Annotated in this window: 51 protein-coding genes and 1 tRNA gene (2 of these 52 running past the window's edge); 25 read left to right on the forward strand and 27 right to left on the reverse strand. The window is 67.4% G+C overall.

Going from position 1 to position 56,494, the window contains the following annotated elements; genetic code table 11:
* The 7 genes from ACT54L_RS05330 to ACT54L_RS05360 all read right to left on the reverse strand — a co-directional run.
* Window positions 1-39, reverse strand: the 5' portion of a protein-coding gene (locus ACT54L_RS05330) for an efflux RND transporter periplasmic adaptor subunit (protein ID WP_476084514.1). 1,134 nt of this gene lie to the left of the window's left edge; the window shows 39 of its 1,173 coding nt (coding positions 1-39); its start codon is at window positions 37-39; its stop codon lies beyond the left edge, outside the window.
* Window positions 40-274: 235 nt separating this feature from the next.
* Window positions 275-1,837: a murein biosynthesis integral membrane protein MurJ gene (gene murJ / locus ACT54L_RS05335; protein WP_476084515.1), complete on the reverse strand. Its 1,563-nt coding sequence runs from the start codon at window positions 1,835-1,837 to the stop codon at window positions 275-277.
* A gap of 222 nt (window positions 1,838-2,059) precedes the next feature.
* Entirely contained in the window at window positions 2,060-3,208 is a 1,149-nt protein-coding gene (locus ACT54L_RS05340; protein WP_476084516.1) for a DegT/DnrJ/EryC1/StrS family aminotransferase, read from the reverse strand.
* A 23-nt stretch (window positions 3,209-3,231) separates the two neighbouring features.
* On the reverse strand, window positions 3,232-4,224 hold the full coding sequence (locus tag ACT54L_RS05345) for a Gfo/Idh/MocA family protein (RefSeq protein WP_209099738.1): 993 nt from the start codon (window positions 4,222-4,224) through the stop codon (window positions 3,232-3,234).
* A gap of 235 nt (window positions 4,225-4,459) precedes the next feature.
* Window positions 4,460-5,098: an outer membrane protein gene (locus ACT54L_RS05350; protein ID WP_476084517.1), complete on the reverse strand. Its 639-nt coding sequence runs from the start codon at window positions 5,096-5,098 to the stop codon at window positions 4,460-4,462.
* A gap of 692 nt (window positions 5,099-5,790) precedes the next feature.
* Window positions 5,791-6,486: an outer membrane protein gene (locus ACT54L_RS05355; RefSeq protein ID WP_476084518.1), complete on the reverse strand. Its 696-nt coding sequence runs from the start codon at window positions 6,484-6,486 to the stop codon at window positions 5,791-5,793.
* Between the two features lie 206 nt (window positions 6,487-6,692).
* Entirely contained in the window at window positions 6,693-7,316 is a 624-nt protein-coding gene (locus ACT54L_RS05360) for an outer membrane protein (protein ID WP_476084519.1), read from the reverse strand.
* 257 nt (window positions 7,317-7,573) lie between these two features.
* On the opposite strand from ACT54L_RS05360, the gene uvrC reads away from it, so the two are divergent.
* From uvrC to ACT54L_RS05385, 5 genes are all read left to right on the forward strand, one after another.
* The gene (gene uvrC, locus ACT54L_RS05365) at window positions 7,574-9,637 is read left to right on the forward strand and encodes an excinuclease ABC subunit UvrC (protein WP_476084520.1); all 2,064 of its coding nucleotides are present in this window, start codon (window positions 7,574-7,576) and stop codon (window positions 9,635-9,637) included.
* A gap of 91 nt (window positions 9,638-9,728) precedes the next feature.
* A complete protein-coding gene (pgsA, locus tag ACT54L_RS05370) occupies window positions 9,729-10,367 on the forward strand; it encodes a CDP-diacylglycerol--glycerol-3-phosphate 3-phosphatidyltransferase (RefSeq protein ID WP_476084521.1) in 639 nt (212 codons plus the stop codon).
* Complete coding sequence (gene moaD / locus ACT54L_RS05375; protein WP_476084522.1) at window positions 10,364-10,615, forward strand: molybdopterin converting factor subunit 1; 252 nt, start codon at window positions 10,364-10,366, stop codon at window positions 10,613-10,615. Before pgsA ends, moaD begins: the two co-directional genes overlap by 4 nt.
* Before the next feature lie 4 nt (window positions 10,616-10,619).
* Entirely contained in the window at window positions 10,620-11,123 is a 504-nt protein-coding gene (locus tag ACT54L_RS05380; protein WP_476084523.1) for a molybdenum cofactor biosynthesis protein MoaE, read from the forward strand.
* A gap of 49 nt (window positions 11,124-11,172) precedes the next feature.
* Window positions 11,173-12,375, forward strand: a complete 1,203-nt coding sequence (locus ACT54L_RS05385; protein ID WP_476084524.1) for an alpha-hydroxy-acid oxidizing protein — start codon at window positions 11,173-11,175, stop codon at window positions 12,373-12,375.
* A 9-nt stretch (window positions 12,376-12,384) separates the two neighbouring features.
* Here ACT54L_RS05385 and dctA read toward each other — a convergent pair whose 3' ends face one another.
* The 5 genes from dctA to ACT54L_RS05410 form a co-directional block, all read right to left on the reverse strand.
* The gene (gene dctA, locus ACT54L_RS05390; protein ID WP_476084525.1) at window positions 12,385-13,695 is read right to left on the reverse strand and encodes a C4-dicarboxylate transporter DctA; all 1,311 of its coding nucleotides are present in this window, start codon (window positions 13,693-13,695) and stop codon (window positions 12,385-12,387) included.
* A complete protein-coding gene (locus tag ACT54L_RS05395) occupies window positions 13,692-14,999 on the reverse strand; it encodes a cation:dicarboxylate symporter family transporter (RefSeq protein ID WP_476084526.1) in 1,308 nt (435 codons plus the stop codon). The genes dctA and ACT54L_RS05395 overlap by 4 nt, the downstream gene beginning before the upstream one ends.
* Window positions 15,000-15,001: 2 nt before the next feature.
* Window positions 15,002-16,315, reverse strand: a complete 1,314-nt coding sequence (locus ACT54L_RS05400; RefSeq protein WP_476084527.1) for a dicarboxylate/amino acid:cation symporter — start codon at window positions 16,313-16,315, stop codon at window positions 15,002-15,004.
* 88 nt (window positions 16,316-16,403) lie between these two features.
* On the reverse strand, window positions 16,404-17,345 hold the full coding sequence (locus ACT54L_RS05405) for an AEC family transporter (RefSeq protein ID WP_476084528.1): 942 nt from the start codon (window positions 17,343-17,345) through the stop codon (window positions 16,404-16,406).
* A 288-nt stretch (window positions 17,346-17,633) separates the two neighbouring features.
* Window positions 17,634-18,524 (reverse strand): branched-chain amino acid aminotransferase, encoded by an 891-nt coding sequence (locus tag ACT54L_RS05410; RefSeq protein ID WP_476084529.1) that lies wholly within the window; start codon window positions 18,522-18,524, stop codon window positions 17,634-17,636.
* 211 nt (window positions 18,525-18,735) lie between these two features.
* Here ACT54L_RS05410 and ACT54L_RS05415 point away from each other — a divergent pair, with 211 nt between their 5' ends.
* From ACT54L_RS05415 to ACT54L_RS05470, 12 genes are all read left to right on the forward strand, one after another.
* Window positions 18,736-19,275: a MarR family winged helix-turn-helix transcriptional regulator gene (locus ACT54L_RS05415; protein WP_476084530.1), complete on the forward strand. Its 540-nt coding sequence runs from the start codon at window positions 18,736-18,738 to the stop codon at window positions 19,273-19,275.
* A gap of 40 nt (window positions 19,276-19,315) precedes the next feature.
* On the forward strand, window positions 19,316-20,038 hold the full coding sequence (locus tag ACT54L_RS05420) for a response regulator (protein WP_476084531.1): 723 nt from the start codon (window positions 19,316-19,318) through the stop codon (window positions 20,036-20,038).
* On the forward strand, window positions 20,035-21,423 hold the full coding sequence (locus ACT54L_RS05425; RefSeq protein ID WP_476084533.1) for an ATP-binding protein: 1,389 nt from the start codon (window positions 20,035-20,037) through the stop codon (window positions 21,421-21,423). Before ACT54L_RS05420 ends, ACT54L_RS05425 begins: the two co-directional genes overlap by 4 nt.
* A 106-nt stretch (window positions 21,424-21,529) precedes the next feature.
* Window positions 21,530-21,901: a YciI family protein gene (locus tag ACT54L_RS05430; protein WP_476084534.1), complete on the forward strand. Its 372-nt coding sequence runs from the start codon at window positions 21,530-21,532 to the stop codon at window positions 21,899-21,901.
* Window positions 21,898-23,151: an RNA polymerase sigma factor gene (locus tag ACT54L_RS05435; protein WP_476084535.1), complete on the forward strand. Its 1,254-nt coding sequence runs from the start codon at window positions 21,898-21,900 to the stop codon at window positions 23,149-23,151. Before ACT54L_RS05430 ends, ACT54L_RS05435 begins: the two co-directional genes overlap by 4 nt.
* Window positions 23,152-23,257: 106 nt before the next feature.
* Window positions 23,258-23,914 carry a helix-turn-helix domain-containing protein gene (locus ACT54L_RS05440; RefSeq protein ID WP_476084536.1) on the forward strand — a complete coding sequence of 219 codons (657 nt, stop codon included), beginning with the start codon at window positions 23,258-23,260 and terminating at the stop codon, window positions 23,912-23,914.
* 113 nt (window positions 23,915-24,027) lie between these two features.
* On the forward strand, window positions 24,028-24,927 hold the full coding sequence (locus ACT54L_RS05445) for a class II glutamine amidotransferase (protein ID WP_476084537.1): 900 nt from the start codon (window positions 24,028-24,030) through the stop codon (window positions 24,925-24,927).
* Complete coding sequence (locus ACT54L_RS05450) at window positions 24,924-25,631, forward strand: protein glxC (protein WP_476084538.1); 708 nt, start codon at window positions 24,924-24,926, stop codon at window positions 25,629-25,631. The genes ACT54L_RS05445 and ACT54L_RS05450 overlap by 4 nt, the downstream gene beginning before the upstream one ends.
* A 77-nt stretch (window positions 25,632-25,708) precedes the next feature.
* Complete coding sequence (locus ACT54L_RS05455) at window positions 25,709-27,043, forward strand: FMN-binding glutamate synthase family protein (RefSeq protein WP_476084539.1); 1,335 nt, start codon at window positions 25,709-25,711, stop codon at window positions 27,041-27,043.
* 77 nt (window positions 27,044-27,120) lie between these two features.
* On the forward strand, window positions 27,121-28,476 hold the full coding sequence (glnT, locus tag ACT54L_RS05460; protein WP_476084540.1) for a type III glutamate--ammonia ligase: 1,356 nt from the start codon (window positions 27,121-27,123) through the stop codon (window positions 28,474-28,476).
* Window positions 28,477-28,906: 430 nt separating this feature from the next.
* On the forward strand, window positions 28,907-30,316 hold the full coding sequence (locus tag ACT54L_RS05465) for an ammonium transporter (RefSeq protein WP_476084541.1): 1,410 nt from the start codon (window positions 28,907-28,909) through the stop codon (window positions 30,314-30,316).
* 34 nt (window positions 30,317-30,350) lie between these two features.
* On the forward strand, window positions 30,351-30,551 hold the full coding sequence (locus ACT54L_RS05470; RefSeq protein ID WP_209099703.1) for a hypothetical protein: 201 nt from the start codon (window positions 30,351-30,353) through the stop codon (window positions 30,549-30,551).
* 66 nt (window positions 30,552-30,617) lie between these two features.
* On the opposite strand, the gene ACT54L_RS05475 is transcribed toward ACT54L_RS05470, so the two are convergent.
* Window positions 30,618-31,043, reverse strand: a complete 426-nt coding sequence (locus ACT54L_RS05475) for a cupin domain-containing protein (RefSeq protein WP_476084542.1) — start codon at window positions 31,041-31,043, stop codon at window positions 30,618-30,620.
* Between the two features lie 119 nt (window positions 31,044-31,162).
* Window positions 31,163-32,137 carry a LysR family transcriptional regulator gene (locus ACT54L_RS05480; protein WP_476084543.1) on the reverse strand — a complete coding sequence of 325 codons (975 nt, stop codon included), beginning with the start codon at window positions 32,135-32,137 and terminating at the stop codon, window positions 31,163-31,165.
* 135 nt (window positions 32,138-32,272) lie between these two features.
* Here ACT54L_RS05480 and ACT54L_RS05485 point away from each other — a divergent pair, with 135 nt between their 5' ends.
* The 6 genes from ACT54L_RS05485 (at window position 32,273) to atzF (ending at window position 40,853) form a co-directional block, all read left to right on the forward strand.
* Complete coding sequence (locus tag ACT54L_RS05485) at window positions 32,273-33,529, forward strand: sarcosine oxidase subunit beta family protein (RefSeq protein WP_476084544.1); 1,257 nt, start codon at window positions 32,273-32,275, stop codon at window positions 33,527-33,529.
* 17 nt (window positions 33,530-33,546) lie between these two features.
* Complete coding sequence (locus tag ACT54L_RS05490; protein WP_476084545.1) at window positions 33,547-33,831, forward strand: sarcosine oxidase subunit delta; 285 nt, start codon at window positions 33,547-33,549, stop codon at window positions 33,829-33,831.
* Window positions 33,828-36,791, forward strand: coding sequence for a sarcosine oxidase subunit alpha family protein (locus ACT54L_RS05495; protein WP_476084546.1), 2,964 nt, complete (start codon window positions 33,828-33,830; stop codon window positions 36,789-36,791). Before ACT54L_RS05490 ends, ACT54L_RS05495 begins: the two co-directional genes overlap by 4 nt.
* Window positions 36,784-37,398 (forward strand): sarcosine oxidase subunit gamma, encoded by a 615-nt coding sequence (locus ACT54L_RS05500; RefSeq protein WP_476084547.1) that lies wholly within the window; start codon window positions 36,784-36,786, stop codon window positions 37,396-37,398. Before ACT54L_RS05495 ends, ACT54L_RS05500 begins: the two co-directional genes overlap by 8 nt.
* Before the next feature lie 77 nt (window positions 37,399-37,475).
* A complete protein-coding gene (gene purU / locus ACT54L_RS05505) occupies window positions 37,476-38,345 on the forward strand; it encodes a formyltetrahydrofolate deformylase (protein WP_476084548.1) in 870 nt (289 codons plus the stop codon).
* A 711-nt stretch (window positions 38,346-39,056) separates the two neighbouring features.
* Complete coding sequence (gene atzF / locus ACT54L_RS05510; protein WP_476084549.1) at window positions 39,057-40,853, forward strand: allophanate hydrolase; 1,797 nt, start codon at window positions 39,057-39,059, stop codon at window positions 40,851-40,853.
* Between the two features lie 45 nt (window positions 40,854-40,898).
* Here the strand turns inward: atzF and ACT54L_RS05515 are convergent, their stop codons facing one another.
* The 13 genes from ACT54L_RS05515 to ACT54L_RS05575 all read right to left on the reverse strand — a co-directional run bounded on the left by ACT54L_RS05515 (window position 40,899) and on the right by ACT54L_RS05575 (window position 54,029).
* Window positions 40,899-41,357: a type II toxin-antitoxin system RatA family toxin gene (locus ACT54L_RS05515; protein WP_476084550.1), complete on the reverse strand. Its 459-nt coding sequence runs from the start codon at window positions 41,355-41,357 to the stop codon at window positions 40,899-40,901.
* A gap of 3 nt (window positions 41,358-41,360) precedes the next feature.
* Window positions 41,361-42,314 (reverse strand): lipoyl synthase, encoded by a 954-nt coding sequence (gene lipA, locus ACT54L_RS05520; protein WP_209099681.1) that lies wholly within the window; start codon window positions 42,312-42,314, stop codon window positions 41,361-41,363.
* A 178-nt stretch (window positions 42,315-42,492) separates the two neighbouring features.
* Window positions 42,493-43,908 (reverse strand): dihydrolipoyl dehydrogenase, encoded by a 1,416-nt coding sequence (gene lpdA / locus ACT54L_RS05525; RefSeq protein WP_476084551.1) that lies wholly within the window; start codon window positions 43,906-43,908, stop codon window positions 42,493-42,495.
* A gap of 150 nt (window positions 43,909-44,058) precedes the next feature.
* Entirely contained in the window at window positions 44,059-44,295 is a 237-nt protein-coding gene (locus ACT54L_RS05530) for an HP1242/YdcH family protein (protein ID WP_476084552.1), read from the reverse strand.
* 159 nt (window positions 44,296-44,454) lie between these two features.
* A complete protein-coding gene (locus ACT54L_RS05535; RefSeq protein WP_476084553.1) occupies window positions 44,455-45,852 on the reverse strand; it encodes a pyruvate dehydrogenase complex dihydrolipoamide acetyltransferase in 1,398 nt (465 codons plus the stop codon).
* A 17-nt stretch (window positions 45,853-45,869) separates the two neighbouring features.
* Complete coding sequence (locus ACT54L_RS05540) at window positions 45,870-47,276, reverse strand: pyruvate dehydrogenase complex E1 component subunit beta (RefSeq protein ID WP_476084554.1); 1,407 nt, start codon at window positions 47,274-47,276, stop codon at window positions 45,870-45,872.
* 5 nt (window positions 47,277-47,281) lie between these two features.
* Window positions 47,282-47,611, reverse strand: a complete 330-nt coding sequence (locus ACT54L_RS05545; RefSeq protein ID WP_476084555.1) for a hypothetical protein — start codon at window positions 47,609-47,611, stop codon at window positions 47,282-47,284.
* A gap of 30 nt (window positions 47,612-47,641) precedes the next feature.
* On the reverse strand, window positions 47,642-48,667 hold the full coding sequence (pdhA, locus tag ACT54L_RS05550; RefSeq protein ID WP_476084556.1) for a pyruvate dehydrogenase (acetyl-transferring) E1 component subunit alpha: 1,026 nt from the start codon (window positions 48,665-48,667) through the stop codon (window positions 47,642-47,644).
* 162 nt (window positions 48,668-48,829) lie between these two features.
* Window positions 48,830-49,147, reverse strand: coding sequence for an FtsB family cell division protein (locus ACT54L_RS05555; RefSeq protein ID WP_476084557.1), 318 nt, complete (start codon window positions 49,145-49,147; stop codon window positions 48,830-48,832).
* An 88-nt stretch (window positions 49,148-49,235) separates the two neighbouring features.
* Window positions 49,236-50,792, reverse strand: a complete 1,557-nt coding sequence (locus ACT54L_RS05560) for a TolC family protein (protein WP_476084558.1) — start codon at window positions 50,790-50,792, stop codon at window positions 49,236-49,238.
* Between the two features lie 20 nt (window positions 50,793-50,812).
* Window positions 50,813-52,687, reverse strand: coding sequence for an FUSC family protein (locus tag ACT54L_RS05565; RefSeq protein ID WP_476084559.1), 1,875 nt, complete (start codon window positions 52,685-52,687; stop codon window positions 50,813-50,815).
* A complete protein-coding gene (gene mdtN / locus ACT54L_RS05570; RefSeq protein ID WP_476084560.1) occupies window positions 52,671-53,720 on the reverse strand; it encodes a multidrug transporter subunit MdtN in 1,050 nt (349 codons plus the stop codon). The genes ACT54L_RS05565 and mdtN overlap by 17 nt, the downstream gene beginning before the upstream one ends.
* 3 nt (window positions 53,721-53,723) lie before the next feature.
* The gene (locus ACT54L_RS05575) at window positions 53,724-54,029 is read right to left on the reverse strand and encodes a YtcA family lipoprotein (RefSeq protein ID WP_476084561.1); all 306 of its coding nucleotides are present in this window, start codon (window positions 54,027-54,029) and stop codon (window positions 53,724-53,726) included.
* 329 nt (window positions 54,030-54,358) lie between these two features.
* Between ACT54L_RS05575 and ACT54L_RS05580 the strand changes: the two genes are divergently transcribed.
* Together ACT54L_RS05580 and ACT54L_RS05585 are read left to right on the forward strand one after the other, a co-directional pair.
* A tRNA-Val gene (locus tag ACT54L_RS05580) sits at window positions 54,359-54,434 on the forward strand.
* A gap of 400 nt (window positions 54,435-54,834) precedes the next feature.
* On the forward strand, window positions 54,835-56,494 hold the 5' portion of the coding sequence (locus ACT54L_RS05585) for a glycosyltransferase family 2 protein (protein ID WP_476084562.1). Its footprint extends 182 nt past the window's final position; only the first 1,660 of its 1,842 coding nucleotides appear in the window; its start codon is at window positions 54,835-54,837; its stop codon lies beyond the right edge, outside the window.

Consider the following 56,494-nt stretch of genomic DNA (forward strand, 5'->3'; position numbering starts at 1 on the left):
AAACGCTGTGATCGCAAAGCGATGCGGCTGGACGGACATAGAGTGCTCCGACAGGGCGACTTAAGGCGCGCCCTTTCATTGTCAGGGCGAAGAACGGCGCTTCCCGCAACCGACGAGCCGTTTGCCACAGCCGCTCGCATAGCACAGCCGTGTGCGATGCAAAATCCCTAACGACATCTTCCAAGGCAACTGAATCGCCAATGCGGCCGTTAAACGGTGCATGACGCTAGGTCACGTCTGCGTCATCCCCGCCATCGGGCACCCCCTTGCGGGACTATGGTGCCGCCGGCGGCGGCGGAGCACCACCGCGCCGGCGCAGCAGCGGGGCCAGGAAGCGGCGGCCGAAGAAGGCGACCACCATGGTCACATAGGCCAGCCCCCCCGCCAGAACCACCATCAGGAATACAGCTTCCTCCCGCCACGCCGACAGATGGGCCGCGATAGACCGCGCCAGCGGATCGGCGCCCAGCAGCACGCCGGCCAGCACCATGCCGCAAGCGCCAAGGCGCGCCAGATTGCCCGGCAGGCGCAAGTCGCCCAGCGGCAGGCCGCGCCGGCGGGCAAAGAGGATGAGGAGGCAGAGATTGATCCAGCCGCCGATGGCCGTGGCCAGCGCCAGCCCCACCTGCGCCAGCGTGCCCATGAGCGCGAATTTCAGCGCCACATTGATGGCAACGGCGGTCAGGGACGCGATCATGGGGGTGGTGGTGTCGCCCCGGGCATGGAAGGGGGCGATGAAGGCCCGCAGCACCACGAAGGCGATCAGGCCCACGCCATACGCCTGGAGCGTGGCCGCCGCCTCGGCCGCGTCGCCGCGCGTGAAGGCCCCGCGCGCGAACAGGGCCCGCATGGTCAGGTCGGGGATCAGCAGGGCCGCCACCACGAACGGCAGGGAGAGCAGGATGGCGAACTCGATGGAGCGCGCCTGGGCGTGGGCCGCCCCCGCATCATCTCCCGCCGCCAGGCGCCGCGACATCTCCGGCAGGAGGACCGTGCCGATGGCAATACCCACCACGCCGATGGGCAACTGATTGATGCGGTCGGCATAATAAAGCGCCGACAGCGCGCCGGAGGGCAGGAAGGTGGCGATGATGGTGTCTGCGAACAGCGCGATCTGAACGCCCGCCGAACCGATGATGGCCGGCCCCAGTGCCTTCAGGAACTGCCGCGTGCCGGGATCCAGGCGCGGTCGCCCGAAGCGCAGGCCGATGCCGCTGCGCTCGGCATCCCAGCCCACCAGCATGACCTGCCCGATGCCGGATAGCAGCACGCCCCAGGCCGCGGCATGGCCGGCGGTGGGGAAGGCCGCGGCGGAGAGCAATGTGCCGATCATGCAGACATTCAGCAGGATGGGCGAGGCGGCCGCCATGGCGAAGCGGTTCGAGGCGTTCAGCGCGCCGGACATGAGCGTCGCCACCGAAATCAGCGCCAGATAGGGAAATGTGATCCGCGTGAGGGCGATCGCCAGCTGGAATCGGTCCGGGTCCTCCTTGAGGCCCGGCGCCAGCAGGCCGACAAAATCGGCGGTAAAGCCCAGCGCCAGGGCCAGCAGAACCGCATGCACCAGCGCCATGGCGGTGAGAATCTCGTCCGCGAAGGCCCGCGCGGTGGCAACGCCGCCCTGCTCGCGCAGCCGGGAGTATGTGGGCACGAAGGCCGCGTTGAAGGCGCCTTCCGCGAAAATGGCACGGAAATGATTGGGTAGGCGGAAGGCCACCAGGAAGGCATCCGCGACCGGCCCGGCGCCGAGCACGGCCGCCATCACCACGTCCCGCACGAAGCCGGCGAGGCGGGAAAGCAGGGTCAGCCCGCCGACGGAGAGGATGCTCTTGAACATGGGCCTAAAGAATCGACCAGGGAGCCGGCAGGCTAGTGCACGATCCCCTGCGATTGTATCGCAAACTGACGCCAAGCCCCGGCGAGCGGCCTGGCCCTGCCCCCGCAGGCATGGAACGGGCGGACACACGCTTTCATGAAAAAGGGCCAGCCTGTGCCAGGCTGGCCCCTTCAACCTCTTGCCGTACCCTGTCGCAGCGGCAAACCGGCGGCGCTTGCCCCCTCAAGCGGCCAGCGCGCGGCGCACCGCCGCGACGATGCGATCCTGCGTACCCTCGTCGAGATAGGCATGCATGGGCAGGCTGATGACTTCCGGGCAGAGCGCCTCCGCCACGGGGGCGGCATCGCTCGGGAAGTGGCTGTAGGCCGGCTGGCGGTGCATGGGGATGCGATAATAGACGGCGGTGGGGATGCCCTCCTTCTTCAGGGCATCGGCGAGGCCATCGCGCCGGCCGGGGGCGAGGCGGATGGTGTATTGTGCCCAGATGGAGGTGGCGCGGGGGTCCACCACGGGCACGGTCGCCACATCGCCCAGCATCTCATTGTAACGGACGGCCACCCGGTCGCGGGCGGCGATCTCGTCCTCGAAAATGTCGAGCTTTTCAAGGAGGACCGCGGCCTGGATGGTGTCCAGGCGAGCGGTCATGCCGATGCGCACATTCTCATACTTGTCCGTGCCCTGGCCGTGCTCGCGCACGCTCTTGAGCACGCTTACGAGGTCGGCGTCATCGGTGAAGATGGCGCCGCCGTCGCCGTAGCAGCCCAGCGGCTTGGCCGGAAAAAAGGAGGTGGCGGTGGCATGGCCGATGCTGCCGGTGCGCTGGCCGCGCCAGGTGGCGCCGAAGCCCTGGGCCGTGTCGCACAGGACCTTGAGGCCATGGGCCTCAGCCACCGGCAGGATGGCGTCATAATCGGCTGCCTGGCCGAACAGGTCGACGGGGATGACCACCTTGGGGGTCAGGCCCTTGGCCTTGGCGATCCCGATGGCGCGCTCCAGCGAGGCCGCATCCATATTGAAGGTATCAGGCAGCACGTCCACGAACACGGCGGTGGCGCCCACCCACGGCACCACTTCGGCGGTGGCGCAGAAGGTGAAGGCCGGGCAGAAGACCGCATCCCCCGCCTTCACGCCCCAGGCCATGAGCAGCATGGCCAGCGCGTCCGTGCCGCTGGAGCAGGAGACGGCATATTTGGCGCCGGCGAAGGCGGCGAGCTGTTCCTCCAGCATCGCCACTTCCGGACCGTTGATGAAGCGGCAGCTTTCCAGCACCGAGGACACCGCGCGGTCGATGCGCGCGCCGAGCCGGGCACGCTGGGCGGCCACGTCGATAAAGGGAATGGGAGCCATTTGCGAGGTCACGTGGGAGGTCATGAAATGTCCCTTGAAAACGGCGGTCAGCCCGCCGCCCGCAGGCGGTCGGCGCGCAAGGTGGCCTCGGCCCGTTCGGCGAGGCATTGAATGGCGATTTCCAGGCTGGCGACGCCCTCGTCCCCCGACACCATGGGCGGCTTCTTGGTGCGGACCGCCTCGACGAAATTCTCAAGCTCCGAGCGCAGCGGCTCCGAATAGGCCACCGGCAGGTGGCGCATGGAATAGGAGCCGTCCGGGCGATAGTCGAAGCACTCGGTCACCTGCCGGGTGAGCAGGTCGCCCATGACGTATTTCTTGCGGGTCGCCACATGCACCGTGCGCGCCTTGAAGGGCGTCAGCCAGTTGGTGTTGATGTGGGCGAGCACGCCGGAGGCGGTGCGGAACTGAAGCAGCGCGATGTCCTCGCGCTCGGCCATGGCGCTGGAGGTCTGCGGCTGCACCTCGACAATGTCGGAACCGGTGAACCAGCGGATGAGATCGATGTCGTGCACGGCAAGGTCGATCACCACGCCCACATTGGACATGCGCGGCGGGAACGGCCCCACCCGCGTGATGGCGATGGAGAGCAATTCCTCATCGCGGATGGCGTTCTTGACCGTCTGCACCGCCGGATTGAAGCGCTCCACATGGCCGACCATGAGCGTCACGCCCTTGGCGCGGGCGGCCGACACGATCTCGCGCCCCTCCGCCACGGTGGAGGCCACCGGCTTTTCCACCAGGACGGACACGCCGGCATTGATAACGTCGAGCGCCACAGGGTGATGCAGATGGGTGGGTGCAGCCACGATCACCGCGTCGAGGCCAAGATCCAGCAGCGCGCGGTGGTCGCCCACCGCCTTGCAGCCGAGGAAGCCCGCCACTCGTTCCGCCTGGGCCTGGTCGGGGTCAGCCACCGCCACAAGCTCCACCCCAGCCAGCTGGGAGAGAACGCGGGCGTGGTTGGAACCCATGATGCCGATGCCCGTGACCCCGATCCGCACCGGGGGGCGATCCAGCGAAGCCGAATCGTGCGCCATTTGAGCCTCACTCCTGATGTGCGGAACGCGTCTATCACGGGACACGGGGCGGATGCGAGGCAACAGGGTGAACGGGATACCTCCCGCCCTTCAACAATTGCGTCGCCATATTACGGCCCAGCCGCAGCGTTGGTCATAAGCATGCAAACGAAAACGCGCGAGCCCCGGTGTGAGGCCCGCGCGCAGCAGATCGCTGTCCGTCGGCCCGGAGGGCCGCCGACCGGCGGTGTAAGGCTCAGAACTTGTAGTTCACGCCCACGCGGGCGGTGCTGGCCGCAATGCCGGCGTCACCGATATTGTCGTAGGTCTTCTTGCCGAGATCCACGTAGAGATATTCCGCACGCGCGGTCCAATTGTTGGTGATGGCGTATTCGAGGCCACCGCCCACCGTCCAACCCACATGGGTGTTGGAATCGCTATAGCCGAAATCATTGATGGTGTTCTTGCCGTAGGCCATACCACCGGTGACATAGGGCAGGAACCGGTCATAGGCATAGCCGAGGCGGGCACGCACCGTGCCGAAATAGTCCAGCTTGCTGTTCACGCCATTGGCGCTGCCGGAGATGTCGCTGCCCTGGAGGTCGGCTTCCACACCCACCAGCACGTTGTTCTGGAACTGGTAGTTGTAGCCCACCTGGCCGCCGCCGAACCATCCGTCGGGCGATACGCCATAATAGTCGGCCGCGCCCTTGCCGGAGCCCCAGGCATAGCCGGCATTGGCACCGATATAGAAGCCGGTCCAGGAGAAGACCGGGGTTGGCGCCACCACTTGGGCCTTGACCGGATAGGATTGCGGCTTGGCGAGATCCGCTGCCATGGCGGGCGCAGCCACCATTGCGCCCAGAAGGGCGCCGGAAACGAGAACCGACTTCATGTTCGTCTACCTCACTTGACTCAGAAGGCCAAGCGGACCGGCCGGAGCCGTGGAGCCCGAGGGCTCCCACCACGTGCCACTTGCCGCTTTGACCACTGGCGTCCCGGGTCCGAAGATCCAGCAACGGCCACACAGGCGGCCTGCGGTTCCAATGACTAAGGCCCCGCATGCGTTCCTGATCGTCGCAAATGTGATGGGCAAGACGGGCCGGGTGGTGGCGCAGAAAAGGCAATCCGATGGCGCGCCAGAGGTGTCTCAATGGCAACCCGAACGCCCTTCCCGCTTCGGCATGACCTTGGGAAGACCCTGACTTTCCAATGACTTGAAGGGATGAGCCGGCGGCCTCGCCCCGCTCGGCGCCGAGGCACCCGGTCGGCCACACCGCATCTTTCCGCCGCCACGGGATTTCCCCATGCGCTCCTCAGTGCGGGCCCATTCGGGGTCTGTCATGGAGGGATGAGCCGGTCTGCCTCGCCACCTTCATCGCTCGACCCGGTGCCGACGATCCGCCTTCGCGCCGCGGAGGTGTCCTGGCGGGACGCGAGAGCGCCCAGCACGTACAGGCCCGGCGGTGCCGGGTCGGGGCCGGGGAGAGACTCATGACGCGCCGCAACATGAGTCGCGGGAGCCAAAAAGCAGAAAGGCCCCGGGCTTTCGCCCAGGGCCTTCCCAAAAGGGTCCTGATCGGAAGATCAGAACTTGTAGTTCACGCCCAGCTTCACGATGTTCAGGTTCGTGTCGGCGCTGATGGAGCCGAGGGTCGCCGGGATGGTGTAGGAGTTGCTCTGCAGATCGATGTACTGATACTCGAGCTTGGCAGTCCAGTTGTTGGTGAAGGCGTACTCGACGCCGCCGCCGATGGTCCAGCCCCAGTTGGTCTGCGAGGTGCTGACGCCCCACACGTTGCCGAAGTCGTGGTTGGCGTAAGCCGCACCAGCGGTGATGTAGGGCAGCACGCGGTCGAAGGCGTAGCCGAGGCGGCCACGGATCGTGCCGAAGTAGTTCACCGAGGCATTGGCCACGCCGTTGCCGTTGCTGAGCACCACCGAGTTGGAACCCATGGAGGTCCACTCGATGTCGGCTTCGAGGCCGAGCACCACGTTGTTGGCGAACTGGTAGTTGTAACCAGCCTGCAGACCGCCGAGGAAGCCGTTGCCGCTGCCCACGGAGATGGAGGTGGGGGTCACGCCGTAAACGGGAGACACGTTCAGGGAGTTGTCAGCCCAGCCCCAGCCGATGTTGCCACCGATGTAGAAGCCGGTCCAAGAGAACACCGGGACCACCGGGGCCACGGCCTTGACCGGGTACTTGGTGGCGAGATCGGCCGCAGAGGCGGCGCCGCCGAGGAGAGCCAGGGCAGAGACCCCGGCGAGAGCGCGCTTCAACATGGTTACACCCTTTGTTGCGATACAAAACTCGATGACCAGGACCATACATCGGGTCAGGCGGCCCGTCTGTAACCTGTCTGCAACACCGCCGGAAGAAAACCCGGCGAGATTGTGACATTGAGCCTACATCGGAACACAATTCGAGACAAGTTCCATGGCCCAGACGAGGTCACAAGGCTTTTACTGCCCCGAGGCAGCTTAAGAGTTCAGAAACGATAGTTCATACCTGCCCTAACGATATTCCCGTCAAACCCGAGCGTGGCAGGACCAAGCAGGGAAGAGTAAGTAGAACTACCCATATCGACATAAAGATACTCGGCACGGGCGCTCCAATTGCGATCAAGCGCGTATTCCGCGCCCGCTCCAATTGTCCAGCCCGTCTGAGTCTGGCTGTTGCTCAGCCCCCAAACTTCATACTGACCTTGCCCGTAGGCGAAACCGAGGGTTCCGTAAGCCAGAATACGTTCAAAGGCGAAGCCGGCACGGGCTCTTACCGTACCCAGGTAAGTGGTACTGAAGGCGCCGGCGCTGATATTGCCCCAATCGAAATCCGTCTCAATGCCCAGCACGAACGGCGAACCGGCGAATTGCCAGTTATAGCCGGCCTGGAGGCCACCGATGAATCCGCTGGGAGAATAGGTGCCGGAGCTGCCCCAACCCCACCCCGCATTGGCGCCGATATAGAATCCGGTCCAGGACATGGGCGGCGGCGCTGCCGCATAGCCATAGCCGTAGCCGGTATTCATGTCGGCGGCCCCTGCAGGCACCGCGAGGGCGCCCAGCATGGCGAGCCCTGCCACGGCAGACGCCGCATTGGCTTGGATCTTCATCCTCAACACTCCTCGCTCGCTGCCGCAGCCGTGGCTGCGCGCTGCCTTCTCCACTAAGGGGAAATGGCAAATGAAGTCTGGCGGCTCCCGCGCGACCCGCTGCAAATGCTGGAAATGGTCAATGAAGGGTGAAGGCCCCCTCCCGGCCTCCGCTCCCGCGGTGCCAGAGCGATTCCCTGCCGATTCTCCCGCCCGCCCCTTTGCGGATTGCGCACGCCCCCTGGCCCCGGCCGGCCCGAATGCCTAACTTCCCGGCCATGACCCCTCGCTCCGCCGCCTCGCGCCCCGCCCAGGACCTGCCCGATACCCCGCCCGACCTCGCCGCCGCCGAGGAGTTGGACGACGACGCCCTGCTGCCGCAGATGGGAGAGCCGGAGGAAGAGGTGGCCGAGGGTCCGCTGGCCACCGGCCGCGCTGCGATTCTCGCCGCAGTGCGGCATGCGCCCAGCGGCCCCGGCGTCTATCGCATGATCGGTGCGGACGGTGGCGTGCTCTATGTGGGCAAGGCCAAGAGCATCAAGAAGCGCGTGCTCAGCTACACCCGCCCGGTGGGCCATACGAATCGCATCGCCCGCATGATCGCGGCGACGGTGTCCATGGAGTTCGTCTCCACCCGCACGGAGCCGGAAGCGCTGCTGCTGGAGGCCAACCTCATCAAGCAGCTGAAGCCGCGCTTCAACGTGCTGCTGCGGGACGACAAGTCCTTTCCCTACATCTTCATCAGCGCCGACCATGAGGCGCCGCAGATCCTTAAGCATCGCGGCGCGCGCAACCGGCCGGGGGCCTATTATGGGCCGTTCGCCAGCGTGTGGGCGGTGGATCGCACCATCAATGCGCTGCAGCGCGCCTTCCTGCTGCGCTCCTGCTCCGACAGTTATTATGAGAATCGCTCCCGCCCCTGCCTCTTGTTCCAGATCAAGAGGTGCGCCGGCCCCTGCACGGGCGAGATCGCGCCGCCCGACTATAAGGTGCTGGTGGACGAGGCCCGCGCCTTCCTGGCTGGCCGTTCCCGCGCGGTGAAGGAACAGCTCGCCCACGAGATGGAGGAGGCGGCGGAGGCGCTGGAGTTCGAGCGTGCGGCGCGGCTGCGCGATCGCCTCGCCGCCCTCTCAGCCGTGCAAGGCAGCCAGGGAATCAATCCCCGCTCGGTGGAGGAGGCGGACGTGTTCGCCTGCCACCAGGAGGGTGGCGCCACCTGCATCGAGGTCTTCTTCTTCCGCACCGGGCAGAATTGGGGCAACCGCGCCTATTATCCCCGCGCCGACCGCTCGCTCACGGAAGCGGAGGTGCTGGGCGCGTTCCTGTCGCAATTCTATGATGACAAGCCCTGCCCGCGCCTCGTGCTCATCAGCCACGAGGTGGAGGAGCAGGCGCTCATCGCCGAGGCGCTGTCGGAAAAGTCCGGCTTCAAGGTGGAGGTGGCCTGTCCCCGGCGCGGCGAGAAGAAGGATCTTGTCGACCACGCCTTGCAGAATGCCCGCGAGGCGCTGGGCCGGAAGCTGTCGGAGACCGCCACTCAGGCCCGCCTGCTGGAGGGCGTCGCCGCCGCCTTCCGCCTGCCCGCCCCGCCCCGACGCATCGAGGTCTATGACAATTCCCACATCATGGGCACCAATGCGGTGGGCGGCATGATCGTGGCGGGGCCGGAAGGCTTCCTGAAGAGCCAGTACCGCAAGTTCAACATCAAGTCGTCCGACATCACCCCCGGCGACGATTTCGGCATGATGCGGGAGGTGCTGACCCGCCGATTCTCCCGCCTGCTGAAGGAAGCCCCCCGCGCACCCGCCCCGGTGCCCGAAGCCGGCCCCGACTCCACCGGGGTCGCGCCGGCACCGGAGCCCCCCGCCAGCGAAGACACCTCCCCCTGGCCCGACCTGGTGCTCATCGATGGTGGACAGGGCCAGATGAGCGCGGCCCGCGCCGTGATGGCGGAGCTCGGCATCACCGACGTGCCCATGGTGGGAATCGCCAAGGGCGTCGACCGGGAGGCGGGGCGCGAGCAATTCTTCGTGGAGGGCGTGCCGCCCTTCCGCATGGAGCCGCGGGACCCGGTGCTTTATTTCATCCAGCGCCTGCGGGACGAAGCCCACCGCTTCGCCATCGGCTCGCACCGGGCGCGGCGCAAGAAAGACATCACCGATGCCGGCCTCCAGGCCATCCCCGGCGTGGGGCCGAGTCGAAAGCGCGCCTTGCTGCGCCATTTCGGCACCTTGAAGGCCATCGAGCGGGCCTCGCTCGCCGATCTCGAGCAGGTGGATGGAATCAACGCCTCGACGGCACTGGCCATCTACGGCTATTTCCACGAGCAGCCGCAATCGTGACGCGCGCCTCGACCCCGCCCGTTTTCTTCGGCATGGTCCCGCACGCCGCGATCCTGCCGCAGCCCTTTTGACCGCCAGAAGACTGATTGCCATGGCCGAAGCCGCAACCCGCCCCTCTGGCACCCCCAAGCCCCGCAACGAGCGCCGACTGGCCTTGTCGCTGCCCAATCTCCTGACCTATGCGCGCTGCGCCGCCGTGCCCATGGTGGCGGCCTGCCTGTTCTGGTCGGACATTTTCCATGGCGGGGAATGGCTGCGCTGGGTAGCGCTGGGCCTGTTCATCGCCGCCGCCGTGACCGATTTCTTCGACGGCTATCTCGCCCGTGCCTGGTCGCAGCAATCGGCCATCGGGCGCATGCTGGACCCCATCGCCGACAAGCTCCTGGTCTCCACTTGCCTTTTGATGCTGGCCTCCGACGGCACCATACGCGGCTGGTCGCTGTGGGCGGCCGTCGTCATCCTGTGCCGCGAGATCCTGGTCTCGGGCCTGCGGGAATTCCTGGCGGAGCTGCGGGTCTCCGTGCCGGTCTCGCGGCTCGCCAAATGGAAGACGACGCTGCAACTGGTGGCGGTCGGCTTCCTGCTGGCCGGGCCGGCGGGCGATGCGATTCTGCCCGGCGTCAGCTTTGTGGGCTTGAGCCTGCTGTGGGTCTCGGCCGTGCTGACGCTTTACACCGGCTACGATTATTTCCGCGCCGGCGCCCGGCACCTGGTGGAGGATGACGCGTGAAGATCCTCTATTTCGCCTGGCTGCGCGAACGGGTGGGACTGGCGCAGGAGGACGTATCCCCTCCCCCCGAGGTGCGCACCGTGGCCGATCTTGCCCGCTGGCTGGCGAGGCAGGACGAGGCCCATGCCCATGCCTTCGAGAAACCTGACGTGGTGCGCGCGGCCATCGACCGGCGGCATGTGAAGCCGGACACCCCCATCGGCACGGCGCGGGAGATTGCCTTTTTCCCGCCCATGACCGGAGGCTGACGCCGTGACCTCGGCCCTGCCCTTTTCCGTCGCCATCCAGGCCGAGCCCTTTGACGTGGCGGCGGAGATCGCCGCGCTTTCGGGCTCCGGCGAGGTGGGCGCGGTGGTCTCCTTCACCGGCCTGTGCCGGGCCGATCCCCCCGATGCCACGGGCGGCGCCCCGCTCACCGCTTTGGTGCTGGAGCATTATCCCGGCATGGCGGAAGACGAGATCGCCCGTCATGTGGAAGAGGCGCGCAGCCGCTGGCCGCTCCAGGGCGCGCGGGTCATCCACCGCTTCGGCCGCATCGTGCCCGGCGAACAGATCGTGCTGGTGGTGACCGCCTCCGCCCATCGCGAAGCCGCCTTCAACGCCGCCGCTTTTCTCATGGACTGGCTGAAGACCGACGCCCCCTTCTGGAAGAAGGAAGAGCGCGGCACCGCCGGGGACTGGGTGGCCGCCAAGGCCAGCGACGACAGGGCCGCCGCCCGCTGGCAGGCGGCGCCGGGCGGGCCGGACAAAAGATGAAGCCCTGAGACGCACGATCATCGCAGGGGGCGGCGGAGCGGAGGGGGAAATGTTTCCAACGCGGCGGACGATCCTGGCTGGTTCCCTTGTCACCGCCGCCGCAGCCTTGAGCGGGGCAGGATCCGCCCGAGCCGGGGCGCCACCAACCGGCGCGGGCGAGACGGTGCGGGCCACCTATCTGCGGCCCTACAAGGCCGGCACCCACATTGGCCCCCTGGACATCCCCGATCTCGAACGGCTGGAGGCCATGGCGCGCCCCGCCATCCCCAAGGGCGCGTTCGACTTCTTCGCCCATGGCGCGGGCGGCGAATGGACCCTGCGGGAGAACCGCCTCGCCTTCGAGCGGCTGCCCATTCTGCCGCGCGTGCTCACCGACAAGGGACCGCCGGACCTCAGGACCTCCCTCCTCGGCATCCCCCTCGCCTCCCCGATCCTCCTGGCGCCCATCGGCCTGCAGGGCCTGGCCCATGTGACGGCGGAAGCGGGCACGGCGCGGGGTGCGAGCACGTCCGGCACGCTGATGACGGCAAGCACCGTCAGCACCCTCTCGCTGGAGCAGATCGCGGCGGCCACCCCCGGGCCGAAATGGTTCCAGCTTTACCTGATGAAGGATCAGGGCTTCAGCCGCGCCCTGATCCAGCGCGCCAGGACGGCGGGCTATCGCGCCATCGTGCTGACGGTGGACACCACCGCCACCGGTGACCGGGAATGGGACGGGATGGACCGGTTCCGCTTTCCCGTCGGCTTCGGCAATTTCGCGGGCCGGCCGGGAGGGGCCAATATCGAGGCGCTCAATGGCGCGTTCGCCGTGCGCATCGGCCCGGAGGCGGTGGAGTTCGTGGCGAAGGAGAGCGGGCTGCCCGTCGTCGTGAAGGGCATCCTTCATCCCGAGGATGCCCGCCGGGCCATCATCGCGGGCGCGTCGGCCATCCAGGTGAGCAATCACGGCGGGCGCCAGTTGGACGGCAGTCCGGCCACCATCTCCGCCTTGCCCGCCATCGCCGAGGCCGTGCAGGGGCGCGTGCCCATCATTCTCGACAGCGGCGTGCGGCGCGGGCAGGACGTGTTCCGTGCGCTCGCGCGCGGGGCCGACGTGGTGGGCCTCGGCCGCCCCTATATTTACGGCCTGATTCTGGGCGGGGCGGGCGGCGTCTCGTCGGTGATGGGCGTGATCGAGCGCGAGCTTGCCATCGTCATGCAATTGGCCGGCACCAATAGCGTGGACGAGATCAAGGCGCTACGGGGCGGTTGATCGCGAGGATCAGGCCGCCGCCCGCTCCCCCGTCGCCGGGACCCCACCCTCCCCGTCCAGCGCCGCCCTGAGGCGATCCATGTCCAGGGCGCCTTCCCACCTGGCCACCACCAGGGTCGCCACCGCATTGCCGATCATGTTGGTGGTGGAGCGGGCTTCCGAGAGGAAGCGGTCAATGCCGAGAATGAGGGCGATGCCGGCCAGCGGCAGGTCCGGCACCACGCTCAAGGTGGCGGCAAGCGCGATGAAGCTCGACCCGCTCACCCCGCCCGCCCCCTTTGACGTCAGCATGGCCACCGCCAGCAGCCCGGCGAGCTGGCCGAACGACAGGTGCGTGCCGGTCGCCTGGGCGATGAACAGGATGGCGAGGGTGAGATAGATGTTGGTGCCGTCGGAATTGAAGGCATAGCCGCCGGGCACCACCAGGCGCACCACCGCCGGACGCGCGCCCGCCTGCTCCAGCTTCGGGATCAGGCCCGGCAGGGCGCTCTCCGCGCAGGAGGTGCCGATCACCAGCAGGATCTCGTCCTTGATGTAACGCAGCAGCTTGAAGATGGAAAAGCCGCACAGCCGGGCGACGGTGCCGAGCACCAGCACGATGAAGGCGATCTCGGCCAGATAGAGCGTGCCGATGAGGAGCAGCAGGCTGCCGATGGCGTGCCAGCCGAACTTCCCCACCACGAAGGCCATGGCCCCGAAGGCGCCGAGCGGCGCGGACAGCATGACGAGGCGCGCGAGGGCGAAGACCAGCCCCTCCAGCTTCTGCATGGCGCGCAGCAGGGGCTCCCCGGCCGGTCCCAGGCGCAGCAGCGCGAAGGCGGTGAGAAGCGAGACGAACAGCACCTGCACCATGTCGCCGGAGGTGAAGGCACTCACCAGGGTGGTGGGAATGATGGCCAGCAGGAAGCCCGCCACCGTGTGCTGGGCGCTGGCATCCACGTAAGGCGCGACTTCCGCCATGTCGAGGGTGCGCGGGTCCACCTGGAAGCCGGCGCCCGGCTGGATCAGGAAGCCCACGGCCAGCCCGATGAACAGGGCGAAGGTGGACATGCCCTCGAAATAAAGCAGCGCCTTGCCGCCGATGCGCCCCATGGCCGCCTCGCCCCGGCTGCCGGCAATGCCGACCACCAGCGTGCAGATCACCAGCGGATCGATCACCATCTGCACCAGCTTGATGAAAGCCTGGCCGAGCGGCTCCATGGCGGCGCCGAAGCCGGGGGCGACGAGCCCCACGCCCGCCCCCAGCAGCGCCCCCACCAGGACCTGCATATAGAGCGAGCGGTGCCAGCCGGTCCGGCGGGGCGCAGCCGAGGCGCTCATGTCGGCCGCCCCGTGCCGAGCACCGCCTCGAAGCGGGCGGGGTCATAGCCCCTGTCCCAGCGGGCCACCACCACCGCCCCCACCGCATTGCCGATGACATTGGTGAGGGAGCGGCCGGTGTTGAGAAACCGGTCCACCCCCAGCAGCAGCGCGATGCCGGCGGCGGGAACGGCCGGCACGATGGCGAAGGTGGCGGCAAGCGCGATGAAGACGGAGCCGGGAATGCCCGGCATGCCGCGGGTGGTCAGCATGGCGGTGGCCAGCAGCGCCACGATCTGGCCGGCGGACAAGGCCGTATCGGTGGCCTGGGCGATGAAGAGGATGGCCAGCGTCATATAGATGTTGGTGCCGTCCAGGTTGAAGGAATAGCCCGCCGGCACCACCAGGCTCACAACCCCCTTGGAGACCCCCGCCTCCTCAAGCCGCCGCATGGTGCCCGGCAGGGCGCTTTCCGAGCAGGCGGTGCCCAGCACCACGAACAATTCCTCCTTCAGCAGGCGCAGCACGGCGAAGAGGCTGAAGCCGCAGGCCCGTGCCACCGCCCCGCACACCACCAGCACGAACAGGAGCTGGGTACCATACATGGCCCCCGCCAGCCACAGGAACGGCACCAGGACGGCGACACCATATTTGCCCACGACGAGGGCCATGGCGCCGAACGCGCCCAAAGGCGCCACCGCCATCACCAGGGTGACCAGCTGGAAGATGAGATCCTGGAGGTGGCGCAGGCCCCGCAGCAGCGGCGCGCCGGCCGCGCCAAGCCGCGCCAGGGCGAAGCCGCACAGGAGCGAGACGAACAACACCTGGAGCATGGTGCCCTGCGCCAGCGCCCCCACCAGCGTTTCGGGGATGATGCCGAGGAAGAAGGCCGCAGGCCCGGTGGCCTTCGCCTGCGCCGCGAAATCCCGCACCAGCGCCGGGTCCAGGGTGGCGGCGTTGATGTGGAGCCCCTCCCCCGGCCGCAGCCACAGCCCGGCCGCAAGGCCGAGAATCAGCGCCAAGGTGGACATGATCTCGAAATAAAGCAGCGCCCCGCCGCCGAGCCATCCCACCTTGCGGGCATCGCCCAATTCCGCGATGCCGAGCGTCAAGGTGCAGAACACCACCGGCGCCACCACCAGATGGAGCATGCGCACGAACAGGTCCGCCAGTGGCCCCAGTGCCGCGCCGAAGCCGGGCAGCAGCGCCCCTGCCAGCACACCCCCGACCGCCCCCAGCAGGACCAGCACGGGAAGGCTGCGCCAGCGCGGCAGGGCCCGGCGTGCTCCGGCCTTTGGCTCGGAGAGGGGGACGGGTGCGTCCATGGTCAGCCGGCGCGGGCAGGTTGGACGTCGGAACCGTCCGGGTCGACGTCCGGGCCAACGTCGAGGTCACCATCGAGCACGCGGGCAAGGCGCGCCTGATCCAGTTCCCCCTCCCACCGTGCGATCACCAGGGTCGCCACCGCATTGCCGACGAAATTGGTGAGCGAACGGCATTCCGCCATGAAGCGGTCCACGCCCAGGAGCAGCGCCATGCCGGCAATGGGAATTTCCGGCACCACTTCCAGCGTCGCCGCCAGCGTGATGAAGCCGCCTCCGGCCACCGCGCCGGCGCCCTTGGAGGTGAGCATGGCCACCGCCAGGATGGTCAGCTCATGGCCCATGGTGAGGGGCGTGTTGGTGGCCTGGGCGATGAACAGGGTCGCCAACGTCATGTAGATGTTGGTGCCGTCCAGGTTGAACGAATAGCCGGTGGGCACCACCAGCGAGACCACCCCGCGCGAGGCGCCAGCGGCCTCCAGCTTGCGCATCAGGCTCGGCAGGGCGCTTTCGGACGACGAAGTGCCGAGCACGATCAGGAGATCTTCGCGGATGTAGCGCAACAGCTTGAGGATGTTGAAGCCGGACAGGCGCGCGATGGTGCCGAGCACCAGCAGGACGAACAGGATGGCCGTGAGATAGAAGGTGGCGATCAGCTCGACGAGATTGCCGATGGCGGCCAGCCCATAGGCGCCGATGGTGAAGGCCATGGCGCCAAACGCCCCGACCGGGGCTGCCCGCATGACGATGGCGACGATGGAGAAGACCAGTTCCTCCACCTTGCGGATGGCCTTCAGGATGGGCGCCCCGGTCTCGCCCAGCCGGGTGAGGGCAAAGCCGGTGAGGATGGCGACAAACAGGACCTGAAGGATCTCCCCCTTGGCCAAAGCGCCCACCAGCGTCTCGGGAATGATGTTGAGGAAGAAGTCCACCAGGGATGTGTGCTTGGCCGCATTGGCGAACTGCCCCACCGCGGCGGCGTTGAGCGTTGCCGGGTCCACATTGAAGCCCGCCCCCGGCTGCAGCACCTTGCCCACCATGAGGCCGATCACCAGGGCGAAGGTGGAGACCACCTCGAAATAGAGCAGCGCCTTGCCGCCAACCCGCCCCACCCGCTTCACGTCGCCCATATTGGCGATGCCCACCACCACGGTGCAGAACACCACGGGCGCGATAATCATCTTCACCAGCTTGATGAAGCCGTCGCCGAGCGGCTTCATGGCCTCGCCGAAATGGGGAAAGAGCGCGCCGACGACCACCCCGATCACCACCGCGGCCAAGACTTGGACGTAGAGGATCTTGTAGAGCGGGCGACGCATGGGGGCTGTCCTCAGGGGGTTCGTCCAACGGCTAATAGAGGCCGGATGTTGCGGCTGTGCAACAAATGCCGCAGGGCCGGTGCGTGACTTAAAGCAAGGCAACCATCACGGGCAGGGTGAGGAAGGACAGGAGCAGCGATACGCTCACCAGCGTGGTGGAAAGCGTGGTGTCGCCGCCATAGCGGGCGGCATAGATGACGGCCAGTGGCGAGGCCGGCATGGCCGAGAGCATCATCACCATGCGGTGGTCCACCGGCAGGGCCAGGAGCGCCATGATCCCGAAGGCGAGCAGCGGCTTGACCACCAATTGCAGGAGCTGGCTCGCCACGATGGCCGGAAGCACGCCGCGCACCGAGACCGGCTGAAGGGTGAGGCCGGTGACCATGGCCGCCAGGAGCGGCAGGGAGCCGCCCATCAAGGTGGTCGCGCCGAACAGGGCGGTCAGCGCGCCGCCATGGACCGGCAATTGGAGCGCGCTCCAGCCCAGGCCGGCCAGGATGGCGACCACAGGCATGGACAAGAGGAAGCGCAGCACCAGGCGACCCATGGGCTCGCCGCCGCCGGTGGCGGTGTAGCGCATGCCGATGAGCAGCCCGACGGTGTTGTTGGGCAGGCCGACGCCGAACTGGCCGATGAAGAGGCCGATGGCGATGAGCCCCTGGTGGCCGCGATAGACCACATCCAGCAGCACATTGCCCACCAGCGAGGTGGAGCCGAAGGTCGAGCACAGGAGAAAACTGCCGAGCGCCGGCCGGTCGAGGCGCAAGGCCCGGCCGGCCAGCAGCGCGAGGAGGCAGGCCGCCAGCTCGCCCGCCCAGACCACGAGCCCCGCCGCCAGATATTCATAATTGAACCGCGTTCCCGCCAGGTGCGAGAAGATCAGCGCCGGCAGGGATAGGTCCATCACGATGCGCGAGATCAAGGGCGCATGCTCGGTGCCGATGGCCTTTCTTGCGCGCAGCGCCAGGGTGGCGAGCACCATCAGCACATAGATGAAAATGAAGACCAGGACCTCGCCGGCCAAATCCATCCCCTGTCCCCCTTCGGCGCGGAGGGCGGCTCGGCTTTCCCCGTCCAAAGCGCGGGGCCGGCCGCTACCGCGGTGCCCGCGACACCGGGGAGAGACACCAAAACGCCAGCGGGGGCAAGCGACAGCAGCGCCTAAGCTTGATCGCGATCGGCACCGATTGAAGCGCGGCGGGCAGCGGGCGAGGAAACCGCCCCCCTAACCCGCCCCAAACCCCGCCCCGAAATGCAAAAACGGGCGCCGACCTTTCGGCCGGCGCCCGCTGTGTCCGTCCAGCCGCTCAAGCTGGGATCAGGCCGCGGCCTGCTTGGGCCGCACTTCAGCGGTGTAGGCATCCATCAGCTGATGGGTGATGCCCGACGGCGTGAAGCGCCACTCGGCGATCTCGCCCACCGGCGTCACCTCGGCGGCGGTGCCGGTGATGAAGCACTCGGAGAAATCAGCCAGTTCCTCGGGCTTGATGGCCCGTTCCACCACTTCGATGCCGTGGCGACGGGCAAGGTCGATCACGGTGCGGCGGGTGATGCCGTCCAGGAAGCAGTCGGGCTTCGGCGTGTGGATGACGCCATCCTTCACGAAGAAGATGTTGGCGCCGGTGCACTCGGCCACCAGGCCCCGATAATCCAGCATCATCGCATCGGCGAAGCCGCGACGCTCCGCCTTATGCTTGGAGATGGTGCAGATCATGTAGAGGCCGGAGGCCTTGGCCTTGCAGGGGATGGTCGCCGGATCGGGCCGACGGAACTCGGCCAGGTCCAGGCGCAGGCCCTTCAGGCGCTGCTCGGGATCGAAATAGCTCGGCCATTCCCACACGCCGATGGCGAGGTGGATCTTATTGTTCTGGGCGGACACGCCCATCATCTCGCTGCCGCGCCAGGCGACCGGGCGCACGTAGGCGTCCACGAGCCCGTTCTTCTCGAGCGTCTGCTGCTTGGCCGCGCAGATTTCCTCGATGGAATAGGGAATGGTGAAGTCCAGCATCTCGGCCGAGAGGCGCAGGCGCTCGGAATGGGCCGCGCTCTTGAAGATGCGGCCGCCATAAGCGCGCTCGCCTTCAAACACGCAGCTGGCATAATGAAGACCGTGGGAGAGTACGTGCAGCTTGGCGTCCTGCCAGGGCACCATGGCCCCGTCATACCAGATCCACCCGTCACGTTTGTCGAAAGGTTCTCCACCACTCATGGTCTTCACTCCTATGCGGCCGTTCCTTTAAGACGGCCCTTGCCTCCCTGGCGGCCGCGACTTTGCAGCCATGCCCGGTACGGTTACTTTCCGTCTGAAATATGGTCACAGACGGCAAGAGCGCAATGATCGAACTCCAGAACCACGGTTCGAGACCGATCCTTTCGCCACCGCGACTGTGTGAGTAATGATCGGATCGAAAAAAGTCAACATGGCTGACATAAATCCTCTCATTGCGCCGCCTCTGGCAGATGCGCATTCCCCCGCCGCGCCGGCGGAAGGTCCTCCCATGGTGGACCTCATCGAGTTGTTTTTCTTCGCTTATCGGGATTTCGTTGCCGATCCCGACGAGGCGCTGGCGCCGCTCGGCTTCGGCCGCGCGCACCATCGCGTTCTCCATTTCGTGAACCGCCATCCCGGCATGCGCGTCACCGACCTGCTCGACATCCTGCGCATCACCAAACAGTCGCTCGGCCGGGTGCTGCGGGAACTGGTGGACGAAGGCTTCGTCGACAGCCGCGCCGGCGCGTCCGATCGCCGCCAGCGTTTGCTCTATCCCACCCCCAAGGGCGAGGCCCTGGCGCGCGCCTTCATGGCGGTGCAGAGCCGGCGCATCCACAAGGCGCTCCAGGCCTGCGGGCCCGGCTCGCGGGAGACGGTGCGCCGCTTTCTTGTGGCCATGATCGACCCGGAAGATCGCGCCGAGGTGGAAAACCTGATCCAGAAGGCGGAGCGCGGTCGCTCCGCTTGAGCCATAAGTGCCCTTTCCTCCGATCGCAGACGGCCACACCATGAGCCCCGAGACCGCCACCGACCTGCCCCCCGCCTCCGTCGCGGACGATGCCCCCCATCTCCTGGTGGTGGACGACGACAGCCGCATCCGCACCCTTCTGTCCCGCTTCCTTACCGGCCACGGCTACCGCATCACCATGGCCGCGTCCGCCGCGGACGCCCGCAGCCGCATGGAAGGGCTGACCTTCGACCTGCTCATCCTCGACGTGATGATGCCCGGCGAATCCGGCCTGGATCTCGCCCGCGACATTCGCCGCACCAATCCGGTGCCCATTCTCATGCTCACCGCCCGCTCGGACACGCCGGACCGCATCGCCGGCCTGGAGGCGGGGGTGGACGATTATCTGGGCAAGCCGTTCGAGCCGCGCGAGCTGTTGCTGCGGGTGGGCTCCATCCTGAAGCGCGCCGCCCCGCCGCCGCCGAAAGCCATCGAGGAGGTACGCTTCGGCGACTTCGTCTTCCATCTCGGCCGGGGGGAACTGGCCAAGGGCGGGGAGATCGTGCGCATCACCGAGCGCGAGCGCGACATGCTGCGCATCCTCGCAGAGGCGCCGGGCGAGACGGTGCCGCGCCTTGCGCTCGCCGGCAACGGGGCGGCCAGCGAGCGGGCGGTGGACGTGCAGGTCAATCGCCTGCGCCGCAAGGTGGAGCGCGATCCGGCCAATCCCATCTATGTGCAGACGGTGCGCGGCGTCGGCTACCGGCTGGTGGTGACCCCATGACCATGATGGCGGCGGGCCGGTCCGGGATGCGGGGCTTCATGTCGCGCCTCGGGGCGGTCAATGCCCGGTTCGGGGCGTGGTTCAACCGCATCACGCCCAAGGGGCTCTATCCCCGCTCGCTGCTCATCATCGTCATGCCCATGGTGCTGCTGCAGTCGGTGGTGGCGTTCGTGTTCATGGAGCGGCACTACAATTCGGTGACGCGGCGCCTGTCCGCCGCCGTCAGCCAGGACATTGCCGCCGTGGTGGCGCTCTATTCCGCCTTTCCCACGGAGAAGGACGCCACGGTCCTGCGCCGCATCGCTTGGCAGAATCTGCAGCTCACCGTCGACGTGCTGCCCCCCGATCCCCTGCCCGCCCCCAGCGCCCGGCCCTTCTTCTCCATCCTGGACGGCGTGCTCTCGCGGGAACTGAGCCGGCGCCTCAAGCAGCCCTATTGGATGGATACGGTGGGGCGCTCCGACCTCCTCGAAGTGCGGATCAAGCTGCCCAACGTGGTCCTGCGTGTCTTTGCCTCGCGCGGGCTGGCCTATGCATCCAATTCCCACATCTTCCTCTTGTGGATGGTGGGCACCTCTCTGGTTCTGCTCGCGGTGGCCATCCTGTTCCTGCGTAACCAGATCCGGCCCATCGTGATGCTGGCGGACGCAGCCGAAGCGTTCGGCAAGGGGCGCGACGTGGAGAATTTCCGACCCCGCGGCGCCCGCGAAGTGCGGCGGGCGGCGGTGGCCTTCCTGGAGATGAAGCGGCGCATCGAGCGCCAGATAGAGCAACGCACCACGATGCTGGCGGGCGTCTCCCACGACATGCGCACCATCCTCACCCGCTTCCGCCTGGAGCTGGCCTTCCTGCCCGAGGGGCCGGAGGTGGACGCCCTGCGCAAGGACGTGGACGAATTGCAGGGCATGCTGGAAGCCTATCTCGCCTTCGCCCGCGGCGATCCGGGCGAGCAATCCGCCCTCACCGACATGGCCCAGCTGATCGAGGACCTGCGCGCCAATGCGGAGCGCTCCGGCGCGGTGGCGCGGGCCAGCTTCCTCGGGCCACCTCTGGTGGAGGTGAAGGCCGACTCGCTGCGTCGGTGCATCGGAAATCTGGTGGGCAATGCGGTGCGCTATGCCAAGAGCCTGGAGATTTCCGGCACCCGCGATGCCCGCTGGCTGATCGTGAACGTGGACGATGACGGCCCCGGCATTCCCGCCGAGAAGCGGGACGAGGTGTTCCGCCCCTTCCTGCGGCTAGACGATGCGCGCAACCAGGATGCGGGCGGCTCGGGCCTTGGCCTGTCCATCGCCCGCGACATCGCCCGTGCCCATGGCGGCGACATCATCCTGGCCGACAGCCCCATGGGCGGCCTGCGCGCCACCTTGCGCCTGCCGGTCTGACACCGGCGGGCGGCGCCTGAGAAAAAACAGAGCCCGGCTGTCGGCGCACGGCCGCGTCGCGCGTTCCTTCGGCAGGCCGGGCCAAAGCACAGGAGGGGAGCGTCCCATGCAATATGCCATTCTTTGCTACCACCAGGAGGATGTGGTCTGCGCCTGGTCCAAGGCGGAGGACGAGGCCGTGATGGCCCGCCTCGCCGTGGTCCAGGAGGACCTCGCCCGCGCCGGCAAGCTCGGCCCCGTGGCCCGCCTCCTGCCCACCACCGCCGCCACCACCTTGCGCAAGGACCGCGACCCGCCCCTCGTGCTCGACGGCCCCTTCGCGGAGACCAAGGAGCAATTGCTTGGCTTCTATGTGGTTGATTGCGCGAACCTGGATGAAGCCCTCGACATCGCCCGGGCGCTCGGCAAGGCCAATCCCGGCGGCTCCTATGAGATCCGTCCCATCGGCCTGTTCTTCCCCGGCGGCGCGTCGGCGTGAGCGAGCTGGACTTCATCGCCTCCACGCTGGCCGGCGCGCGGCCCCAGGCGGTGGCGGCCCTTCTGCGCTATTTTCGCGACCTGGACCTCGCCGAGGAGGCGTTCCAGGAGGCCTCGCTCCGGGCGCTCTCCCATTGGCCCAAGAACGGCCCGCCACGCGATCCCGCCGCCTGGCTCATCCTGGTGGGGCGCAATGCGGCGCTTGACCATGTCCGCCGCCGCAGCCGGCAGGCGGAACTGCCGCCGGAAGAGGAGGTCTCCGACCTCGACGATGCGGAGGCCCGCATGGCCGAGCGTCTCGATGGCGCCGACTATCGCGATGACATCCTGCGCCTGCTCTTCATCTGCTGCCATCCCGACCTGCCCGCCACGCAGCAGATCGCGCTGGCGCTGCGGGTGGTGTGCGGCATGAGCGTGGCGCAGATCGCCCGCGCCTTCCTGGTCTCCGACAGCGCCATGGAACAAAGGATCACCCGCGCCAAGGCCAAGGTGGCGGGGGCCGGCGTGCCCTTCGAGCCGCCCGGCCCGGTGGAGCGGGCGGAGCGCCTCGGGGCGGTGGCGGCCATGGTCTATCTCTTGTTCAACGAAGGCTATTCCGCCGGCCCTTCGGAGAGCGCCGGCCGGGGGTCGCTCTGCGACGAGGCCATCCGCCTCGCGCGCCTCCTGCTGCGCCTTTATCCCGCCGAGCCTGAAATCATGGGGCTCGCCGCCCTCATGCTGCTCCAGCATGCCCGGGCTCCCGCCCGCTTTTCCGCCGATGGCAGCACGGTGCTGCTGGAGGACCAGGACCGGACCGCGTGGAACCGGCCCATGATCGCGGAGGGGCTGGCGCTCATCGACAAGGCCATGCGTCACAAGGTGCCCGGCGCCTATCAGGTGCAGGCGGCCATCGCCGCCCTGCATGCCCGCGCCGCCACCCCGGCCGAGACCGACTGGCCGCAAATCGCCTTTCTCTATGGCGCGCTGGAGCGCATGCAGCCCTCCCCCGTCATCACCCTCAACCGGGCGGTGGCGGTGTCGAAAGTGGCCGGCGCGGAAGCGGCCCTGGCGCTCATCGAACCCCTCGCCGTGCCCCTCTCCGGCTACTTCCATTTCTTCGGAGTGAAAGGAGCCCTTCTGAAGCAGATGGGCCGGGCCAGCGAGGCCCGCGAGGCATTCCTGCGCGCCATCGCCCTCGCCCGCACCCCGGCGGAGGCTGCGCACATCCGAACGCACCTGGATCACCTCTCCGGCGAGGCTCCCGGCACCTGATCGCGCCAAAACGCCATCGCCTCCGGCGCTGTCGCGAGAAAAGAGCTTTTTTCTTCTCCAGAAACTGGCAAGCTGCCTCCGGGGTCTTGGCCAGGGAGGGACGAGGGTGGCGGAGCGCAAGGCGAAGGCCGCGGATCAGAGCGAGGCGGTCGATTATGTGACCGGATCGAACGCACCGGCGGCAAGCGCGAGCACCCTGGAACATGCCCTCGGCGTGCAGGTGCGCTCCATCCGCCGCCAGCTCGATCTCACCGTCTCCGACCTTGCGGGCGCGGCCGGCATTTCGGTGGGCATGCTCTCAAAGATCGAGAACGGCCAGATCTCGCCCTCTCTCGGCACGCTGCAATCCATTGCCAAGGCGCTGAACGTCCCCATCACCACGCTTTTCTCGGCCTTTGAGGAGCGGCGCGACTGTTCCTTCGTGCGCGCCCATCAAGGCGTCATCATCGAACGGCGGGGCACCAAGGTCGGCCACCAATATGAATTGCTGGGCCATGGCCTGGGCGGTGACATCGTGGTGGAGCCCTATCTCATCACCCTGTCGGAAGAGGCGACGCCTTACACGGGCTTCCGCCATGCGGGGGTGGAGTTCCTCTACATGCTGTCGGGCGAGGTGGTCTATCGCCACGCGGACCGCACTTATCACCTGCGCCCCGGCGATTCGCTCATGTTCGATTCCGGCGCCGCCCATGGCCCGGAAGAGCTCATTGTGCGGCCGATGACCTATCTGTCCGTCATCGTCTACGCCCGCGACACGCGCTGACGGCTTTGCCCGCCACCTTTTCCTATGAAGAAAATTTTATTCTAGATTGTTGACGGAAGGCGTTGGGCGGCGTACCACTTTGGTCAAGGTTTCTGACCGGCCCGGAGTGCGCCATGTGTGGCATCGTTGGTATCTTCCTGAAGGACCCCAAGCTGGAGCCGGACCTCGGCGCCATGCTCTCTTCCATGCTCTGCGTCATGACGGATCGCGGGCCGGACAGCGCCGGCTTCGCCATCTACGGGTCGGGCGAGAAGGACCATGTGAAGCTCTCGCTGCGCGCCGTGGACGGCTATGATTTCGAGGCGCTGGCCAATTCCATCTCGCTGACCTCCGGCGGCACGCCCAAGCTGGTGGTGCGCTCCACCCATGCGGTGATCGAGGTGCCCAAGGCCCATGAGGCCCAGGTGCGCGCCGCCCTCGCCGCGCGCCATCCCGAGGTGGCCATCGTGGGCACCGGCTCGCGCATGGAAATCTTCAAGGAAGTGGGCCTGCCCCGCGCGGTGGCCGAGCGCTTCGACCTGCCGCGCATGGCCGGCACCCACGGCATCGGCCACACCCGCATGGCCACCGAGAGCGCGGTGACCACCGCCGGCGCCCATCCCTTCTCCACCGGCGCCGACCAGTGCCTGGTGCATAATGGCTCGCTTTCCAACCACAACGACCTGCGCCGCAACCTGCGCCGCGAGGGCATCTCGTTCGCCACCGAGAATGACAGCGAAGTGGCAGCCGGCTACCTCACCTGGCGCATGCAGCAGGGCAAGTCCCTGGGCGAGGCGCTGGAAGCCGGCCTTGGCGACCTCGACGGCTTCTTCACCTTCGTGGTGGGCACGGAAAGCGGCTTCGGCGTCCTGCGCGACCCCATCGCCTGCAAGCCCGCCGTGATGGCCGAGACCGACCAGTATGTCGCCTTCGGCTCCGAATACCGCGCGCTCGTGGATCTGCCGGGCATCTCCAAGGCCCGTGTCTTCGAGCCCGAACCCGCCACCGTCTATTTCTGGGACCGCGCCGCATGAACGCCTTCAATCCCGACGTCACGTTCGACCTCGCAGAGACCACCCTGCGCGAACTGAACGCCGCGCTCCACAAGGCCACCGGCGACAGCAACACCCGCCATTGGCGCGTGCTCAACCCCAATGGCCGCCACGCGCTGGCGGCGGGCGTCAACGCCCCCCTGACCATCGAGGTGGACGGCCATGTGGGCTATTATTGCGCCGGCATGAACCAGCAGGCCAGCGTGATCATCCACGGCAACGCCGGGGTGGGCGTGGCCGAGAATATGATGAGCGGCTTCGTCCATGTGCGGGGCGATGCCAGCCAGTCGGCGGGGGCCACCGCCCATGGCGGCATGCTGCGGATCGACGGCAATGCCTCGGCCCGCTGCGGCATCTCCATGAAGGGCATCGACATCATCGTGCAGGGCTCGGTGGGCCATATGAGCGCCTTCATGGGCCAGGCCGGCTCGCTGATCGTGTTCGGCGATGCGGGCGATGCGCTGGGCGACAGCCTCTATGAGGCCAAGCTCTTCGTGCGCGGCTCGGTGAAGAGCCTCGGTGCCGACTGCATCGAGAAGGAGCTGCGCGAGGAGCACAAGCAGCACCTGCACGAGAAGCTCACCGCCGCGGGCCTCGCGGGCACCGTGGATGTGTCCGAGTTCAAGCGCTACGGCTCGGCCCGCCAGCTCTACAACTTCCACATCGACAATGCCGGCGCCTACTGAGCGCTTTTCCCTCTCCCGGCCGCGGGAGAGGACGCCCGCCGCGCCCCGTCAAACGTCATTTCTCGCGTGAGGATCAGATGACCTCCCACACCAATGTCCCGCGCACCTTGCCGCGCTTCTCGTCCACCTTCGATCCGCACACGCTGTCCGAGATCCGCCGCGCCGCGGCCACCGGCATCTATGACATTCGCGGCGGCGGCACCAAGCGCAAGCTGCCCCATTTCGACGACCTGCTGTTCCTGGGCGCCTCGGTCTCGCGCTATCCGCTGGAAGGCTATCGCGAAAAGTGCGGCACCGATGTGGTGCTGGGCACCCGCTTTGCCAAGAAGCCCATCCACCTGAAGACCCCGGTGACCATTGCCGGCATGAGCTTCGGCGCCCTGTCCGCTCCCGCCAAGGAAGCGCTCGGGCGTGGCGCCTCGGCCATGGGCACCTCTACCACCACGGGCGATGGCGGCATGACGCCGGAGGAGCGCGGCCACTCCTCCACCCTGGTCTACCAGTATCTGCCGTCCCGCTACGGCATGAACCCGGACGACCTGCGCAAGGCGGACGCCATCGAGGTGGTGATCGGCCAGGGCGCCAAGCCCGGCGGCGGCGGTATGCTGCTCGGCCAGAAGATTTCCGACCGCGTGGCCCAGATGCGCACCTTGCCCAAGGGCATCGACCAGCGCTCCGCCTGCCGCCATCCCGACTGGACGGGGCCGGACGACCTGGAAATCAAGATCGAGGAGCTGCGCGAAATCACCGATTGGGAAAAGCCCATCTATGTGAAGGTCGGCGCCTCCCGCCCCTATTACGACATCTCCCTCGCCGTGAAGTCCGGTGCCGACGTGGTGGTGCTGGACGGCATGCAGGGCGGCACGGCGGCGACGCAAGACGTGTTCATCGAGCATGTGGGCATCCCGATCCTCTCCGCCATCCGCCCGGCGGTGCAGGCGCTCCAGGATCTGGGCATGCATCGCAAGGTGCAGCTCATCGTCTCCGGCGGCATCCGCAACGGCGCGGACGTGGCGAAGGCCCTGGCGCTCGGCGCCGACGCGGTGGCCATCGGCACGGCGGCCCTCGTCGCCCTGGGCGACAATGACCCGCAATATGAGGCCGAATACCAGGCTCTGGGCACCACCGCTGGCGCCTATGACGACTGGCACGAGGGCCGCGATCCGGCGGGCATCACCACCCAGGACCCGGACCTGTGGGCCCGCCTCGACCCCATCAAGGCCGGCCGTCGCCTCGCCAACTATTTGGGCGTGATGACCCTGGAAGCCCAGACCATCGCCCGCGCCTGCGGCAAGAGCCACCTGCACAATCTGGAGCCGGAGGACCTGGTCTCGCTCACCATCGAGGCCGCCGCCATGGCTGGCGTGCCGCTGGCGGGCACCAACTGGATCCCGGGCCGCACCGGCTTCTGATCCCAGCCTTACACCGCGCCGGGCACAACCGGCGCGGTCCTGCGTAACGAAAACGAAGACCTTCCAGGGGACAGCACATGACCCGTTCGTTCGACCTGCCGCGCGAAGCCGAAGGCCGCGCCTCCATCGCCGCCTCCGCCGACCTTGAAAAGGTCGCGCAGGAGAAGGGCATCAAATATTTCCTCATCTCCTACGTGGACCTGTTCGGTGGCCTGCGCGCCAAGCTGGTTCCCGCTTCCGCCATCGGCGACATGCAGAAGGCGGGCGCGGGCTTTGCCGGCTTTGCCACCTGGCTCGACATGAGCCCCGCCGACCCGGACCTGTTCGCGGTGCCGGACGCCTCCTCCCTTATCCAATTGCCCTGGAAGCCGGAAATCGGCTGGCTCGCCTCCGACCTTTATATGGACGGCCAGGAAGTGGCGCAGGCCCCGCGCACGGTGCTGAAGAAGCAGCTCGCGGCCGCCTCCAGCCTCGGCTACGAGATGAAGACCGGCGTCGAGTGCGAATACTTCCTGATCTCCGCCGACGGCACCGCCATTTCGGACGGCTCCGACCGCGCCGAGAAGCCCTGCTACGACCAGTCCGCCTTGATGCGCCGCTACGAGGTCATCAAGGAAATCTGCGACGCCATGCTCACCCTGGGCTGGGGCGCCTACCAGAACGACCACGAGGACGCCAACGGCCAGTTCGAGATGAACTGGAATTATGACGCGGCCCTGCTGACCGCCGACCGGCACGTCTTCTTCAAGTTCATGGTCAAGTCCATCGCCGAGAAGCATGGCCTGCGCGCCACCTTTATGCCCAAGCCCTTCATCAACCTGACGGGCTCGGGCTGCCATGTGCATGTCTCGCTCTGGAACAAGGGCAAGAACGCCTTCTCCGATCCCAAGGGCGAGCTGGGGGTTTCTTCGCTCGGCTATAACTTCATCGGCGGCCTGATCCACAATGCGGACGCGCTGTGCGCCATCACCAATCCCACGGTGAATTCCTACAAGCGCATCAACGCCCCCCGCACCATTTCCGGCGCAACCTGGGCGCCCAACACGGTGACCTATACGGGCAATAACCGCACTCACATGATCCGCATTCCCGATGCGGGACGCTTCGAGTTCCGCCTCGCAGACGGCGCGGCCAACCCCTATCTGCTCCAGGCGGGCGTGCTGGCGGCGGGCCTTGACGGCATCACCAATGCCCGCGATCCCGGCAAGCGCCTCGACATCAACATGTACACCGACGGCCACAAGGTGAAGGGCGCCAAGAAGCTGCCCCTCAACATGCTGGACGCCATGCGGGCGCTGGAGAAGTCCAAGGTGCTCAAGGACAGCCTCGGCGAGAGCTTCGTTTCCGGCTACCTCAAGCTCAAGACCGAGGAATGGAACGCCTATTCCCGCCATCTCACCCAATGGGAGCGGGACAACACGCTGGACATCTGACCGGCGGCAAACCGCCTTTTCTTTCCCACCCTGCTCTCAGGCCCCGGACATCGCGTCCGGGGCTTTTTATTGGGCAGAACCGCTTGCCGCCCGTTCAGCGGGCAGACCGACACATCTCAGGTTGTTCTTTGTGCAGATGGCACGACCACTCGCGTCACAGCCCACCATCAGGCCGTTTTATTGACCCTTCCCCAAAGGCTGCAAAGTAACGGGCAAAAACTGGAAATCGGCGCGCGCCGAACGACTTAGCGTTGGATCTTCTTCCCTTGAGGATTCCGTAACGACATTCCGCAGCGGCCAAGCCAAAGGCTGCGCCTCCCTGGCATAAAAGTTGCTCGAGAGTGAAATGCCGGTGATCTGGTCGAGCCCGCTGTTCTGGCAACATCTGGCGAAGGCCCACCGGCTGAGGGCAACGGGTTTGGGGATCAGCATGACAGATCAATTGACAGCCCTGACGACCATATTCACGGAATTCTATTTCTTCCTGACGGTCGTCCTCATGTTCTTCATCCATGTCGGCTTCTGCATGTACGAAGTCGGCGCGGCGCGGGTTAAGAATGTCCAGCACACGCTTTTGAAGAACACGATGGCGATTCCGCTGGTCGGTCTTGCCTTCTTCCTGTTTGGCATGTGGATCTACATCGCCTTCCAAGGATGGCCGGTGTCCTCCACCTCTTTGAGCTTCCAGACCGGCTTTGAGCCCTGGTCGACGAAGATCGCGCCCAATCTCACGGACCGCATCTCCGGCGTGTTCTGGGCGGCCTTCGCCCTGTTCGGCATGACCGCCGCCTCCATCGTCTCGGGCGCCCTCATCGAGCGCACGAAGACCTCGGGCTTCTTCATCATCGCCGTCTATGTGGGCGCCATCGCATGGGTCATTCCCGCCGCCTGGGCCTGGGCCGGCAATGGCTGGATGGCGCAGTATCTGGGCTATCATGACCAGTATTGCTCCGCCATCCTGCACTCGGTGGCCGGGTTTGCCACGCTGGGCATCCTCATTCACCTTGGCCCGCGCATCGGCAAGTTCGCCCCCGACGGCACCCCGCGGGAGATCCCGGCTCACAATCCCTGGCTCATCACCATCGGCCTGTTCATGATCTATGTGGGCTTCTGGGGCTTCTATGCCGCCTGCCACATCCCGATCGCGAACGTGGGCACGGAAGCCGCGCCCTATTGGACCGCCACCAACATCTATGGCGTTCCGATCACGCTGTCCGGCGTCACCATGAACTTCCTCATGGCCCTGTTCGGCGGCATGGTCACCGCCTATCTCGTCAGCAATGGCAACGCCTACTGGACCTATTCGGGCGGTCTCACCGGCCTCATCAGCGCCTCCTCGGGCAATGACCTCTATCACCCCGTGGTCGCCATGATGATCGCCATCGCCGGCACCATCCTGGCCTACAAGCTGCACTATTGGGTGGAGCGGAAATACAAGATCGACGACGCGGTGGGCGCGGTGGCCGTGCACGGCTATTGCGGCCTGTTCGGCGGCATCGTGGCGGGCTTCGCCCTGTGGGGCTATCCGGCCATCATGCCCTCCGACGGCACGCTCATCGCCCTGTCGGAAGGTGCCGGCTGGTTCGGCCGCAATGCCGAAGGCCTGCCCGTGGTCACGCCCATCGGCAACATCATCGGCTCGCTGGTGTTCGCGCTCGGCTTCGGCCTCATCCCCGGCCTCGTCATCGGCAAGCTCCTGAAGATGGCCGGCCTGCTGCGCGTCGCGCCCGCCGTGGAAATCCACGGCCTCGACGGCAAGCACATCCCTGCCACCTATCCGGCCTCCTCCGGCGTGGAAGCCGCTTTCGAGGCGATCCAGCGCAAGGAAGCCAAGCTCTGACCCTCACGCCATCCGATCACAGGAGACATGCGTTATGAATACCGGTGTCACGTCCCTCGCCAAGGTCTCCGAAATGGCGGAGATCTACCCCTTCCACGGCTTTGAATATTTGTTCGCTGCCCTGGCGGGGGCCTTCTTCGTGGTCTTCATCGTCCGCCAGATCGCCATGGAGAAGGAGATGCACGAAGAAATGCTCGACCACACGTCGGAAGCCCTCCCCGCCCCGGCCGAATGAGAGCGGCACACACCTGATGGTCCGGGCGCGGCATCCAACCGATGCCGCGCCCGGATCGCGTCTGCCTCACAGCGGCGCCGGGCTTACCAGCGGCTTGTCCTTCTCGACCACATAGGTGATGGCGATCCGCGTCTTGTCCGCGCCCGTCTCGAACAGATGCGGCACACCGGCGGGAATGATGAGCCCGTCTCCCGCGGCCATGGCGCGCTCCGGGCGCCCCTCCAGCCGCACCACCCCGCCGCCGGAGACCACATAGACGCTCTCGACGCCCGGATGGGTGTGGCGGGCGATCACGGCGCCCGGCTCCAGGTCGGCCGTCACCAGAAGGGTCATATAGGCCTCGCCTGGAAACGGGATCTTGTCCAGAACCGCCCGTGAAATCCCCGAGCCCGAAGACGGCGCCGGCTGCGCGCCCGCCTCTCCTCCGGTGGCGGCATAGCCCATGGCGGTGCAAACGACACACGATACGAAGCGACGGCGATCCAGCCTCATTTTCTACCCCTCTGGCGACCCCGGCCTCATCCTAGAGGGCGATACGATCAGATTGAATCCATCTGATCTGTGGCCCGCCCTGCTGCGCACGGATCGGCGCACGCTATAAGGCATCATCGTCACGATTGGATGGAGAGCGCCTCCCCTAGCCAGGGCATCCAGGCGCGCAATTCCGGCAGGGCGCGCTGCGCCAGCTCCGCGCGGCAGAAGGCCGCCAGTTCGCGCGGCGCGCGCCCCAACTCCTGCCGGCGCGCCACCAAGGTGAGGCCGCGCAGGAAGGCCGGTCCCGGCATGGGCCAGCAGGTCAGGCGCGCCATGTCGATGCCCGCCTCCAGGATGCAGAGGGGGGTGGACACCGCGAACCCCTCCCCCCGCGCCACCACTTCCGTTACCCCTTGCGGCGTGTCGAATTCCAGCCGGCGCGGCAGATCCAGCTTCAGCCGCCGGAAATGGCGCTCCACCTCGATGCCGGTCTTGGAGCGCGCGGAAAAGCGCACCATGGGCAGGTCCTGCGCCAGGCGGGAGATGTCGTCGAGCCGCGCGGGGCGGGGACGGCCGGCGGGCAGCAGCAGGATGTAGGGCTCGGAGATGATGGGAAAGCGTTCGAGGCCGGCAATCTCTTCCAGCTCGTCCACCCCCAGCAGCAGGTCCAACTGGCGTGTCAGCAAGGCGCTGGCATGGGAGGAGGTGAGGCCAGCGAGCACCGAGACCTCGTCCGCCAGGCCCATGAGCCGCACGCCCAGTGGCGCGGCGAGCACGCGGGAAAGGGAATCCACCAGCCCGGCCCGCAGCAGGGGAAAGCGGCTATTCTCCGTCTCGCGCAGCATGGGCGCGATCTGTCGGGCCTCCGAGAGCAAGGCGCTCGCCCGCTGGCGCAGCACACCGCCGGCGGGGGTAAGGCCGATGGGGCGCACCGAGCGGTCGAACAGCACCGCGCCCGTCTTCGCCTCCAGGTCCGCCACCGCCTGGGAGACCGCCGGCTGGGTGAGCCCCAATTGCCGGGCGGCACCCGCCATGGCGCCCACGTCGCAGACGGCGAGGAAGATCTCCAGGGTGCGCAAATCGAAGGGCAGCGCCTCTCCCCGAACGGCCATGACAAGCTCCAGCGGCGCCGCCGTCACATGCGACGGCACAGTATAAGTAACATTTATATCATCCCCGTCACGCGGGTGAGATATTACGTTGATCCGAGGGGTCACTCCTCCCCTTCCGAGAGCGAGCCGACGGGCATGTCAAAGGGTTATTCGGTCTTCAGCCTCATCGCCAACGCGTTTTCCGGCCAGAAGGGCTGGACGCCGGCCTGGCGCGATGCGGCGCCCAAGCCCGCTTATGACGTGGTGATCGTGGGCGGCGGCGGACATGGCCTCGCCACCGCCTATTATCTGGCCAAGGAGCACGGCATCCGCAATGTGGCGGTGCTGGAGAAGGGCCATGTGGGCTCCGGCAATGCCGGGCGCAACACCACCATCATCCGCTCCAATTACCTGCTGCCCGGCAACGAGCCCTTCTACGAATGGTCCATGAAGCTGTGGGAAGGCCTGGAGCAGGACTTCAACTACAACGCCATGGTCAGCCAGCGCGGCGTCCTGAATCTCTGCCATTCCGACGCCCAGCGCGACGCCTATGCCCGGCGGGCCAATGCCATGCGCATCAATGGCGCCGACAGCGAGCTTCTGGACCGCGAGCAGGTGCGGGCCATGGCGCCCTTCCTGGATTTCGAGAATTCCCGCTTCCCCATCCAGGGTGGCCTCCTGCAGCGGCGCGGCGGCACGGCCCGCCATGATGCGGTGGTGTGGGGCTATGCCCGCGGCGCCGACCGGCTCGGCGTGGACATCGTGCAGAATTGCGAGGTGGTGGGCTTCCTGCGGGAGAACGGCAAGGTGGTGGGGGTGGAGACCAATCGCGGCCCCATCCGCGCCGGCAAGGTGGCGCTGGCGGTGGCCGGCTCCACCTCGCGCCTGACCCGCCATCTGGATTTGCGCCTGCCCATCGAGAGCCATGTGCTCACCGCCTTCGTCTCCGAAGGCCTGAAGCCCCTGGTGCCGGGCGTCATCACCTTTGGCGCCGGCCATTTCTATGTCAGCCAGTCGGACAAGGGCGGCCTTGTCTTCGGCGGCGACATTGACGGCTACAATTCCTATGCCCAGCGCGGCAATCTGCCGGTGGTGGAAGATGTGGCGGAGGCCGGCATGGCGCTGATGCCGCTCATCGGCCGGCTGCGGGTGCTGCGCACCTGGGGCGGCATCATGGACATGTCCATGGACGGCTCGCCCATCATCGATGTGGGGCCGCTGCCCGGCCTCTATCTCAACACCGGTTGGAATTACGGGGGCTTCAAGGCGACGCCCGCCTCGGGCTGGTGCTTCGCCTGGACCATCGCCAAGGACGCCCCCCACGCCTTCAACGCCGCCTATCGGCTGGACCGGTTCCGCACCGGCCACATCATCGATGAAAAGGGGGTCGGCGCGCAGCCGAACCTGCATTGAAGAACGGTCGCTGAACCATGCGCATCCCCTGCCCCTTCTGCGGCGTCCGCGACGCTCACGAATTCTCCTATCTGGGCGACGCCAATCCGCAGCGCCCGGACCCGAACGCGCCCGGCGCCGCCGACGCCTTCCATGATTATGTCTATCTGCGGGATAATCCCGCCGGTCCCCACCGGGAGCTCTGGTACCATGGCGCCGGCTGCCGCCGCTGGCTGGTGGTGACCCGCGACACCCGCACCCACGAGATCTTCGCGACCGAATTCGCGCGTCCCACGACGGAAAGCGCGGAGGTGACCCCATGAGCCGCCTTGCCACCGGGGGCCTGATCGACCGCTCCCGTCCCCTCTCCTTCACCTTCGACGGCCGCACCTTGAAGGGCTTTGCCGGCGATACCCTCGCCTCGGCGCTCCTGGCCAATGACGTGCGTCTGGTCGGCCGCTCGTTCAAATATCACCGCCCGCGCGGCATCCTCACCGCCGGCTCGGAAGAGCCGAACGCGCTGGTGGAGCTGCGCTCCGGCGACCGGCGCGAGCCCAACACCCGCGCCACCATGGCCGAGCTTTATGAGGGGCTCGACGCCACCAGCCAGAACCGCTGGCCGTCCCTGGACTTCGACGTTCTGTCGGTGAACCAGTGGCTCTCCCCCTTCCTGGGCGCGGGCTTCTACTACAAGACCTTCATGTGGCCGGCGTCCTTCTGGGAGAAGGTCTATGAGCCGGCCATCCGCCGCGCGGCCGGCCTCGGCTCGGCCTCCGGCTTGCCGGACCCGGATTCCTACGAGAAGGCCTTTGCCTTCTGCGATCTCCTGGTGATCGGCGGCGGCGCCGCCGGCCTCATGGCGGCGCTCACCGCCGGGCGCTCCGGCGCCCGCGTGATCCTCGCCGACGAGGACTTCCGCCTGGGCGGCCGCCTCACCTCCGAGATGGTCAGCATTGATGATGCTCCCGCCCGCGCCTTCCTGGCGTCGGCCGAGGCGGAACTGGCCTCCCTTCCCAATGTGCGCATCCTGCCCCGCACCACGGTGTTCGGCGTCTATGACGGCGGCACCTATGGCGCCATTGAGCGGGTGAGCGACCATCTGGCCGTGCCGGCGCCCCACATGCCGCGCCAGCGCTATTGGAAGATCGTCGCCAAGCGCGCGGTGCTATGCGCCGGGGCCCTCGACCGGCCCATCGTGTTCGGCGGCAATGACCGGCCCGGCGTCATGTCCGCCCAGGCGCTGCGCACCTATGCGGTGCGCTATGCGGCGGCGCCCGGTTCCTCCGTCGTGGTGTTCGCCAACAATGGCTATGCCTGGTCGGCAGCCTTCGATGCGGCGGCGGCGGGCTTGAAGATCGCGGCCATCGTGGATGTGCGGGCGGAGCCGCCGGCGGTCCAGATGGAGCGGGCGAAGAAGCGCGGCGTGCGCGTCATTGCCGGCGGCGAGATCATTGCCACCTCCGGCAAGGTGCTCTCCTCGGTCACCGTGCGCAGCCCCAAGGGCACCGAGACCATCGCCTGCGATGTGCTGGCCATGTCGGGCGGCTCCAATCCCAATGTGGCGCTGACCTGCCATTTCGGCGGCAAGCCGGTCTATCGGTCCGACATCGCCGCCTTCGTGCCCGGCACCAACCCGCCCGGCATGACGGTCGCGGGCGCGGCGGCGGCGGACTTCTCCCTGGCGCGGGCGCTGGCGGGCGGCGCGGCGCGGGCGGCGGAAGCCGTTGGTGACCTCGGCTTTTCCGCCCAGGCCACCCCGGTGCCCCAGGCCGAGGACCGGCCGGTGACGCTCGCGCCCTTCTGGCATGTGAAGGACAGCAAGGGCCTCGCCTTCGTCGACTTCCAGAACGATGTCAGCGCCAAGGACGTGGCCATCGCCCACAAGGAAGGCTTCCGCGCGGTGGAGCTGCTGAAGCGCTACACCACGTTGGGCATGGCCACCGACCAGGGCAAGTCGTCCAACGTCACCGGCCTCGCCATCATGGCGGAGCTGACGGGCAAGCCCATCTCCGAGACCGGGACCACCATGTTCCGGCCGCCTTATTCCCCCGTCGCCCTGGGCGCGCTGGCCGGCCACCATCGCGGCAAGGACTTCCGCGCCGTGCGGCCCACCCCCACCCATGCCTGGGCACAGGAGCAGGGGGCGGTGTTCGTGGAAACGGGCCTGTGGCTGCGGGCGCAGTATTTCCCGAAGCCCGGCGAGAAGGACTGGCTGGAGACCGTGACCCGCGAGGTGAAGGCCACCCGCAGTTCGGTGGGTCTCATCGACGTGTCCACCTTCGGCAAGATCGACCTCCAGGGCCCGGACGTGGGCGCCTTCCTGGATCGGGTCTATATCAACATGTTCTCCACCCTGGCGGTGGGCAAGGCGCGCTATGGGGTGATGCTGCGCGAGGACGGGATCGTCATGGATGACGGCACCACCGCGCGCCTCGGCCCCGAGCATTATGTGATGACCACGACCACGGCCAATGCGGCCAAGGTCTTCCAGCACCTGGAATTCTGCCTCCAGGTGCTGTGGCCGGAGCTGGATGTGCAGCTCGCCTCCGTGTCCGAGCAATGGGCGCAGATTTCCATCGCCGGCCCCCGCGCCCGTGAGGTGCTGGCCAAGGTGGTGGATGCCCCACACGATGTCTCCAATGCGGGCCTGCCCTTCATGGGGGTGCTCCAGGGCAGCGTGCTCGGCGGGGTGAAGGCGCGCATCTTCCGCCTCTCCTTCTCGGGGGAGCTGGGTTATGAGATCGCCGTCCCCGCCCGCCAGGGCGAGGCCCTCACCCGCGCCTTGATGGCGGCGGGCGAGCCCTTCGGCATCACGCCCTATGGCACCGAGGCGCTGGCCATGATGCGCATCGAGAAGGGGCACGTCTCCGGCAATGAGCTGAACGGGCAGACCTCCGCCCGCGACCTGGGCCTCGGCAAGATGGCGTCCACCAAGAAGGACTATATCGGCCGCGTGATGTCCCAGCGGCCCGCTTTCCTGGATGCCGACCGGCCCACCTTCATCGGCTTCAAGCCGGTGGACCCGACCGCCCGGCTGCGCGCGGGGGCGCACTTCCTGGCAGTCGGGGCCGAACCCAAGGTGGAGAATGACGAGGGCTACATGACCTCGGTCACCTTCTCCCCGCATCTGAACACCTGGATCGGCCTCGGCCTCATCAAGCGCGGCCCGGAGCGCATCGGCGAGCGCGTGCGCGCCTATGACCCGGTGCGCGGCGGCGACATCGAGGTGGAAATCTGCCATCCGGGCTTCGTGGATCCTGAAGGGGAGCGGCTCCGTGTCTGACCTTTTGGCGCACATCCCGCCGACGCGGCTCGTTCCCGCCGGCATCTATGGCTCGGTGGCCGGCTTTCCCGGCGTGACCGCAACCGTTGTCGAGGACCTGGCGCTCGCCACCCTCGCCGCGCGCAAGGGCAAGGGCGGCGACCTGCGCGCCGCCGCCTTGAGCGCCTTCGGCCTTTCCTTGCCGGACGGCCCGCGTGTGGCTGAGGGCGGCGGCCTGATCGCCGTGGGCACCGCGCCGGACCGCTGGCTCATCGGCCTTCCCGGCGCGAGCGGGGACGGCCTGCTGGACAAGCTCGGCGAACCCTTTGCCGGACTTGCCTCACTCACCGACCAGTCGGACGCCAATTTGGTGCTGGACCTGTCCGGCCCACAGGTGGGTGCGGCGCTGGAAAAGCTGGTGGCTCTGGACCTCCACCCCTCTGTCTTCGGCCCCGGCAGCGCCGCGGCGACGGCGGTGGCGCTCATTCCGCTCCTGTTCTGGCAGGTGGATGGCAGCCCGCGCTATCGCTTCGTCATCGCCCGCTCCTTCGCCCCGGCCATCGTGCGCGCGCTGACGGCGGCAGCGGCGCCCTTGGGCTTTGAGCTGATCGGCACCGGCCGAGGTTGACGGCAGCGCGTCGCGCGCCGCCCTCCCCCTCCCTCACCTCTGTTTCGCGATCGTCCAGCTTCGGGACACGACCTGCCATGACCCATCCGTCCGACCAGTTCATCCTCACCTTGTCCTGCCCCAACCGCCCCGGCATCGTCGCGGGCGTCTCCACCTTCCTGTTCGAGAAGGGCTGCAACATCCTGGAGGCGCAGCAGTTCGACGACACGGAGAGCAAGCGCTTCTTCATGCGCGTGGTGTTCAACGTGGCCATCGGCGAGGCCAGCGCCGCCGAGATCCGGGCGGGATTTGCCGAGGTGGCGCAAACCTTCGGCCTCACCTGGAGCCTGCGCGACAAGGCCGAGAAGCGCCGCGTGCTGCTGCTCGCCTCCAAGTTCGACCACTGCCTCGCGGACCTGCTCTATCGCTGGCGGATCGGCGAGATCCCCATGGAGATCACCGGCATCATCTCCAACCATCCGCGCGAGACCTATGCCCATCTCGACTTTGACGGCATCCCCTTCCACCACCTGCCGGTGACCAAGGCCACCAAGCTGGAGCAGGAGACGGAGGTGTGGAACCTGTTCCAGTCCACCGGCTCGGAAGTGGCGGTGCTGGCGCGCTACATGCAGGTGCTCTCCGACGGGCTGTCCGCCAAGCTGTCGGGCAAGTGCATCAACATCCACCACTCCTTCCTGCCCGGCTTCAAGGGCGCCAAGCCCTACCACCAGGCCCATATGCGCGGCGTGAAGCTCATCGGCGCCACCGCGCATTATGTGACCTCGGACCTCGATGAAGGCCCGATCATCGAGCAGGACGTGGAGCGTATCAGCCACCAGGACAGCCCCGAGGACCTGGTGCGCAAGGGCCGCGACATCGAGCGCCGCGTCCTCGCCCGGGCTCTGGCCTGGCACCTGCAGGACCGGGTCATCCCCAACGGCCACAAGACGGTGGTCTTCCGCGACTGAGGCGGCTTCCTTGCGACACTGGCGCCCGGAGAGATCCGGGCGCTTTCGTTTTCGGGCATCCTTGGTTACCTTGAAGACATGACGCAGGGTAAGATCATGGACCCAGGAACCCGTCTTCTCATCGGCGCCCTCATTTTTTCGCTCGCCTTCGCCGCCTCCTACTTGACCGCAGAGCGCCGTGCGCCACCGGCCGAGCCGCCATCTGCGAGCACACCCGCCGCCCGCTGAGGGTGGGCGCGGGGGTCATGAGGCCCCGTTCGCCCCACCGGCCTCTCCCATCGCACCCGGTCAGGGCGGGTGATGAGGGGACACCTTCCTCGCATCCCGCTCGCCCGTAGGCCACGGGAGATAGGCTCTCCCACCCCGCCGGAAGGCAGCGGGAGCGGCTCGTCCGCAGCGCTTCACCCCGCATCTGTTGCCCGAAGCCAGCAGGCCTTAACTGCATGCAAGCGCACCATTATTGCCTATTTATTGCTCTTCTTGATTAGTCTTCGAGCGAAATGGCAGCCGATCGCATTCCAGTCCCCCCGCCGACGCGCCGCGCCCATCCCGCCAAAAACCCAGCAGTCCCGCCATTTCCCGCCGGGGCACGCCGCCCCTTCCTCCTGGCGCGGTTCCTGCTTTCTGGGAACATCCCTGCGGTGCGCCGCATGCCTCACCTTGTCCGCAACGGGCGCCCATGTGGCATCCGTTGTCCGCCCCGGAGTTGTCATGGAAACCCTTGCTTCGCTCCTTTCCGCCCATCGCAGCGGCGCTGCCACGCCCCGCGACACCGTGCGGGCGACCTATGCGCGCATTGCCGCCCATGATGATCCCGCCATCTTCATCACCTTGCGGCCCGAGGCTGAGGTGCTGGCGGAGGCGGCGGAGCTGGAGGCAAAGGGCCACACGGACCTGCCGCTCTATGGCATCCCGGTGGCCGTGAAGGACAATATCGACGTGGCCGGCCTGCCCACCACCGCCGCCTGCCCCGCCTTCGCCTATGATCCGGCAAAGGACGCGACGGTGGTCGCGCGGCTCAAGGCGGCGGGCGCGCTCATCATCGGCAAGACCAATCTCGACCAGTTCGCCACCGGCCTTGTGGGCACGCGCTCGCCCTATGGCGTGCCCCGCAACGCCTTCAATGCCAAGCTGGTGCCCGGGGGCTCTTCGTCCGGCTCGGCGAGTGCGGTGTCAGCGGGCATCGTGCCCATCGCGCTTGGCACCGACACCGCCGGCTCCGGCCGGGTGCCGGCCATGCTGCAGAACATCGTGGGCGTGAAGCCCTCCCTCGGCCTTGTGCCCAATACGGGCCTCGTGCCGGCGTGCCGGACGCTGGACTGCATCTCCGTCTTCGCCCTGACCGTGGACGATGCCATGGCGGCGCTAGAGGTGATGGCGGGCTTCGACCCCGAGGACGCCTATTCCCGCCCCCTGCCCCTCGCCCCCCTCACCACCGCCCCGCCGGCCTTGCGGCTGGGCATCCTGCCCCCCACCCAGCGGGAATTCTTCGGCGATGCGGACGCGGCCGCTGCCTATGAGGCCGCCCTGGAGCGCCTCAAGGGGATCGGTGCGACCCTGGTGGAGTTCGACTTTGGCCCCTTCGCCGAGACGGCACGCCTGCTTTATGAAGGCCCGTGGGTGGCCGAGCGCTGGATCGTGGCCGAGCCCCTCCTCACCACCCGGCCGGACGAGGTGCACCCTGTCACCCGCGCCATCACCGAGCCGGGCGGGCGGGCGAGCGCGGCGGATGCCTTCCGCGCGCTTTATCGGCTGAAGGAACTCACCGCCAAGGTGAAGCCGGTGCTCGCCGGCCTCGACGCCATCGTCCTGCCCACCGCGCCCACCGCTTACACCGTGGACGAGGTGATGGCCGACAATATCCGCCTGAACTCGCGCAATGGCACCTACACCAATTTCGTCAACCTGATGGACCTGTGCGGCACCGCCGTGCCCGCCCACATCTCCGCCGACGGCATTCCCTATGGCATCACGCTCCTGGCGCCTGCGGGGCGGGACGGGCAGGTGGCGGCCATCGCCCGCGCCTTCGTCGCCGCGACCCCACTGCCGCTCGGATCGAGCGATGCGCCGCCGCCCGCCATGGCCACTCTCCCCGCCCCGAAGGAGGAAGGACGCATGGAGGTGTGCGTGTTCGGCGCGCACCTGTCCGGCATGAAGCTGAATGGCGAGCTTCTGGAGCTGGGCGGGCGCTTCGTGTCGGTCGCCCGCACGGCTCCGACCTATCGCATGTGGCTGCTGAAGGGCGCGGTGGCACGGCCCGGCGTGCTGCGGGTGGCGCAGGGCGGCGCGACTCTGGAGGGGGAAGTGTGGTCCTTGCCCGTCGAGAGCATCGGCCGGCTGCTTGCCCGTATTCCCTCCCCGCTCGGCCTTGGATCGGTCGAGCTGGAGGATGGGCGGCACGTGACCGGCTTCCTGGCGGAAGCGAGCGGCACGCAGGGCTGCACGGACATCACCGCCTTCGGCGGCTTCCGCGCTTATGTGGAGAGTGGCGAAGCCAAAAGCGCCTGAGGTCCCATCCGGCGGCGGGGCACGCCCCGCCGTCCAAGGTGCAGGTCAGGAGACGCGGCCGTACACCTCGTCCGCCCGCTTCTCGAACGCATCGGCAAAGCGGCGGAAGGCGGCGTCGAACATGGCGCCCATGAGCAGGCCCAGCGTGCGCGAGCGGAACTCATAGGAGATGAAGAAGCCCACCTCGCTGCGGGCCGGTGGCAGGTCCTTGAAGGTCCAGCGATTGTCCAGGCGGCTGAAGGGACCGTCCAGATATTCCACATGGATGGTCAGGCGCGGCCGGTCCAGCGTCACGCGGGAGGTGAAGGTCTCGCGTATGAGCTTGTAGGCGACCGTCATGTCGGCCACCAATATCTCCACGCCCTCCCCGCTCTGCGCCCGACGGCGCACGCGCAGGGCCTGGCAGAGCGGCACGAATTCGGGATAGCGCTCCACGTCCGCCACCAGCGCGAACATGTCGCCGGCGCCGTGGTTCACCACCCGGCTGCTGGAAAAGCTCGGCACGTGTCAGGCCCGCCCGAGCTTGGCCTCGCGCGCCGTCCGCAGGCGGGCGAAATCCTCGCCCGCATGGTGGGACGAGCGGGTGAGCGGGCTGGCGGAGACCATCAGGAAGCCCTTGGCATAGGCCACCGTCTCATAGCCCTTGAACTCGTCCGGCGTGACGAACCGCTCCACCTTGTGGTGGCGGCGGGTGGGCTGGAGATACTGGCCGATGGTGATGAAATCCACCTCGGCCGAGCGCAGGTCGTCCATGAGCTGGAGCACCTCGTTCCGCTCTTCGCCGAGGCCCACCATGATGCCGGACTTGGTGAAGATGGACGGGTCCAGCTCCTTCACCTGCTGGAGCAGGCGCAGGGAGTGGAAGTAGCGCGCGCCGGGACGCACCGTCAGATACTTGGACGGCACCGTCTCCAGATTGTGGTTGAACACGTCCGGGCGGGCCTCCACCACCACTTCCAGCGCGCCGGGCTTGCGCAGGAAGTCGGGGGTGAGGATCTCGATGGTGGTGCCGGGGCTCGCCGCGCGGATGGCGCGGATGGTGTGGGCGAAATGGGCGCCGCCGCCATCGGCCAGGTCGTCCCGGTCCACCGAGGTGATGACCACATGGGAGAGGCCGAGCTTGGCCACCGCCTCGCCCACCTTCTGCGGCTCGTCCAGGTCGAGCGGCGCCGGCAGGCCGGTGCGCACATTGCAGAAGGCGCAGGCGCGGGTGCAGGTGTCACCCATAATCATGAAGGTGGCGTGCTTCTTCTCCCAGCACTCACCGATATTGGGGCAGCCGGCCTCCTCGCACACCGTGTGCAGGCCATTGGCGCGCACGATCTCGGCGGTCTTGCCCCAACCGGCGGACCCCGGCGCCTTGACGCGGATCCATTCGGGCTTGCGCAGCACCTCCGTCTCGGGCCGGTGGGCCTTTTCGGGGTGGCGGGGCCTGTTCAGGGTGTTGACGACCGTGACCATGAGCAAGAAGACCTTCGCGCGTGCCGCGCCGGCGGCAGGAGCATTCGTGCCTAGATGTAGCGTTCGCGGCCGCGAACGTCGAGGGCGGCATCCGGTGCCCAGCTCCGCGCGGGATGCACGCTTGTCCGCCCCATGAAGAACGACCCACGGATCGCCTCCGTGGGTCGGATGTTTCGCCTCAGGTGTGGATCACCCGGCCATAGGCGTCCAGCACCGCCTCGTGCATCATTTCCGAGAGGGTGGGATGCGGGAAGACCGTGTGCATCAGTTCTTCTTCGGTGGTCTCCAGGTTCATGGCCACCACGAAGCCCTGGATCAGCTCGGTGACCTCAGCCCCCACCATGTGGGCGCCCAGCAATTCGCCGGTCTTCTTGTCGAAGATGGTCTTCACCAGGCCGTCCGGCTCGCCGAGCGCGATGGCCTTGCCGTTGCCGATGAAGGGGAAGCGGCCGACGCGGATCTCGCGGCCCTGCTCCTTGGCCTTCTTCTCGGTGAGGCCGACGGAAGCGATCTGCGGCGTGCAATAGGTGCAGCCGGGGATCTTGTTCTTGTCCATGGGATGGGTGTGAAGGCCCTTGATGGTCTCCACGCAGATCACCCCTTCATGCTCGGCCTTATGCGCCAGCATGGGCGCGCCCGCCACGTCGCCGATGGCATAGAGGCCGGGCACATTGGTGCGGCCATAGCCGTCGGTCGAGATGATGCCCCGCTCGATCTTCACGCCCAGCGCCTCAAGGCCGAGGCCATCCACATTGCCCACCACGCCCACGGCCGAGATCATCCGGTCCACGGCGATGTCGAGCTTGGCGCCCTTGGCGTCTTCCACATGGGCGGTGAGGCTGTCGGCATGCTTGGTGACGCCGGTCACCTTGGCCCCCGACAGGATCTTCATGCCCTGCTTCTCGAACCGCTTGCGGGCCACCGCCGCGATTTCCTCGTCCTCCACGGGCAGGATCTGGGGCAGCACTTCCACCACGGTCACCTCGGCGCCCATGGTGCGGTAGAAGGAGGCAAACTCGATGCCGATGGCACCCGAGCCCATCACCAGCAGGGACTTGGGCATCTTTTCGGGCACCATGGCCTCGAAATAGGTCCAGATGAGCTTCTTGTCGGGCTCAAGGCCGGGCAGCGCGCGCGGGCGGGCGCCGGTGGCGACGATGATGTGCTTAGCCGAATAGGTGCCGCCGCCGAGCGCGCCCTTGATGGGGTTCTCCGCCGCCTGCACCTCGATCTTGCCACCGCCGATGAGCTTGGCCTTGCCCCAGATGACGTCGATCTTGTTCTTCTTCATCAGGAAGCCGACGCCGGTGGCGAGCTGGGACGAGACCCCGCGCGAGCGCTTCACCACTGCGGACGCATCGAAGGACACATTGTCCGCCGAGAGGCCGTAATCCTTGGCGTGCTGCATGTAGTGATAGATTTCGGCCGAGCGCAGCAGGGCCTTGGTGGGGATGCAGCCCCAGTTCAGGCAGATGCCGCCGAGATGGGATTTCTCCACCACCGCGGTCTTGAAGCCGAGCTGGGCGGCGCGGATGGCGGCCACATAGCCGCCCGGTCCGCCGCCGATCACGATCACATCATATGCATCAGCCATGGGGTGTCTCCTCCCCTCCGTCCCGATGGGAGGGGGTGGTGGGAACGATGAGGCCCCGCCTGCACCCTCGACGTGGCCGACCCGGCAAATGGGGGCGACCCGCGCGGATGAACCGGCCCGGCGGCGTTCGGGCGCCGCCGGGCCTGGCGATCAGCGGGACAGCAGCGCGTAGATCTCGTCCTTCAGGCGGACGCGTTCCTTGCGCTTTTCTTCCAGGTCCAGATCGTCCATGGGCTCGATATTGGTCTCGGCCTTGTGGACGGTGTCATTGACGGCGTCATATTGCGCCACCAGATGGGCGAAATGGGCGTCGGACTGGCGCAGCTCGTGGATCTTGCCCGCAAAGTCGGGAAAGTCGGCCGCCAGTTGGTGGGGCGTGTGGCTCATGGGCTGTCTCGCTCTCTTGCCTTGATCGATGTCGGCGCTAAAGCGCCCCATCCCCGCCCTGCTACACCCTCACTGCCGCGAAAGGTTTGATCTGTCGCAGCCTTTACGCCCCATCCCCGGCGAAGCGGCGCGCGGAGCAAGGCCCCGCGCGCCGATCCCTCACACCAGCATGGAGAAGGGCTTCTCCACGAACTGCTTGAAGGCGGTCAGGAGCTCGGCGCCCAGCGCACCGTCCATCACGCGATGGTCGCAGGTGATGGTGGCGGTCATCTGGGTGGCCACCACGATCTGGCCGCCACGCACCACCGCCCGCTGCTCGCTGGCGCCGATGGCCAGGATGGAGGACTGGGGCGCGTTGATGATGGCGACGAAATCGCGGATGCCCATCATGCCGAGATTGGAGATGGAGGTGCTGCCGCCGGAATATTCCTCCGGCTTCAGTTTCTTGTTGCGGGCGCGCAGCGCAAGGTCGCGCATCTCGTTGGAGATGGCGGACAGCGTCTTGGTCTCGGCCTTCTTGATGACCGGCGCATAGAGCCCGCCATCAATAGCCACCGCCACGCCCACGTCCGAATGCTTCATGCGCAGGATGCGGTCCTCAGCCCACACCGCATTGGCGGCGGGCACCTTCTGGAGCGCCAGCGCCAGCGCCTTGATGATGAAGTCGTTCACCGAGACGCGGAAGGCGGGCTTGCCGTCCTTGTCCTTGGGAGCCGTGCCATTCACCGTCTCGCGCAGGGCCATCAGCTCGTCGAGGTCGCAATCCACCGAGAGGTAGAAGGTGGGGGTGAGCTGCTCGCTCTCCACCAGGCGACGGGCAATGGTCTTGCGCATGCCATCGGCCATGACCTCCTCGTAGGTCCCGGCCTCGAAGAGAGCCTTGACCTGATCGGCGGTCGGGCCGGTGACGGGCGCGGCGGCGGCCTTCGGCGCGGCGGCGGGGGCAGGCGCAGCGGCCGGAGCCGGAGCGGCAGCGGCGGGCGCGGCCGCCGGCTTGGCGCCGGGCTGCACGTTATCGAGGTCGCGGGCGATCACGCGGCCATGGGGGCCGGAGCCAGCCACGGCGGCAATGTCGATGCCCTTGTCCTTGGCGATGCGGCGGGCGAGCGGCGAGGCGAACACGCGGGTGCCCGAAGCAGCCGAAGCCGGAGCGGCGGCGGGCGCAGGGGCAGCCACAGGGGCCGGGGCCGAAGCGGGAGCCGGAGCAGCGGCAGGCGCCGGAGCGGCAGCGGGAGCCGGGGCAGCAGCAGGGGCGGCAGCCGGTGCAGGCTTGGCGCCAGACCCGGCGCCGGCCGCAGCCGCCGCCACATCCTCGCCCTCACCGGCCAGCACGGCGATGAGCTGGTTCACCGGCACGTCCTGCGTGCCCTCGGGCACCAGGATCTTGGCGAGGACGCCTTCGTCCACCGCCTCCACTTCCATGGTGGCCTTGTCGGTCTCGATCTCGGCGATGACATCGCCGGACTTGACCGTATCGCCTTCCTTCTTGAGCCACTTGGCGAGGTTGCCCTTCTCCATGGTGGGAGACAGGGCCGGCATCAGGATCTCGATGGGCATGGTCCGCTCCCCCGGGCTCAGCGATAGGTGACGGCGTGCACCGCGGCGATCACCTCGGCGACCGACGGCAGGGCCAGCTTCTCAAGGTTGGCGGCATAGGGCATGGGCACGTCCTTGCCGGTGACGCGCAGGACGGGGGCGTCGAGATAGTCGAACGCCTTCTCCATCAGCTGGGCGACGATCTCGGAGCCGACGCCGGACTGCGGCCAGCCCTCTTCCACCGTCACGCAGCGGCCGGTCTTCTTCACGCTTTCCACGATGGTGGGCACGTCCATGGGGCGGATGGTGCGCAGGTCGATGACCTCCGCCTCGATGCCCTGCTTGGACAGCTCTTCCGCCGCCTTCAGCGCATAGGTCATGCCGATGGACCAGGCCACCAGGGTCACGTCCTTGCCGGGGCGCGCAATGCGGGCCTTGCCGATGGGCAGCACGAAATCATCGAGCTTCGGCACCTCGAAGGAGTGGCCGTAGAGGATCTCGTTCTCAAGGAAGATGACGGGGTTGGGATCGCGGATGGCCGCCTTCAGCAGGCCCTTGGCGTCGGCCGCCGTATAGGGCGCCACCACCTTGAGGCCGGGAATGTGGCTGTACCAGGAGGAATAATCCTGGCTGTGCTGGGCGGCCACGCGGGCGGCGGCGCCGTTGGGGCCGCGGAACACGATGGAGCACTGCACCTGGCCGCCGGACATGTAGAGCGTCTTGGCGGCGGAGTTGATGATCTGGTCGATCGCCTGCATGGCGAAGTTGAAGGTCATGAACTCCACGATGGGCTTCAGGCCCGCCATGGCAGCACCCACGCCCATGCCGGCAAAGCCGTGCTCGGTGATGGGGGTGTCCACCACGCGCTTGGCGCCGAACTCCTGGAGCAACCCTTGAGTGATCTTATAGGCGCCCTGATACTCGGCCACTTCCTCGCCCATGACGAAGACGTCGCCGTCGCGGCGCATTTCCTCGGCCATGGCGTCGCGCAGGGCCTCGCGCACGGTCATGGTGACGAATTCTGTGCCCGCCGGGACTTCCGGGTCGGGCTGGGCGGTGACCACCGGCGGGTTGGCGACGGCGGAGGGCACGGCGGCCTGCTGGGCCGGGGCGGCGGCGGCCACCGGTGAGGGCTGGGGCGCGGCGGGCGGCGCGCTCTCGGCGGCCTTTTGCTGCGGGGCGGGGGCGGCGTTCACATCCTCGCCCTCGGCGACGATGACGGCGATGGGCGTGTTCACGGCCACGTCCTGGGTGCCTTCGGGCACCAGGATCTTGCCGAGGATACCCTCGTCGACCGCTTCCACTTCCATGGTGGCCTTGTCGGTCTCGATCTCGGCGATCACGTCACCGGACTTGACGGTGTCGCCTTCCTTCTTGACCCATTTCGTCAGGTTGCCCTTCTCCATGGTGGGAGAGAGCGCCGGCATGAGAATGTCGATGGGCATGGCTGTCAGCTCTTGCTCGGTGCGGGCGCAACCGCGGAAGCGGCCTTCACCGGACGCACATGGGTGAGATTGGTGTAGACGGAGGCCGCGGCGGCCGCGACCATGACGGAGGCGATGAGGGCAATGCGGGCCTTGTTGGCCCGCTTCCCGTGCACATTGTTCGGGTCGATGCGCCCGCTGGCGGCGAACGGCCAGACGATGAGGGCAATGCGGCGGACCAGGGTGACCCGTCCCGCCGCTTCCTCGGCCAGCGTCCCCTCATAGACCGCCAGGCCCCAGCTGCCGGCGATGCCGACAATGGAGAGCAGAATGAGGAGAAGGCTCAACTCGGCCATGATGACGCTCCGTGCGGTCGGGCCGACGGGTCAGCGCAGGATGTCGGTATAGAGCTCGGACGCGTCGGGCTCGGGATCGTGGCTGGCGAAGTCCGCCGCCTCGTTCACGATGTCGCGGATCTCGGCATCGATCTTCTTGAGCTCTTCCTCGGTGGCCAGGCCCCCTTCCAGGAGGCGGGCACGCACCTGCTCGATGGGATCGTGCTCGGTCCGCATCTTCTGGACTTCCTCCTTGGACCGGTACTTGGCCGGGTCCGACATGGAGTGTCCGCGATAGCGGTAGGTCTGCATTTCCAGGATATAGGGGCCGTTGCCCTCGCGGGCGAAGGCGAGCGCCCGCTCGCCGGCGGCCTTCACGGCGCGCACGTCCATGCCATCCACCTGCTCGCCGGGGATGTTGAAGGAGGTGCCGCGCTTGGAGAAGTCGGTCTGGGCGGAGGCGCGGGTGACCGCGGTGCCCATGGCGTACTTGTTGTTCTCGATCACATACACGACGGGCAGCTTCCACAGCTCCGCCATGTTGAAGCTCTCATAGACCTGGCCCTGGTTGGCCGCGCCGTCGCCGAAATAGGTGACGGAGACCGAGCCATTGTCGCGATAATGGTTGGCGAAGGCGAGGCCCGTGCCGAGCGAGACCTGCGCGCCCACGATGCCGTGGCCGCCGAAAAACTGCTTCTCGATGCTGAACATATGCATCGAGCCGCCCTTGCCCTTGGAATAGCCTCCGCGCCGGCCGGTCAATTCGGCCATGACGCCCTTGGATTCCATTCCGGTGGCGAGCATGTGGCCATGGTCGCGATAGCCGGTGATGACCTGATCGCCCTTCTTCATGGCCATCTGCATGCCCACCACCACGGCCTCCTGGCCGATATAAAGGTGGCAGAAGCCGCCGATGAGGCCCATGCCATACATCTGGCCGGCCTTTTCCTCGAAGCGGCGGATCAGCAGCATCTCGCGATAGGCGACGAGCTCCTGGTCCTTGGTGAAGGCGGGTACGCCACCCGATACGGTCTCAGACCGTGCGGCGGGCTTCGCGGCGGTTTTTCTCGCGGCCATCTTTTCCTCGAGGCGTCTCTGCAACCACAGAGTCTCTAGCGCACCTCGAAATCACCGCAAAGCGCGAAATGCAGCATGCTGCACCGCAACACGTTGCAAACGCTTGATTCTACTATATTGAACTCACTTTTGGTTCACGTACATCGTGAACCAAATCTTCGTTCAATTCCATCTTTTTAAGAGCACCAGGTCCTTCGCATTGACGAAATCCAACTGCCGACGACCTTCCTCGTCCAGGAGATCGGGGTCCAGATTGCGGGGATCCAGCAGCGAGACCTTGTGCTCGATGGCCCGCCGCTGCGCTTTCAGGCTCGCCAGCTCGGCCTCCAGCCGCGCGGCCTCCTGTTCGTAATTGCGCTTCGCATTCAGCCCATGATCACCATTGTAGGCGTGATAGGCAAAGTAGGCGATCGCGCTCCCCGACACGATGTAGAGGAGGAGCATGGACAGGAAGGAGCGCAGGCGCGAACGGGTTTGCATGACGCCGTTCTAGCAAGGCGCGGTTGACGGGCGGTTAAGGTTGCTGTGCCCCCGATTCCCGCGGGCCGAGTCCCTGCGGCCCCTGCACCTATTGCGACAGCAAATAGGGCGTGTTCTGGCTCGACGTCATGGCTCCCACAACGAAGGCCAGGTTGGCGGCGGCGATGAGGGCGGCCGCATGGGTCTCCGCCTGCGCCTGGCGGGCATCGAGCAGGCCGGTGTCCGCGGCGGTGGCGGCCGTCACCGTGCCCAGGCCGGTCTTGTAGGCAGAAAAGGCGGCGTCATAGGTGATGGCGGCGGCGGCGGCCAACGCAGTGGCGGCCTTGTAGGATTCCAGCGCCGTGCGCAGCGCATTGCCGGCGGCCACGATCTCGGCCACCGCGTCGCTCTGCACCTTGCGGAAGGTGCCCTCCGCCGTGGCCGCCCGGGATTCCGCCTGCTTGACCTGCGCCGCGCGCAAGCCGGCATCATAAAGGGGCACGGTCGCGCCCACCAGGACGCCCGTACCGGTGGCCTGCTGGCCGATGGTGGGCAGGCCATTGGCATTGAACGAGCCGTTGCCGGTGGCCACGGCCCCCGCCACGAACACCTTGGGCAGCAATTCGGCCTTGGCGGCATCAATGCCGGCCTGGCTCGCCTTGACCGCCGCGTAGCTGGCCATCACGTCGGGTCGCTGGGCGAGCGCAAGGCGGATCATGGCATCGGTGGGCACGGAGGATACGTCCGGCAGGCGGCGGGCTGAACTGTCGGCCACCTTCAGGTGCAAGGTCGCGGTCACGCCCATGGCATTCAGAAGGGCCTGGTAGGCATCCCGCTCCTGACCTTCCGCCTGCACCCGCCGCAATTCCGATTGCGCCACCTGCTGGCGGGCCTGCGCCACTTCCACGGTGGTGGCGAGACCTTCGGCCTGCCGTCCCTCCGCCGCCGACCGGATGGCCTGCGCATTGACCAGTGCCTCGCGGGCGATGCGGGTGCGGGCAGCCGACGCGCCATAGGCATAATAGGTGCGCGTCACATCGAAGATGAGCTTCTGGTGGGCGCCGTTGAACAGAACGTTGGCGGCGACGCTCGCCTGCTTGGCCGCCCCCGCCACCGCCATGCGCTGGCCGAAATCAAAGATCAGCCATTGCAGCGCGATCGAGGGCGCGACGCCTTCCGCCGTGGTGTCGAAATAACGCTGCGTGCCCACCGGCACCGGCAGGGCATTGGATGTGGTCTGATAGCCCCCCACCACATTGGCGGTGATGAGCGGCAGATAGGTCGCCTCCACCATGCCCACCGCCAGCGCCGCCTGCCGCGCCCGCTCCCAGGCGGAGCGGGTGGCGGGATTGTTGCGCTGGGCGATGTCGATGAGTTCCGGCAGCTTGTAGGCATGGCTGGGGTCGAGCGGCGGCGGAGGTGGCAGGTCGGCCAGCGCGGGATTGGGCGCGACGCGGAAATCCGGCGCCGCCGGGCGCCCCTGGCTGTCCAACGGAGCGGCAGCGGGCGCGGCCGGCTCGGCCTGCGCCATGTAGAGGCCCCCCTCCCCGGTCCGCCCGCTCCAAGGCTGGTCCGGGGCGGCGGGGGCCATGTTGACCGCATTGGTGGCGCAGCCGCCCACGAGCAGCGCCGCTGCCAGGGCGAAGCCGGCTCCCCAATGCGACATGCGCCGTGCCACCATGGCGCTCACCCCGCCACCGCCGCCCGCAGGCGGTCGAGCCGCGCCCGGATCGGCACGGGTATGGTTGCATCTTCCGGTGCCGCCGGAAGGGCCGCGCCCCCCCGCACGGCCGAGGACAGGGCAGAAAGTTCGCCGGCAACAGATTCAAGATCGGCGTCCGTGAACAGCACCTCGCGGTTGAGGGCCTCGACATCTTCCGACACCTTGCGCAGCCGCGTCTCCCCCTCGGGGGCGGGGCGCAGGGCCGGCGGCTCGAACGGCAGGAGGGCCAGTGCGTCCTCGGCCTCCGTCAGGCGTTCGCTCACCAGCGCCGCCTGACCCACCGCCCCTGGCCGCAGCGCGGCCGGCACCTGCGCGATCCGCGCCAGCGTCGCCAGGGCCTCCGACAGGCGGGTGCGCACCACCGGCTCGATGGGCGCCGGCCAGATGCGGGTAAAGACGAGATAGACGATGAGATTGCCCAGGAGGATGCCGATCACCCTGTCCCGCGCCGTGCCAAGATCGAGGCTCGGTCCAAAGCCCTGGAGCACACACAGGAGATAGGCGAGCGCAATCTGCACCCCCGCATAGGCGATGCGCTCCGGGCCGGACGACACCCACGCCCCCACCAGCGTGCCCGCAAAGACCAGGACCATGAGCCCGCCCACGCCTTCAAGATGGGGGATCGCGAACAGGATCGCCGCCACCCCCATGGCCGCGCCCACGAGGCACCCGCCAATGCGCAGTGCGAGCTTGTGCACGGTCTCTCCCGTGGTGCCGAGCGCCGCCACGTAGCAGGTAATCATGGCCGTATGGATGCCCTGCCAATTCATGCCCGCATAAAGAATGTAGCAGACCATGGCCGCGAGCGTCGTCTTCAGCGCGAAGCGTTGGTAATCAGGATTGGTCCAGGCATCGGCGGCGAAAAAGCCTGCCTTGCCCCCTGCCGCCTGGGGCGAAGGCGGCTCCGCCCCGGCCATGACGGCGAGGGCAAGCCGCATGTCCCGCTCCGCCGGGCCGGCCTCGCGCGAGGCGGGTGGCGGCACCGGCATGGCCTCGCCCCGGTTGAGCGCCGCCAAGGCGGCGCGCACCTGCTCGGCGAGGGTGGTGCGGGTTGCGCCGGGAAGCGCCTCGCCCCCTGCGGCGGCGAGGAGGAGAAGATAGGAGGCGTCCACGTCCCGCGCGATCTGGCGCGCCGCGTCCGTGGAGACCAGATGCAGAAGGCGCACCCGTCCGGCCTGCTGCTGGGCCTCGCCATTGCCTTCGCGCAGGAGCGCGTCACCTTCCTCCGCCGCCCCCTCCACGCCTTCCAGCCGGTCGGCGGCCACCATCAGCCGGCGTCGCAGCGTGTCGCGCAGCAACGCGACCGGGAAACGCCCCAGCAGCAGATTGAACCCCACCATGAGCGCCATGGGCATGGCGACCATGTCCCAGGCATAGCGCAGCCCCACCGTGATGACATCACCCACCGGCACCTGGTCCACCAGGGTCAGGGCGAAGGCGATGACCAAAGCGATCACGCCGCCCACCTCGCCGAGCTTGCTGGCGGCACCGATGAACAGGAGCCCAAAGGACACCAGCGCCATGGCGGCGAGGCGCAGCAGGGGCGCATCCGCCGTCCATTGGGCGAGCAGCACCACGAAGGCCACCACCAGCGTTACCAGCACGACGAGGCCGATGGCCATCAGCAGGCTTTGGCTGCCATCGGGCTTCATGACGAAGATGACCAGATAGCAGGAGATGGCCGCTTCCGGGATGTGATAGGCCATGGCCACCGCCGCCACGATGGCGCACAGGAGGGCCGCCCGCCACGTGAGCCCGCCGCGCCCCGGCAGCGGCGCGAGATCCGCGATCACTTGCCGGACGAGGCCCCGGCCGGCCGGCTCAGCAGCGGTCGCCATGGCGCACCACCGCCACTGCGGAAGCCCCCACCCGCATGAGATCGGCCGGCGGGTCGATGAGGCGGATCCGCACCGGGAAGCGCTGGGAGATGCGCACCCAGTTCAAGGACTTGGGCAGATAGGGCAGCGCCCGGGGAATATTGAGCAGATCCTCCGAGGTCACGCCCCAGCCGATGCCCTCCACCCGCCCCTCGATGGGAATCGAGCGGTTCGCCAGCACATAGATGCGGGCGCAATCACCCACCGCGATGCGGTCCAGCTCGGTCTCCAGGAAGGAGGCGGAGGCGTACCAGGCCTGCGTCACCACCAGGGTGAACAGGGATTGGCCCGGCGCCACCACCTCTCCGGTGGCAACCGTCAGCCCCACCACGCGGCCATCATGGGGGGCGCGCACCTGCGTGCTGGCGAGATTGCGCTGGGCGATGGCGAGCGCCGCCCGGCGGGCATCGACCAGCGCCTTGGCGCCATCCAACGTGCTTACCAGCACGTCGGCGGCTTCCGCCTGCTTCAGCGCCTGGGTCAGGCTGACGCGGGCATCGTCGCGGGCCGTGCGGGCATCGTCCACTTGCTGGGCGGTCACATAGCCCTTGGGCAGGAGGGCGGAGAGGCGCGCCAGGGTCTGCTCGGCCAGGGCCAGATTGGTGCGCGCCCGCGTCACCTGCTCGCCGGCGATCTGCGCATTGGACTTCTCGGCGGAAATGGTGCGGCGCTGCGTCTCCAGCGCCGCTTCCGCTACCGCCAGATCGGCGGCCGCCTGCTGCGCGGCCAGCCGATAGGGCTCATCATCCACCGCGAAGACCAGTTCCCCCTGCCGCACCGATCCATTCTCGGCCACCGCAATGGTGACGATGCGGCCGGGCACCGAGGCGGCCACATGGACCACATTGGCGGTGAGAATGGCGTCCTCGGACAGGGGATTGAGATCCGCCTTGTGGAAATAGAGCCAGCCCAGCCCGACGCCCGCGGCGATGATGAGCGCCGCCACCGTGGAGCCGATCAGGCTCTTGCGGGGAGAATAGGCGGAGGGCGCCATGGCTCAGCGCCCATAGACCAGGAGCGCCAGCGCGAAGGCGAGGCCCGCGCCGAGGCACGTGTAGACCAGGAGCCGCCAGGGCAGGACATCGTCCAGTCCGATGCGGATGAAGACCGCCCGCACCACCAGGGCCCCGACGATGCCGAAGGCCGCACACGCAAGCCAGGCGGGAAAATAGGCGCCGAACAGGGGAAATGACGGGCTCAAGGGCTGCCCGCAGCCGGCCAGGAGCGGCGCCAGCAGCAGGGCGGGAGCAATGCCCCCCGCTCCCCCGGCAAAGCCTTTCAGGCTGCCCCCTGCGCGCGTCATCCCATCCCCCGCCGCCGCCTGATCCGCTGGCGCCCTACGCCGTTCCTGATTCCCAAACCAGACCTTAACGCAGGGCGACGTACGTGTCGCGACAGCCCCTTGCAGGCAAACAGGCGCAGGCCCGGTCTCCCGCTCCCGAAGCCGCCTCACATCCCCCACCGGCCCTCCCGCCCCAACAGCGCCGCCCTGGCGGCCGACGAGGGCGGCTGCACCGGCGCGTGGAGGACGTGCGCGGGGCAGGTTTACGGCCTCCCGCGTTCATCCTATATGCAGGCGTCGGTCTGCGACGGTGTCCCCCACGTGCGCCCTGGCGCAGAGCGGAGACGCACGGGCGGTTAGCTCAGTTGGTAGAGCATCTCGTTTACACCGAGAGGGTCGGCGGTTCGAGCCCGTCACCGCCCACCAGCCGTCTGGCCGCACTTTTATGCCGCAGCGCAAAAGCGGGCCGACGTGCCCGGACCGACGCAGCATAGAGACCTGCGAACACGGCAAGGGAGACGTTCCAGGACGAGCCGGTCTCCCAACGGAAACCTGTGCAGCTCCAGGTGAGTCCGCGTGACAGACCTGTGACGTAAGCACCTCATTATACCCCCCAACTCCCGCTTGCGCCGTGGGGCGTCCTCGGCGCGTTGCCTCGGCAACCCAAGCGTGCGCTGCGGAAGGTGGACTTGGATACTAAAAAACAGTCATATTATCTTACCAAACGTCGTAATTTTGCGATCTTTCGTTGCGCACGCGTGCTGCGCTGCGGTAAACTTCCGCCACGGGATGAGCTTATAATAATACCAACGCAAGGTCGCTGCTCGTGGATGGCTATTTTTTTGATGCCGAGCGAAGCCTCTTGTTCGGGCGCGTTGGCGTTCCCGAGGGGGCGGCGCAGTCCTGGGTCACCATCGAATGTGCCGGCCGGCTGTTCGCCACTCTGGAGGCGGGGGAGCCCCCCCATCCCTCCCTGGGGCCGGATGAGGGGTTCGCAGGCTTCTCCTGCACGATCCCCGCGCTGATCCGGGGCGCGTCCGGCTGCCCCATCAGCATCTGGGATCTCGGCACGGGCGAACGGATCAAGGGGCCCCTTCATCTGCCTCCCGCGCCTGACGCGGAGGGGTCGCCGGAGGAAGAGGAACTTTCACCCGGGCACGAGCCCCGGCGGTGGCCGCAGGGCTTGGCAGGGGTTCTCAAGGCTGGTCTGCATGAGGTGGCCGAGAACCTCTGGTGCCATGTGGACGCAGCAGCCGGCCCGGCCCTGTTTGATCGAATCGATGGCGCACGGTTCGCCGATGCCCCCAGTTGGGCGCTCCGCATCCGCACCGGACAGTCCGCTCCCCTGGTGTTTTATCTCAAGCTGCCGCGCTCGCTGTCCGATGCGAAGGCCGATATCCGGCTTTATGCCCGCCTGCCCAAGGCGGAAACGGATGCGGCCCATGTGCAGGCCGACTTCATGCTGACCCGCTGGACCGGCACCCAGTTCGAGCGCCTGCGCATGCTCAAGCGCGCGCGGGTGTTCCGCCCCTTCGGCGCGGTGGATTTTCCCTTGCGCAATGCGGACGGCACCTTCGAGTTCGAGCCCGGCGAAGACGTCTATCTCACCATCGCCTGCGCGGGCACCGGGTTGGTCCTGTGCCCGCCGGTGGCGGCGCCTTCGCCTTTCGGCGGGGCAACATTCGAGGACAACCGCCTCAATGGCGCCCTTGCCGCCTGCCGCGTCCTGGGCGAGGTGCATGAGCGCGGTCTGGACGAGAAGGTGATGCCCGGGATCGCGGGACCTTCCCCTGCGGCACCGCAATATGGTCAAAACATACCCTTCACCCAGATCATCATACCGGTTTACAACGGTGCCGACGTGGTAGTGGACTGCGTCGCAGCGGTGCGGGACCGTACCGATACACCGTTCCAAATCCTTCTGATGGATGATGGCAGTCGTGGATATACAGCTGAACTTCTACGGAAGCTCGCCGCGTCAGATCCGCGGATCGTGCTGTATCGCCGCGACATCAACCGTGGCTACACCAAGACCATCAACGAGGCCGTCAAGCTCACCAGCGCGGAGTGGGTGGTGATCTTGAATTCCGACACGGTGGTGTCCCAAGGCTGGCTACGCAAGCTGCACGCAGCGGTGCCGGTGGTGCCCAACACGGGCATGGTGGGCGCGCTGTCCAACGCGGCCACCTGGCAGTCCATCCCCCACGCCAAGAAGCCGGACGGCTCCTGGTCCAACAACGATTTCATCGAGAGCCGCCACGTGCCGCAGATCCAGGCCATCGTGGAGGCGCACACCGAGCGCGCCTATCCCACGGCGCCGGTGCTCAACGGCTTCTGCACCCTCATTGCGCGGGCCGTGTTCGAGCAGTGCGACATCTATGACGAAGACGCCTTCCCCATGGGCTATGGCGAGGAAACGGACCTGTGCCTGCGCGCCCGCCGCGCCGGCTTCAAGCTGGTCATCGCCGATGATTGCTTCGTCTATC

The sequence above is a fragment of the Aquabacter sp. DMC10 genome (assembly GCF_056314145.1).

What these genes read in the sequence shown, in the direction of transcription:
- murJ (WP_476084515.1), bottom strand. Translation starts at nt 1,837, where the DNA reads ATGTTCAAGAGCATCCTCTCCGTCGGCGGGCTGACCCTGCTTTCCCGC.
- ACT54L_RS05340 (WP_476084516.1), bottom strand. Translation starts at nt 3,208, where the DNA reads ATGACCTCCCACGTGACCTCGCAAATGGCTCCCATTCCCTTTATCGAC.
- ACT54L_RS05345 (WP_209099738.1), bottom strand. Translation starts at nt 4,224, where the DNA reads ATGGCGCACGATTCGGCTTCGCTGGATCGCCCCCCGGTGCGGATCGGG.
- ACT54L_RS05350 (WP_476084517.1), bottom strand. Translation starts at nt 5,098, where the DNA reads ATGAAGTCGGTTCTCGTTTCCGGCGCCCTTCTGGGCGCAATGGTGGCT.
- ACT54L_RS05355 (WP_476084518.1), bottom strand. Translation starts at nt 6,486, where the DNA reads ATGTTGAAGCGCGCTCTCGCCGGGGTCTCTGCCCTGGCTCTCCTCGGC.
- ACT54L_RS05360 (WP_476084519.1), bottom strand. Translation starts at nt 7,316, where the DNA reads ATGAAGATCCAAGCCAATGCGGCGTCTGCCGTGGCAGGGCTCGCCATG.
- uvrC (WP_476084520.1), top strand. Translation starts at nt 7,574, where the DNA reads ATGACCCCTCGCTCCGCCGCCTCGCGCCCCGCCCAGGACCTGCCCGAT.
- pgsA (WP_476084521.1), top strand. Translation starts at nt 9,729, where the DNA reads ATGGCCGAAGCCGCAACCCGCCCCTCTGGCACCCCCAAGCCCCGCAAC.
- ACT54L_RS05385 (WP_476084524.1), top strand. Translation starts at nt 11,173, where the DNA reads ATGTTTCCAACGCGGCGGACGATCCTGGCTGGTTCCCTTGTCACCGCC.
- dctA (WP_476084525.1), bottom strand. Translation starts at nt 13,695, where the DNA reads ATGAGCGCCTCGGCTGCGCCCCGCCGGACCGGCTGGCACCGCTCGCTC.
- ACT54L_RS05395 (WP_476084526.1), bottom strand. Translation starts at nt 14,999, where the DNA reads ATGGACGCACCCGTCCCCCTCTCCGAGCCAAAGGCCGGAGCACGCCGG.
- ACT54L_RS05400 (WP_476084527.1), bottom strand. Translation starts at nt 16,315, where the DNA reads ATGCGTCGCCCGCTCTACAAGATCCTCTACGTCCAAGTCTTGGCCGCG.
- ACT54L_RS05405 (WP_476084528.1), bottom strand. Translation starts at nt 17,345, where the DNA reads ATGGATTTGGCCGGCGAGGTCCTGGTCTTCATTTTCATCTATGTGCTG.
- ACT54L_RS05410 (WP_476084529.1), bottom strand. Translation starts at nt 18,524, where the DNA reads ATGAGTGGTGGAGAACCTTTCGACAAACGTGACGGGTGGATCTGGTAT.
- ACT54L_RS05415 (WP_476084530.1), top strand. Translation starts at nt 18,736, where the DNA reads ATGGCTGACATAAATCCTCTCATTGCGCCGCCTCTGGCAGATGCGCAT.
- ACT54L_RS05420 (WP_476084531.1), top strand. Translation starts at nt 19,316, where the DNA reads ATGAGCCCCGAGACCGCCACCGACCTGCCCCCCGCCTCCGTCGCGGAC.
- ACT54L_RS05425 (WP_476084533.1), top strand. Translation starts at nt 20,035, where the DNA reads ATGACCATGATGGCGGCGGGCCGGTCCGGGATGCGGGGCTTCATGTCG.
- ACT54L_RS05430 (WP_476084534.1), top strand. Translation starts at nt 21,530, where the DNA reads ATGCAATATGCCATTCTTTGCTACCACCAGGAGGATGTGGTCTGCGCC.
- ACT54L_RS05445 (WP_476084537.1), top strand. Translation starts at nt 24,028, where the DNA reads ATGTGTGGCATCGTTGGTATCTTCCTGAAGGACCCCAAGCTGGAGCCG.
- ACT54L_RS05450 (WP_476084538.1), top strand. Translation starts at nt 24,924, where the DNA reads ATGAACGCCTTCAATCCCGACGTCACGTTCGACCTCGCAGAGACCACC.
- ACT54L_RS05455 (WP_476084539.1), top strand. Translation starts at nt 25,709, where the DNA reads ATGACCTCCCACACCAATGTCCCGCGCACCTTGCCGCGCTTCTCGTCC.
- glnT (WP_476084540.1), top strand. Translation starts at nt 27,121, where the DNA reads ATGACCCGTTCGTTCGACCTGCCGCGCGAAGCCGAAGGCCGCGCCTCC.
- ACT54L_RS05465 (WP_476084541.1), top strand. Translation starts at nt 28,907, where the DNA reads ATGACAGATCAATTGACAGCCCTGACGACCATATTCACGGAATTCTAT.
- ACT54L_RS05470 (WP_209099703.1), top strand. Translation starts at nt 30,351, where the DNA reads ATGAATACCGGTGTCACGTCCCTCGCCAAGGTCTCCGAAATGGCGGAG.
- ACT54L_RS05475 (WP_476084542.1), bottom strand. Translation starts at nt 31,043, where the DNA reads ATGAGGCTGGATCGCCGTCGCTTCGTATCGTGTGTCGTTTGCACCGCC.
- ACT54L_RS05480 (WP_476084543.1), bottom strand. Translation starts at nt 32,137, where the DNA reads ATGGCCGTTCGGGGAGAGGCGCTGCCCTTCGATTTGCGCACCCTGGAG.
- ACT54L_RS05485 (WP_476084544.1), top strand. Translation starts at nt 32,273, where the DNA reads ATGTCAAAGGGTTATTCGGTCTTCAGCCTCATCGCCAACGCGTTTTCC.
- ACT54L_RS05490 (WP_476084545.1), top strand. Translation starts at nt 33,547, where the DNA reads ATGCGCATCCCCTGCCCCTTCTGCGGCGTCCGCGACGCTCACGAATTC.
- ACT54L_RS05495 (WP_476084546.1), top strand. Translation starts at nt 33,828, where the DNA reads ATGAGCCGCCTTGCCACCGGGGGCCTGATCGACCGCTCCCGTCCCCTC.
- purU (WP_476084548.1), top strand. Translation starts at nt 37,476, where the DNA reads ATGACCCATCCGTCCGACCAGTTCATCCTCACCTTGTCCTGCCCCAAC.
- atzF (WP_476084549.1), top strand. Translation starts at nt 39,057, where the DNA reads ATGGAAACCCTTGCTTCGCTCCTTTCCGCCCATCGCAGCGGCGCTGCC.
- lipA (WP_209099681.1), bottom strand. Translation starts at nt 42,314, where the DNA reads ATGGTCACGGTCGTCAACACCCTGAACAGGCCCCGCCACCCCGAAAAG.
- lpdA (WP_476084551.1), bottom strand. Translation starts at nt 43,908, where the DNA reads ATGGCTGATGCATATGATGTGATCGTGATCGGCGGCGGACCGGGCGGC.
- ACT54L_RS05530 (WP_476084552.1), bottom strand. Translation starts at nt 44,295, where the DNA reads ATGAGCCACACGCCCCACCAACTGGCGGCCGACTTTCCCGACTTTGCG.
- ACT54L_RS05535 (WP_476084553.1), bottom strand. Translation starts at nt 45,852, where the DNA reads ATGCCCATCGAGATCCTGATGCCGGCCCTGTCTCCCACCATGGAGAAG.
- ACT54L_RS05540 (WP_476084554.1), bottom strand. Translation starts at nt 47,276, where the DNA reads ATGCCCATCGACATTCTCATGCCGGCGCTCTCTCCCACCATGGAGAAG.
- ACT54L_RS05545 (WP_476084555.1), bottom strand. Translation starts at nt 47,611, where the DNA reads ATGGCCGAGTTGAGCCTTCTCCTCATTCTGCTCTCCATTGTCGGCATC.
- pdhA (WP_476084556.1), bottom strand. Translation starts at nt 48,667, where the DNA reads ATGGCCGCGAGAAAAACCGCCGCGAAGCCCGCCGCACGGTCTGAGACC.
- ACT54L_RS05555 (WP_476084557.1), bottom strand. Translation starts at nt 49,147, where the DNA reads ATGCAAACCCGTTCGCGCCTGCGCTCCTTCCTGTCCATGCTCCTCCTC.
- ACT54L_RS05560 (WP_476084558.1), bottom strand. Translation starts at nt 50,792, where the DNA reads ATGTCGCATTGGGGAGCCGGCTTCGCCCTGGCAGCGGCGCTGCTCGTG.
- ACT54L_RS05565 (WP_476084559.1), bottom strand. Translation starts at nt 52,687, where the DNA reads ATGGCGACCGCTGCTGAGCCGGCCGGCCGGGGCCTCGTCCGGCAAGTG.
- mdtN (WP_476084560.1), bottom strand. Translation starts at nt 53,720, where the DNA reads ATGGCGCCCTCCGCCTATTCTCCCCGCAAGAGCCTGATCGGCTCCACG.
- ACT54L_RS05575 (WP_476084561.1), bottom strand. Translation starts at nt 54,029, where the DNA reads ATGACGCGCGCAGGGGGCAGCCTGAAAGGCTTTGCCGGGGGAGCGGGG.